Source organism: Spirosoma soli, assembly GCF_042684525.1.
Lineage (GTDB): Bacteria > Bacteroidota > Bacteroidia > Cytophagales > Spirosomataceae > Spirosoma > Spirosoma soli.
On the sequence record NZ_JBHULN010000003.1, the window covers coordinates 346,029 to 403,699 of the forward strand.

The 57,671-nt window shown below is 51.2% G+C and carries 45 protein-coding genes and 1 pseudogene (2 of these 46 cut by a window edge); 16 read left to right on the forward strand and 30 right to left on the reverse strand.

The features are described 5' to 3' along the window. Positions 1–2,517: the 5' portion of a SusC/RagA family TonB-linked outer membrane protein gene (locus ACFSUS_RS07540; RefSeq protein WP_381521180.1), read on the reverse strand. The gene continues 1,029 nt to the left of window position 1, outside the view; 2,517 of the gene's 3,546 nt are visible here — the first part of the coding sequence; its start codon is at positions 2,515–2,517; its stop codon lies off the left edge, out of view. Between the two features lie 368 nt (positions 2,518–2,885). On the opposite strand from ACFSUS_RS07540, the gene ACFSUS_RS07545 reads away from it, so the two are divergent. Together ACFSUS_RS07545 and ACFSUS_RS07550 are read left to right on the forward strand one after the other, a co-directional pair. Next, complete coding sequence (locus ACFSUS_RS07545) at positions 2,886–3,428, forward strand: TetR/AcrR family transcriptional regulator (RefSeq protein ID WP_381521182.1); 543 nt, start codon at positions 2,886–2,888, stop codon at positions 3,426–3,428. Between the two features lie 49 nt (positions 3,429–3,477). Beyond that, the gene (locus tag ACFSUS_RS07550) at positions 3,478–4,293 is read left to right on the forward strand and encodes an oxidoreductase (protein WP_381521184.1); all 816 of its coding nucleotides are present in this window, start codon (positions 3,478–3,480) and stop codon (positions 4,291–4,293) included. A gap of 94 nt (positions 4,294–4,387) precedes the next feature. Here the strand turns inward: ACFSUS_RS07550 and ACFSUS_RS07555 are convergent, their stop codons facing one another. Genes ACFSUS_RS07555 through rbsK form a run of 5 tightly spaced genes read right to left on the reverse strand, consistent with a single transcriptional unit; the run spans position 4,388 to position 9,753 of the window. Further along, a complete protein-coding gene (locus ACFSUS_RS07555) occupies positions 4,388–5,407 on the reverse strand; it encodes a FecR family protein (RefSeq protein ID WP_381521185.1) in 1,020 nt (339 codons plus the stop codon). Between the two features lie 57 nt (positions 5,408–5,464). Beyond that, positions 5,465–6,100, reverse strand: a complete 636-nt coding sequence (locus tag ACFSUS_RS07560; protein WP_381521187.1) for an RNA polymerase sigma factor — start codon at positions 6,098–6,100, stop codon at positions 5,465–5,467. A gap of 17 nt (positions 6,101–6,117) precedes the next feature. Beyond that, positions 6,118–7,158: a GRP family sugar transporter gene (locus ACFSUS_RS07565; RefSeq protein WP_381521188.1), complete on the reverse strand. Its 1,041-nt coding sequence runs from the start codon at positions 7,156–7,158 to the stop codon at positions 6,118–6,120. A 19-nt stretch (positions 7,159–7,177) separates the two neighbouring features. Then, positions 7,178–8,782: an ADP-ribosylglycohydrolase family protein gene (locus ACFSUS_RS07570; RefSeq protein ID WP_381521189.1), complete on the reverse strand. Its 1,605-nt coding sequence runs from the start codon at positions 8,780–8,782 to the stop codon at positions 7,178–7,180. A gap of 8 nt (positions 8,783–8,790) precedes the next feature. Continuing rightward, positions 8,791–9,753, reverse strand: a complete 963-nt coding sequence (rbsK, locus tag ACFSUS_RS07575; protein WP_381521191.1) for a ribokinase — start codon at positions 9,751–9,753, stop codon at positions 8,791–8,793. 350 nt (positions 9,754–10,103) lie between these two features. Between rbsK and ACFSUS_RS07580 the strand changes: the two genes are divergently transcribed. Further along, entirely contained in the window at positions 10,104–11,468 is a 1,365-nt protein-coding gene (locus ACFSUS_RS07580; protein ID WP_381521193.1) for a hypothetical protein, read from the forward strand. 31 nt (positions 11,469–11,499) lie between these two features. Here ACFSUS_RS07580 and ACFSUS_RS07585 read toward each other — a convergent pair whose 3' ends face one another. From ACFSUS_RS07585 to ACFSUS_RS07600, 4 genes are all read right to left on the reverse strand, one after another. Further along, positions 11,500–12,087, reverse strand: coding sequence for an RNA polymerase sigma factor (locus ACFSUS_RS07585; protein WP_381521195.1), 588 nt, complete (start codon positions 12,085–12,087; stop codon positions 11,500–11,502). A gap of 16 nt (positions 12,088–12,103) precedes the next feature. Then, positions 12,104–13,495 (reverse strand): sugar porter family MFS transporter, encoded by a 1,392-nt coding sequence (locus ACFSUS_RS07590; protein ID WP_381521197.1) that lies wholly within the window; start codon positions 13,493–13,495, stop codon positions 12,104–12,106. Between the two features lie 146 nt (positions 13,496–13,641). Beyond that, on the reverse strand, positions 13,642–14,481 hold the full coding sequence (locus ACFSUS_RS07595) for a phytanoyl-CoA dioxygenase family protein (RefSeq protein ID WP_381521199.1): 840 nt from the start codon (positions 14,479–14,481) through the stop codon (positions 13,642–13,644). 20 nt (positions 14,482–14,501) lie between these two features. Further along, entirely contained in the window at positions 14,502–16,661 is a 2,160-nt protein-coding gene (locus ACFSUS_RS07600; protein ID WP_381521200.1) for an alpha-galactosidase, read from the reverse strand. Between the two features lie 154 nt (positions 16,662–16,815). On the opposite strand from ACFSUS_RS07600, the gene ACFSUS_RS07605 reads away from it, so the two are divergent. Continuing rightward, on the forward strand, positions 16,816–17,730 hold the full coding sequence (locus ACFSUS_RS07605; RefSeq protein ID WP_381521202.1) for a helix-turn-helix domain-containing protein: 915 nt from the start codon (positions 16,816–16,818) through the stop codon (positions 17,728–17,730). A gap of 89 nt (positions 17,731–17,819) precedes the next feature. Here the strand turns inward: ACFSUS_RS07605 and ACFSUS_RS07610 are convergent, their stop codons facing one another. Genes ACFSUS_RS07610 through ACFSUS_RS07625 form a run of 4 tightly spaced genes read right to left on the reverse strand, consistent with a single transcriptional unit; the run spans position 17,820 to position 24,681 of the window. Next, positions 17,820–19,253: a RagB/SusD family nutrient uptake outer membrane protein gene (locus ACFSUS_RS07610; RefSeq protein ID WP_381521204.1), complete on the reverse strand. Its 1,434-nt coding sequence runs from the start codon at positions 19,251–19,253 to the stop codon at positions 17,820–17,822. 18 nt (positions 19,254–19,271) lie between these two features. Then, positions 19,272–22,892: a SusC/RagA family TonB-linked outer membrane protein gene (locus ACFSUS_RS07615; RefSeq protein ID WP_381521205.1), complete on the reverse strand. Its 3,621-nt coding sequence runs from the start codon at positions 22,890–22,892 to the stop codon at positions 19,272–19,274. Between the two features lie 27 nt (positions 22,893–22,919). Further along, complete coding sequence (locus tag ACFSUS_RS07620; protein WP_381521207.1) at positions 22,920–23,987, reverse strand: FecR family protein; 1,068 nt, start codon at positions 23,985–23,987, stop codon at positions 22,920–22,922. A gap of 43 nt (positions 23,988–24,030) precedes the next feature. Then, positions 24,031–24,681 carry an RNA polymerase sigma-70 factor gene (locus tag ACFSUS_RS07625; protein ID WP_381521209.1) on the reverse strand — a complete coding sequence of 217 codons (651 nt, stop codon included), beginning with the start codon at positions 24,679–24,681 and terminating at the stop codon, positions 24,031–24,033. Positions 24,682–25,118: 437 nt separating this feature from the next. Between ACFSUS_RS07625 and ACFSUS_RS07630 the strand changes: the two genes are divergently transcribed. Next, complete coding sequence (locus tag ACFSUS_RS07630) at positions 25,119–27,236, forward strand: outer membrane protein assembly factor BamB family protein (RefSeq protein WP_381521211.1); 2,118 nt, start codon at positions 25,119–25,121, stop codon at positions 27,234–27,236. 16 nt (positions 27,237–27,252) lie between these two features. On the opposite strand, the gene ACFSUS_RS07635 is transcribed toward ACFSUS_RS07630, so the two are convergent. From ACFSUS_RS07635 to ACFSUS_RS07685, 11 genes are all read right to left on the reverse strand, one after another. Next, entirely contained in the window at positions 27,253–28,059 is an 807-nt protein-coding gene (locus tag ACFSUS_RS07635) for a sugar phosphate isomerase/epimerase family protein (RefSeq protein WP_381521213.1), read from the reverse strand. Between the two features lie 25 nt (positions 28,060–28,084). Continuing rightward, positions 28,085–28,930: a sugar phosphate isomerase/epimerase family protein gene (locus ACFSUS_RS07640; protein WP_381521215.1), complete on the reverse strand. Its 846-nt coding sequence runs from the start codon at positions 28,928–28,930 to the stop codon at positions 28,085–28,087. Between the two features lie 98 nt (positions 28,931–29,028). Next, entirely contained in the window at positions 29,029–30,438 is a 1,410-nt protein-coding gene (locus ACFSUS_RS07645) for a choice-of-anchor Q domain-containing protein (RefSeq protein WP_381521216.1), read from the reverse strand. 51 nt (positions 30,439–30,489) lie between these two features. After that, positions 30,490–31,953 carry a glycoside hydrolase family protein gene (locus ACFSUS_RS07650; protein ID WP_381521218.1) on the reverse strand — a complete coding sequence of 488 codons (1,464 nt, stop codon included), beginning with the start codon at positions 31,951–31,953 and terminating at the stop codon, positions 30,490–30,492. Positions 31,954–31,973: 20 nt separating this feature from the next. After that, the gene (locus ACFSUS_RS07655) at positions 31,974–33,440 is read right to left on the reverse strand and encodes a glycoside hydrolase family protein (RefSeq protein ID WP_381521219.1); all 1,467 of its coding nucleotides are present in this window, start codon (positions 33,438–33,440) and stop codon (positions 31,974–31,976) included. Then, positions 33,437–34,915, reverse strand: a complete 1,479-nt coding sequence (locus ACFSUS_RS07660; protein ID WP_381521221.1) for a glycoside hydrolase family 28 protein — start codon at positions 34,913–34,915, stop codon at positions 33,437–33,439. Before ACFSUS_RS07660 ends, ACFSUS_RS07655 begins: the two co-directional genes overlap by 4 nt. A gap of 102 nt (positions 34,916–35,017) precedes the next feature. Next, positions 35,018–36,109: an endo-1,4-beta-xylanase gene (locus ACFSUS_RS07665; RefSeq protein ID WP_381521222.1), complete on the reverse strand. Its 1,092-nt coding sequence runs from the start codon at positions 36,107–36,109 to the stop codon at positions 35,018–35,020. Between the two features lie 205 nt (positions 36,110–36,314). Next, the gene (locus ACFSUS_RS07670) at positions 36,315–37,235 is read right to left on the reverse strand and encodes an SIS domain-containing protein (protein ID WP_381521224.1); all 921 of its coding nucleotides are present in this window, start codon (positions 37,233–37,235) and stop codon (positions 36,315–36,317) included. A gap of 261 nt (positions 37,236–37,496) precedes the next feature. Beyond that, positions 37,497–38,423: a DMT family transporter gene (locus tag ACFSUS_RS07675; protein WP_381521226.1), complete on the reverse strand. Its 927-nt coding sequence runs from the start codon at positions 38,421–38,423 to the stop codon at positions 37,497–37,499. Positions 38,424–38,491: 68 nt separating this feature from the next. Beyond that, a complete protein-coding gene (locus tag ACFSUS_RS07680) occupies positions 38,492–39,418 on the reverse strand; it encodes an ROK family protein (RefSeq protein WP_381521228.1) in 927 nt (308 codons plus the stop codon). A 7-nt stretch (positions 39,419–39,425) separates the two neighbouring features. After that, positions 39,426–42,005 carry a glycosyl hydrolase-related protein gene (locus ACFSUS_RS07685; protein ID WP_381521230.1) on the reverse strand — a complete coding sequence of 860 codons (2,580 nt, stop codon included), beginning with the start codon at positions 42,003–42,005 and terminating at the stop codon, positions 39,426–39,428. 607 nt (positions 42,006–42,612) lie between these two features. Between ACFSUS_RS07685 and ACFSUS_RS07690 the strand changes: the two genes are divergently transcribed. The 5 genes from ACFSUS_RS07690 (at position 42,613) to ACFSUS_RS07710 (ending at position 47,091) form a co-directional block, all read left to right on the forward strand. Further along, entirely contained in the window at positions 42,613–44,703 is a 2,091-nt protein-coding gene (locus ACFSUS_RS07690) for an alpha-L-fucosidase (protein ID WP_381521232.1), read from the forward strand. A 33-nt stretch (positions 44,704–44,736) separates the two neighbouring features. Beyond that, entirely contained in the window at positions 44,737–45,222 is a 486-nt protein-coding gene (locus tag ACFSUS_RS07695) for a hypothetical protein (protein WP_381521234.1), read from the forward strand. Positions 45,223–45,226: 4 nt separating this feature from the next. Beyond that, on the forward strand, positions 45,227–45,688 hold the full coding sequence (locus ACFSUS_RS07700) for a hypothetical protein (RefSeq protein WP_381521235.1): 462 nt from the start codon (positions 45,227–45,229) through the stop codon (positions 45,686–45,688). A gap of 26 nt (positions 45,689–45,714) precedes the next feature. Continuing rightward, the gene (locus ACFSUS_RS07705; RefSeq protein ID WP_381521237.1) at positions 45,715–46,140 is read left to right on the forward strand and encodes a LytR/AlgR family response regulator transcription factor; all 426 of its coding nucleotides are present in this window, start codon (positions 45,715–45,717) and stop codon (positions 46,138–46,140) included. A gap of 204 nt (positions 46,141–46,344) precedes the next feature. Further along, positions 46,345–47,091: a dioxygenase family protein gene (locus ACFSUS_RS07710; protein ID WP_381521238.1), complete on the forward strand. Its 747-nt coding sequence runs from the start codon at positions 46,345–46,347 to the stop codon at positions 47,089–47,091. Between the two features lie 219 nt (positions 47,092–47,310). Here the strand turns inward: ACFSUS_RS07710 and ACFSUS_RS07715 are convergent, their stop codons facing one another. After that, positions 47,311–48,540 (reverse strand): PQQ-dependent sugar dehydrogenase, encoded by a 1,230-nt coding sequence (locus ACFSUS_RS07715; RefSeq protein ID WP_381521240.1) that lies wholly within the window; start codon positions 48,538–48,540, stop codon positions 47,311–47,313. A 154-nt stretch (positions 48,541–48,694) separates the two neighbouring features. Continuing rightward, positions 48,695–49,606: a helix-turn-helix domain-containing protein gene (locus ACFSUS_RS07720; RefSeq protein ID WP_381521242.1), complete on the reverse strand. Its 912-nt coding sequence runs from the start codon at positions 49,604–49,606 to the stop codon at positions 48,695–48,697. Positions 49,607–49,739: 133 nt separating this feature from the next. On the opposite strand from ACFSUS_RS07720, the pseudogene ACFSUS_RS07725 reads away from it, so the two are divergent. Further along, positions 49,740–50,145: pseudogene (locus ACFSUS_RS07725) on the forward strand (molybdopterin cofactor-binding domain-containing protein); the annotation flags it as partial. Between the two features lie 50 nt (positions 50,146–50,195). On the opposite strand, the gene ACFSUS_RS07730 reads toward ACFSUS_RS07725, so the two are convergent. From ACFSUS_RS07730 to ACFSUS_RS07740, 3 genes are all read right to left on the reverse strand, one after another. Beyond that, a complete protein-coding gene (locus ACFSUS_RS07730) occupies positions 50,196–51,116 on the reverse strand; it encodes a helix-turn-helix domain-containing protein (protein ID WP_381521244.1) in 921 nt (306 codons plus the stop codon). Positions 51,117–51,207: 91 nt separating this feature from the next. After that, complete coding sequence (locus tag ACFSUS_RS07735; RefSeq protein ID WP_381521246.1) at positions 51,208–52,080, reverse strand: SDR family NAD(P)-dependent oxidoreductase; 873 nt, start codon at positions 52,078–52,080, stop codon at positions 51,208–51,210. Positions 52,081–52,221: 141 nt separating this feature from the next. After that, on the reverse strand, positions 52,222–54,255 hold the full coding sequence (locus ACFSUS_RS07740) for a M13 family metallopeptidase (RefSeq protein WP_381521248.1): 2,034 nt from the start codon (positions 54,253–54,255) through the stop codon (positions 52,222–52,224). A 219-nt stretch (positions 54,256–54,474) separates the two neighbouring features. Here ACFSUS_RS07740 and ACFSUS_RS07745 point away from each other — a divergent pair, with 219 nt between their 5' ends. From ACFSUS_RS07745 to ACFSUS_RS07765, 5 genes are all read left to right on the forward strand, one after another. After that, positions 54,475–55,458, forward strand: a complete 984-nt coding sequence (locus ACFSUS_RS07745; RefSeq protein ID WP_381521250.1) for an aldo/keto reductase — start codon at positions 54,475–54,477, stop codon at positions 55,456–55,458. A gap of 23 nt (positions 55,459–55,481) precedes the next feature. Beyond that, positions 55,482–55,931 (forward strand): cupin domain-containing protein, encoded by a 450-nt coding sequence (locus tag ACFSUS_RS07750; protein ID WP_381521252.1) that lies wholly within the window; start codon positions 55,482–55,484, stop codon positions 55,929–55,931. 45 nt (positions 55,932–55,976) lie between these two features. After that, the gene (locus tag ACFSUS_RS07755; protein WP_381521254.1) at positions 55,977–56,399 is read left to right on the forward strand and encodes a putative quinol monooxygenase; all 423 of its coding nucleotides are present in this window, start codon (positions 55,977–55,979) and stop codon (positions 56,397–56,399) included. 250 nt (positions 56,400–56,649) lie between these two features. After that, positions 56,650–57,120 carry a carboxymuconolactone decarboxylase family protein gene (locus ACFSUS_RS07760; RefSeq protein ID WP_381521256.1) on the forward strand — a complete coding sequence of 157 codons (471 nt, stop codon included), beginning with the start codon at positions 56,650–56,652 and terminating at the stop codon, positions 57,118–57,120. A 13-nt stretch (positions 57,121–57,133) separates the two neighbouring features. Further along, on the forward strand, positions 57,134–57,671 hold the 5' portion of the coding sequence (locus ACFSUS_RS07765) for a pirin family protein (RefSeq protein WP_381521257.1). The gene runs 197 nt beyond the window's last position; 538 of the gene's 735 nt are visible here — the first part of the coding sequence; it begins with the start codon at positions 57,134–57,136; its stop codon lies off the right edge, out of view.

A 57,671-nucleotide genomic window follows, 5' to 3' on the forward strand; every position in this document is an offset into this window, starting at 1 on the left:
GCCTAATCTGGCTTCCTGCGCATAATTGTAGCGGGTAGAGGTGCTACCAACTTCGCCGAAAAAGTAGCCCCCTGTGTTAGTATTCGTTATAAGTGTGTAGACCGAATCTCGGTACAAGAACCGATCACTGCCAACTTTGTCATTACCAACTTCGCCATACGATCCTCTTACTTTGAGGTAGGTAACTACGTCACTTTTTGGAAAGAACGGTTCGTCGGATGCTACCCATCCCAGCGAGTAGGCCGGGAAAAAGCCGAAGCGGTTACCAGGAGCGAAGTTTTCCGTGCCGTTATAACCAAAGGTAAACTCGGCCAGATAACGCCCTTTGTAGCCATAGGTTGTCCGACCAACTACCCCCTGGTAGCCGTTGGGTATCAGAAACGCCAGGGCTGGATCGAAGTATTTGGTTTGGTTGTAGTTGACCAGGCCCGTTACGGCGTGGTCGCCGAACGCCCGTTTATAATCAAAGCCGAATTGCGCATAAGTCCGCCGGTTCTTGCCAATGGTCTGGGTAAAGCCGAACGGTTGTTCAACATTATTCGGCACCAGATTTACTGCGCCATCCGGCAAACGGATAGCATTATACGTCACCAACGTACGCCGGTTTACCAGCGTCTCGGTGTTGTTGTTCTGGTAGTTTACGATACCTGTGGCCGTTAACCCTTCGGTAATGAAATCGAGGGTGTAATCCAGGCGGAGTGAGCCTTGCAGAAAATTCTTAAACTGCCGGTTGTAACCTTCAGCAAACAATGTTGACAGCGGATTTGTGACCGTACCCAATCCTGTAAGATCAACAATCTTATCGCCGATAAAGCCCGGCGATGTCAGCGGATTGGCCCGGGCAATCGATTCTATAATTCTGGCGCTATTGTTGGCGGTGCCGTTCAGGTTATTGCTACCCGTCAGGTTTTCAGTCTGCGAAGACAGATCGAGTGAGGCCTTCAACCGTTTTGTTACGTCGAAGTCGAAACTAGATCGAAAATTGTACCGCTTATATTTTCGGTTAGCGTCGAAATCTTTGACCAGTTGGGTATTGTTAAACTGACCGCCCTGACTAAAAAAACCAGTCGACACGAAATAACGGACTTTCTCGGTACCTCCGTTGATCGTGAGGTTATGTTGCGTTTGCAGTGCCTGTGGCTTTAACGTCAGGTCGTACCAATCTGTATTGGGATGAAAGATGGGGTCCTCCCCTGATTTATACAAAGCTAGATCGTTATCTGAAAATTTAGGGGCGTACACTGAGCCAGAAACGTAAGCGTCATACCGCTGGGCCTCGTTGTAGGACCGGGCGTAGTCGTAACTGTTCATGCCCTTGCGCAGCGCCGTAAAGCTGGTACTGGCCACATTACCCGTATAGCTAAGCTGAGGACGCCCGATCTTACCGCGCTTGGTAGTGATGAGCAAAACGCCGTTGGCTCCCCGAATCCCGTAAATTGCCGTTGCCGACGCGTCTTTCAATATGGTCAGGTTTTCGATTTCGTTGGGGTCAATGTTATTGTAATTGCTCACCTCCACACCGTTGACCAGAATGAGCGGATCGGCGGCTCCCGAAAAGGTACTCACCCCACGAATGCGTAGCGTCGACTGATTATTACCCGGCTCACCACTCCCCTGAACGGCAAAAAGGCCCGGCATCCGGCCAACGAGCGAGTTGCTGATGTTCGCGACCGGCGACTGCACCAAATCTTTAGTCGTTACCGAAGCAATGGCGCCCGTTACGGTGGCTTTCTTCTGCGTACCAAACCCCACCACCACCACCTCATTGAGCTCTTTCATGTCGGGCTTCAACGCAATGTTAATCTGGGTCTGCGGTTGCCCGCCGGAACCGTTGCCATTACCAACCGTAACCTCTTGTTTATCATAGCCGACAAAGCTAAATACCAGCACCGCGCCCTGCGTGGGCACGGCAATGGAGTATATACCGTTCGCGTCGGTGTTCGTTCCCCTGGTGCTGCCTTTTAGTACAACGCTGACTCCCGGAATCGGCTCGCCTTTTTCGGTATCCGTTACTTTACCTTTTACCAGAACATCAGCCGTTTTAGCAATTGACAGGGTTTGTAAATCAGCTTTTGAGGCCAGCGCATTCGTAGCTAAAGCTCGATCAGCTTCTTGCTCGACCGATTGGCTGTCGGATGTCTTTAGCAATCCGGTTTCCAACGACAAATCTTTAGCTGATCTCCGGGGCAGGATTGTGTATCCTCCACCTTTAAGCTTTTGAAATCGTAGATTAGCGGGTGTGAGTACGCGTTCCAGCACCCGTTCCAGTTTTTCGTTTTCATTTAGCTCCCCTGAAAACGTTTTGTTCTCCAGCAGCTCTTTCTGATAAATGAAACTGGTTTTGTGGGTCAGCTCTAATTTTTTAAGGAGCGTAATCAGGCTGGTTATCTTTTCCTGCGCTCGGATGCCTTCCTGCGACTTACGTACGGAGGCAAACGTCAGTTGGGCAACTCCCTGCTGAATCCCACAAAAACTAGATAACCATAGGGTTGTATAAAAAAGGATACGTCTTTTCATAGGGTAAACGGGATTGTGTGACTGGCCAGGCTGTCGTTGGTAGTCAAACAGACGACCCTACGGCTTTTCCCGTTTTTTCTATGACTATTTTTTGTTAATTTTTAAATCTTCCTATCAAACCCTAGCCAGCTTGTATGATAAGGTGCTTTGTCCTTTTTACTTTCATTTTAGTAAATTATGTACCTAACCATTTATTCAGACATGATGCTAGCTATCAAGGGAGGCTGTTCATTCCTATAAACCTTTTCAATTAGCTTGAGCAGTACGATACAAATCACTATAAAATTATTGTTGTTGTGAACCTTTCTCATGCTTCAGCCGTCTATAGAGTGATTAGTCAATCAAGAATGGATAAGCAAGAGCAACTTATGCAAGCAGCTTTACAGCTGTTTGTACAATATGGGTTTCATGGAACGCCAACCAGCCGAATCGCTCAAGAGGCTGGTGTTTCCAATGGTACGTTATTTCATTATTTCAAAACCAAAGAAGACTTAGTTATTGCGCTCTACAATAAAGTTAAGAATGATTTGAGCCAGTATTTATTAATCGATGTTGATCCAAATGCCAGCGTTAAGTCCTTGTTTCATAACTTATTTACCAGGTCTTTGTTATGGGCGCTGGATAACCAGCAAGCTTTCTTTTATATCCAGCAATTTCACTTTTCGCCCCACCTAGCGCAGTTGCCAACTGAGGTGCTGGACGAGCAAACGCGTGGTCATCGACAGTTAATTGAGCGTGGCTTGTTGGAGCATACACTTAAGCCACTGCCAGCCAACCTCATTTATGCCTTGATTAGCAGCCAGGTGTTCGGCCTCTATCAATATCTAATCTCAGAGCCGTTGACGGATGCCGAGCGCTTGCAAGTCATCAATCAATCGGCCAATTTGACCTGGGACATGCTGAAAGCTTAAAAAATTTATTGTTTTATTAGAGTGATTAGTCAATCAAATTCAGAAAACTATGGAAAAGAAAACAGTTTTAATCACAGGGGCTTCCAGTGGTATTGGCAAGGCAACCGCCATCCTACTCCACGAAAAGGGGTATCAGGTGTTTGCCACTGCCCGGCAGACCGCCAAAATGAACGACTTGGAGCAGATGGGCATTCGGGTTATTGCCATGGACGTAACCGATGAGGAGTCAATGACCAGTGCCATCCAACGAATACGTAACGAGGTTAGCACATTGGACGCGCTCGTGAATAACGCGGGGTATGGGTCCTACGGTGCAGTGGAAGATGTCTCTATGACAGAGGCTAGATATCAGTTTGAAGTAAACGTCTTTGGCTTAGCCCGTTTGATTCAACTGATGCTGCCAACCATGCGGGCGCAGCACTCAGGCCGTATCATCAATGTGTCGTCCATTGGCGGACGAATCGGCGAGCCCCACGGCGCCTGGTATCACGCCACTAAGTTTGCGGTAGAGGGCTTTAGCGATAGTTTACGCATGGAACTCAAGCAGTTTGGTATTGATGTGGTTGTTATCCAGCCAGGAGCTATAAAAACGGAATGGAACCAGATCGCCCGGGAGAACCTGCTGAAAGTTTCGGGAGGTACAGCTTATAAAGATTTAGTTGAAAAACACGCTCGTATGTTGAAAACAGCGGACGATCGGGGTTCGGAGCCAATAGTGATTGCACAAGCTATTGCAGAGGCAATTCAAGCCAGGAAACCGAAAACCCGGTATGCAGTAGGCTCGGGAGCCACGATTGTTCTGACGGCGCGTAAGTTATTGTCTGACCGGGCGTTTGATCGGCTTATGTTAAGCCAGATGAAATAAACAGGGGTTACTAACCAAGTTATCGCTTTTGGGTGCTGATGGTACATTGTATGTTACTATCAGCACTCTATAAATGATCTGATAACCAGTTTATCTACTCAAACGAATACGTGTCGCCGTTTTTTTTCACTTCAGCCCCTAAGATGATGGCCAGGTTTTCGATGCAATCCTCCGGCACTTCGGTCCGTAGCTTACCGGTTAGCTTTTTGTCCGCTAGTTGAGCATCTTCCAGCTTGATCGTTACGCCAAAAGTATCTTCCAGACTATGAATGATTTCCGGAAGTGTTTTACCGTCTAGCACCAGGTACGACTCTTTCCAGGCATCATATACGTCAGGTTGCACCTTCTTTAGCTCAATCTGGCGGCTTTGGGGCGTCACGATGGCCATGTCGCCCGGCTTCATCACCACGGAGGATTGATTGTCAGCCTGCAGCTGAACCTTGCCTTCGTGCAAAACAACGTTGGTCTGCTCCCGGCGCGTATTCACGTTGAACTCGGTTCCTAACACCTCAATCTTTGCTTCGGGCGTATGAACGATAAACTTGGCTCCTTTGCGCTTGGCAATGTCGAAATACGCTTCACCCGTCAGCCACACCTCCCGAACGGGACTGTTCGACAGATCATCCGCTACCTTCAACGACGAATTGGCGTTAAGTGTAACCACCGAGCCATCGGCTAGTTGAATTTCCTGAATTTTACCGTAAGCCGTCTGATACGTCAAATCGGCATTGGCTTTGTATGTCCACCAGCCAAGCCCTATCGACATCACCAACACTACCACCGCAGCCGCAGCCCAGCGTGGGTCCGACCAGTACGGTCGTTGATACCAGTGAATAACCCGACCCGGCTGACGCTCGGTTGGTTGCTGTACCGATTCTATGTCGTTGAAGATTCGTTGTCTGAGCCGGGCAAGATCCGATTCCGACGGGTCAATTTCGCGAAACTGAATCGTTTTGACGTAGTCGATAGCTAGTTGAATGTCGGCCACTTTATGAGGGTGTTCAACCATAAACGTCTGCCAATACCGATCCAACTCATCAGTGGGCGTTCGCACCCAACGGATGAAATCAGGGTCTTTACAGAAGTCTTCTACAGTGAAAGCGGGATTCGGCATTGGATAGGCTTCATGATTGTACTCGTTAAACAGCCTACAATTTATTTTTTCCCGGCTTTACTCAAATAAAATCTTGGACACATAAACCGAAATGCCTCCAATCAGGCTCCAGAGCGCCCCACCCCGCTTAAACGAAGCCTGCACCTGGGTCCGCAACGTGGTTAAGGCTACGTTGATTGTGTTGTACACACTCTTCATTGTGATATCCATGACCTCGGCCGCCTGCTGGTAACTCAGTCCTTTCATGTACACCAGATACAGGATTTCTTTTTGGCGCTTAGGCAACTTATTGAGTTGAGCGATAACCAATAACTTCTGCTGTTCAACCAACTGCTCCTCTACTAAGGTTTGCTCATACGGCTGAATCTGAAATACGGCATCGTCGAAGAGGTACTCGTCCGAATCCAGCTTGTTCAGCCGACCAACCGTATCCAGCAAACGACGGCGTAGCGCCCGATAGAGATAAAAGCGGATGTTGTCGGTAGCCCCCAGCCGAGCCCGGCTTTCGTGCAGGTGCAGAAATAACTCGTGCAGGCAGTCCTCCACTACCTGTCGGTTGCGAACCAGGTTATAACCATACCGGTACAGATCGGCCGCGAACAAATCGTAGATCTTAGCAAAGGACGACTGATCACCGTTTCGGAAGCAATTCCAAAGGTGAATGTGTTCGGATGGTGGAAGACGGTCATTCATTGTCTGATTCCTCTTTATCAGCGGGCAACGATCAGTAATCCCAATCCGACGATGTAGCAGAGTAACATGCCATTCAATAAGCCGTTAACGCCTTTGGGTGCCGACCGAAATTCGCGCCAGACATAAATACCCCACAGAGCTGCCACCACCGTAGCCCCCTGGCCAAGTCCGTAGCTGATGGCCGGACCGGCCTTGTCGGAGGCCAGAATACTAAATGACATGCCGAGGCACCAGATCATGCCCCCCAGTACACCCGTCAGGTGGTTACGTCCGCTTCCCTGAAAATAATCGGCGTAGCTAACGGGCGTGCCCACGAAAGGTCGGCGCATGAGTAAGGTATTGAAGAGAAAGTTACTGATTAATATGCCCAGCGCGAAAAATACAACCGCTGTGTAAGGACTAAGCTTACCAGGCTCAGGCTGGTCGAAGTCTGGAAACATGGCCTTGGCTACGTAGCCATAAAACAAGCCCATTAAGCAACCCGCTACTACAGACAATAACAAGCCCTTCGTAGAAAGGCCCTGCGTGGATTCGCCCTGCGTGGATTCGCCCTTTGCCGATAAATCTGCACTAGCCGTAGTAGTGCGCCGGTAAGCAACGGCGTTGAGCAGAATCGCCACCACAATCAATGCCATACCCCCAAAGAGCAATCCGGCACTACCAACGGGAGCATTGAGGTAATTGACCACCACGCCAATGACCAGCGCCAGCCCAATACCAACGGGAAACGCGACGGACATGCCCGCAATGGCGATGGCAGCCCCCAACAGAATATTGGCCGCATTGAAGAGCACCCCACCCCAGATTGCCGAACCGACATTCGTAGAATCCGCCTGCCGGACATCAGCCAGAAACGGACGTCCCCCTTCCCCTAAGCTACCCAGCGTGAGGGCTAACAATAAGGATAGCGCAACGATACCGAATACGTAGTCCCAATAAAATAACTCAAAACGCCAGTTGCCCGCCGACAATTTCTGGGTATTGGCCCAGGACCCCCAGCAAAGCATGGTGACCACGCAAAACAGCACGGCTGTACCGTAAGACTCGATGATAAACATGGGTTTAGGTAGGATTAGGTTAGTAGCGGGCCAGAATGGGTTTCTCGCCGAAAACAATCAGGGTCCGTAGTCGCAGCGTATGATCTTTATCGGGGTTGAGCAGCTTCAGCCGGAGGGTATGCTTGCCCGGCGCCAGTTGGTATTTCCAGGTCAGGTCGTACCGACGGCGCGTGAAACTGGCCGGTAAAGTAGCCGTTTCTACTTTTTTATCGTCTACATAAACCTCAACCTGACCGGCGTACTTACTTTCATATTCGTAGCTAGCCGTTTGGGCCTTTGGCCGACAGTCGCCACTGACGATGAAGCCAACGCCATCGAATGTGGCGGTGTATTCATCGACGAGATCTTTGTTGATTCCTCGCTTTTCGATCGGGAAGTGACCGCCGAAGCCTTGCTCCAATCGAACAGCTTTGGGTGTTTGTACGGCAATCGTTACGTTGTCGCCAGTCACTTTGCCACCATTTCGTTCAACAACCTGAAGCGCGTGTTTCATGCCAATACTGTATACATCGTTGAGTGACATGGCCGTGTACTTAAAATCAATGTCTTCGGCTTCTTTGAGACCCTGTTTCCAGTAAGCAGGTATCTTGTCGTAACCCAGCATCGTCCCCAGAATACCGCCCGCCGACGATGGATTACAATCGGAGTCTTGCCCGGCGCGGGTGCTGATCTGCATGGTTTTGGTATAATCGCCCTGACCATACAGCAGCCCCAGTACGATGTAAGCGGAGTTAATTTTAGCATCGATATTATACGGGGCAAAGATTCCATCCGGGCAGCCTACTTCGTCGGCCCATTTGCGCTGCACTTCCAGCCAGGTACGTTTCCAGTCGTTGGGATACTGGTCGTGCCACTTAATGACGTCGGCAATGCACTGATAGAACGTACTCTGCGCCGGAACCGTTTTTAGCCCTTCCCGAACAATGTAATTCACATCCTTGCTGACAAACGCCAACGAATACATAGCCCCCACGTAAACGCCCCCGTACCAGCCATCGCCGTAGTTCATGATATGGCCGATAGGATCACCAATCTGTACAGCCGTGTTGGGCATTCCGGGGGCCATCAATCCCGAAAAATCCGCTTCGATCTGAAAGTCAATATCGTCGGCGTGGGGATTGTTGAGCCAATGCCCCGACTGGGGCGCTTTCATGCCGTTGAGGATGTTGTAACGGCCAACCTGATTAGCATGCCAGAGCATGTAGTCGGCCTTAGCGAAAGCGTTGGCGTGTTCGCTGACGGGCGCGTCGAGCCCCTTTTTCTCGAACACATCCACAAAGGTCAGGTCCATGTACAAGTCATCGTACAGACCGGGGATCTCGAGCATCGTTTTCTTGATGTAGCCGTCGTACCACGGAATAGGCTGGTAGTCGTTCATCATAGTACCGTTAAACTTGAATTCCGTTGGCCCGCCGAAGGTGCAGCCGATCAACTGACCCGCCCAGCCGCCCTTGATTTTGTCCTGTAAAGTCGCTTTGGAAATCGTTACGTCGGCGACCGGCACTCCGGCGGCCGGTAGTCCTTTTTTGGGCGTTGACCTGGGCGGTCCGGCGGTCCGGCTGAAAGCCATCAAGGCTGATAACAGCAGTAGAAAACAGCCGACTTGTAAACGTGCGTTTTTCATTGGGTTGGTTACGAATAAAGGAATGGTCCGACGGTTACTAAGGGCAGCGCATCGACTTCGTGGCGGTGGGGCAGCGATGCCTGGGCACCCATGCGGGTTACGGAAATCGACGCAGCTTTGCAGGCAAATGCTACTGCTTCGGGCAAGTGGCGTCCTTCGGCGATGGCTACCGCCAGGGCACCGTTGAAACAGTCGCCTGCGGCCGTTGTGTCAAGGGCCGTTACGGGCGGGGCCGCAATCAGCGACGCACCAGATGGTGTCGACAGGTAGGCTCCCCGCGCACCGAGTGTAATGACCACGTTAGGCACCCCAGCTTCGTGCAGTCGCTGGGCCGCCTGTTGAGCCGTAGTTTCGTCGGTTACCCGAACACCGGTGAGTAGCTCAGCTTCGGTTTCGTTGGGTGTAATCACGTGCAGGCAGGCCAGCACCGATGAGTCGAGAAGTTGCGCCGGAGCCGGGTTCAGCACTACCCGCATCCCTCGCTCGTGACTTTGCCGAATGGCGTATTCAACGGTGGGAATGGGGGTTTCCAACTGCAGGAGGATGACCGTAGCGTTCGCATCCATCTCAACGGCTAACGCTTGCGCTACCTGCGCCTGACCCAGCCGGGCGTTGGCCCCCGACGCCACCATGATGCAGTTCTCGCCCTGGCTATCTACACCGATCAGGGCAACCCCCGATGGTTCGTCGGCATCCGTCGTGACAAAATCCGTTTGAATACCTTCGCGCTCGAACTGCTGAAGTGCCTGTCGGCCAAAAATGTCGTTGCCCACATTGGCAACAAAGGTTACGGTAGTAGCCGAAGCTCCGTTTGCCAGCCGAGCAGCGGCTACGGCCTGATTCGCCCCTTTCCCACCAGGATTCATCAGGAATGTTCCGCCGATCACGGTTTCGCCGGGGGCAGGCAGTTTGTTGCCCTTAATCACCATATCGGTGTTTGAACTGCCAATGACACAAACGACAGAGGACATAATTAAGAATACAAATTGTTGAACAAACCTATGGAATAATTGTATCGATCAAAGCCCACTTTTTGTAATATTAGCTATTCCTATAAGACCAGAAACGCTAATCTCATGATTGGTATAGTTATCAGTTTATCTTGGCAAAAAGCCTCAAAAAAGCATTGATACTAAGAATTATACCAACCATCATCCAATTATATCTTAACAGACCTATCTTTAAACTTGCATTTTTTAGCTATTCCTACGTGACAATTGACATTCTCCACCCCCTTGTTCATTCACTCACTAAATCCGAGAAACGGTATTGCCGATTATTCGCCGGCCGGCAAGCGGGCGATAAAGGCTTTTTACGCCTAATGAATTGTTTGCTCAGCTACGAGACTACAGGCGAAGACCTGACTGCCGAGCTCGCACGCTCGTTTCCTGGCGCAACTCTTGAACCAGCCCGCAAGTACCTGTACCGGGTGATCATGCAAAGCCTCAGGCAGTTTGAGCAAGACAAACGTATTGACGTTCGCATCAGTCAGCTATTGCACGACAGTCAGATTCTGTACGAACGCGGTCTGGTTCAATTTAGCCAGGAGCAGCTCGAAAAAGCGCGACACCTGGCTGAACAGCATGAGCGTGGACTGTACGTAGTGCTGGCTGCCCGACAACAGGCGGAGCAGTGGGTACGAGGACAATTTGATGATGTCGACGAGCCAACGCTGGCGCGACAACACGCCCTGATTCGTCAGCAGGTCGATCGCACCCAAACGGCGTTGCACCATGCCGCGCTTTACGAAACACTGTTGCTACGGTATCGTACGCACGGCACGGTGGGTGGTTCGGCAGATACCATGCGGCTGAACGACCTCCTCCTGGAGGAGCACCAATTGCTTAATCGCCAGAAGCACAAATCCTTTGCCATGCAGCAACAGCACTTACACTTCCAATCGGCTTACTTCCGTATGATTGGTGATGGCGCCGGGAGCTTGCGGGTGTATCGGGAACTGAACAACCTCTTCCAAAATAACCTCACCCTATGGGCTGAACAACCTCAGTATTACGTTCAACTGCTCGAAGGTATTCTATCCGATTTGCGAATGCTGGGAAAGTATGAGGAGATGGTGTACTTCATCGACCGACTTCAGACTATTGATACTCCGGCACAGGGACTACGCCACACCGTCCCCTATCTGACGCTCTATTACCAGCTGTTACTGACTGTTGATCAAGGTCTTTTTACTGATGCGGCCGCCCTGCTTGGTACGCATCCTGTATCGGCAGATGAAACCACATTCGAACGAGGACTGGCCCGCCTGGCCCTAGCCACCCGCACTGAATTCGCTTTATTGCTGGTACGTATTGACGTAGGTTTAGGGAAACTTTCGGCAGGATTACAGCGGCTAAACCAGGTACTAACTTTACCGGCTCGTTCGTTACCCAGCATGCTTCACACACAAAGCCGACTCATGAACCTACTATTGCACGCCCGACTGGGGAATGCCGATTACCTGAGTTACGCGCTACGCTCGGCCGAACGAAAACTAAAGTCAACCGGGCGGAAGTCAGCTGGGGAACAATTCACCCTTGATTTACTCCGACAGTGGCTTAATGGTCGTCTACAGGTAAGTATTCTGCAGGCAATTGATACGTTCAGTGGCAGTCCAGCCGACCATCAACTAGTGCGTAACCTGGATTTGCGGGCGTGGGCGGCAGTATGTTTGCAGCATAGATGATTCGTGAACAGACTTTGTTCGGTGTGGGGCCTTACACATATGCTCCGCGCTGCTCGAACGATACACGCACCAGAACCTGTAAAGCCTTCAAAGCAACGTTAACCGTATTGTAAACGCTTTTTATCGTAATGTCCATCACCTCGGCCGCCTGTTGGTAGCTCAGACCTTTCATATAAACTAAGTACAAAATTTCTTTCTGACGTTTAGGTAATCGATTCAATTCCAACATCATCAATTGCTTTTGCTGGCCGACAAGTTGCTCCTCAACCAACGCACATTCATACGGCTGAATCTGAAACTCGGCATCATCAAACAAGTATTCGTTCGAATTCAGTTTGTTCAATCGGCCCACCGTATCCAGTAAACGGCGTCTTATGGCGCGGTAGAGGTAAAAGCGAATGTTATCGGTAGCGCCCAGCCGAGCCCGGCTTTCGTGCAGGTGCAGGAATAACTCGTGCAGGCAGTCCTCCACTATCTGTCGGTTGCGAACCAGGTTGTAACCGTACCGATACAGATCAGCCGAAAACAGATCATATAGCCTGGCAAAAGCCGTTGGGCTTCCGTCGCGAAAGTCATTCCAGAGCAGCGTATGTTGGGCAGGAGTAAGCTGAGAAGTCATAGTGGGCGGTAAAGGCTTATGGGTGGGTCAGTTCTTTCTCTATCTCTTCCAATGATTTTCCTTTCGTTTCCGGCAGTCGTAGCCGAACGAACAGAAAGTAGACAAAACATAAAATAGCGTGGAAGCCAAACGTTAGTGGCAAGCCCCAATGCTGTTTCATGACCGGGAATGAAGCCGTGGTGAAGAAGTTCGTAATCCACAAAGCCAGCGTAGCGAGAGCCATAGCGTTGCCCCGAATTCGATTTGGAAAGATTTCCGAGAGCGCCACCCACGTAACAGGCCCTAACGTGGCCGAATAAATAGCAATGAACGCCAGCACGAAAACAAGCACCCACGCGCTGGGCAACTGCCAATAGAAAGACCCTGACAGCGCGAGTGCATCTAAACAGAGTAACGCCGATCCGTATTGGAATAATTTCTTACGCCCGACTTGATCAATGGTGCCAATGGCGATAAACGTAAAGATGAAGTTGATGACGCCGATGATAATCGACTGCAAAAAAGCCGAATTCTGCGCCATACCCGCTTGCCGGAACAGTTCCGGAGCGTATGAAAACAAGGAATTCTGCCCGACAGCCTGGGAGAAAACCGCCACGACGATGCCAATAAAGACAATCGGCCAGAGGTCTTTCCGGAACAAGTCGCTGACTATTTCGCGGGCGGCTGGCAATCCGGTTTGCTGCGAAGAGCTATCCTTGATCTGAGACGCTTCGGCGTCAGCGTAATCCCGGCCTCCGATTCGGTTTAGAATGGCTTTTGCCTCATCGTTTCGTTGTTTTCGGATGAGCCAGCGCGGGCTTTCGGCGACGAAGAACAAGCCGAAAAAGAACAACAGCGCCGGTGCCGACTGCGACGAAAACATCCACCGCCAATTGTTTACGCCGGTATTCAACAACAGGTAATTCGACAGGTACGCCAGCAGAATGCCAATGACAATCGACAACTGGTAGAACGACACCATGCGCCCGCGCATCGGAGCGGGTGAAATTTCGGCTACGTACATTGGGCAAACCAAAGCCGCTGCCCCCACCGCGACTCCGCTCAACATCCGAAACGTGACAAACAAGGGGAAACTTCCGGCCCATCCCGTCCCCGCACCCGTCAGCGCAAACAGTACGGCGCACGCCATCAGGAGTTTTTTGCGACCCAACGAATCGCTCAGCTTACCGCCAATCATCGCACCGATAGCCGCGCCCAGGTTGATACAACCCACGGCCCAGCCGACCTGAAATTCGTTGAGCAGGAAGTGCTCTGTAAAAAACGGTACGGTACCCGAAATGATTACCAGATCAAAGCCAAACAATACGCCACCTAACGCAGCAATAGCACTGATAAGATAGACATAGCTCCGGTTAACGGCCATGTCCACCGAACGACTATCCGGCTGTGCATGAATGATAATGGCCATAGGGTTGAGGGGTGAAGGGTGTGACATGTTGGGCCACAGAGCGGCACAGAGGATCACAGAGATACACAAAGATTTTTCACAACCTCCTCAGTGTATCTCCCGCCCCGGCGTACCGGTGCGTCTTGGTGCATCTCTGCGGCATAACCTCATTTCAAAGCAACATCAGCTTCTTTGGCCAGGAAGTCGGCCCCGTCTTCGGCCAGACCAGCGGTTTCCCAGGTGAGCAGGGCGTCGTTGGGTACCACATCGATTGGCGTGATGCTCGACATCGACGAGGCTGAATCGTTGTAGCCAATGTTTGACTGGCGGTTGTAGCAGGAAATCATCGACCAACGCGGCTTGTCCGACAGGTTGGCTTCGGACCGGTGGAGGATGTTACTGTGAAAAAACAACACATCGCCCGCTTTCAACTCGACGTAAATCCGCTCCATCGTTTTCAAGGCCAAGTCCACATACCGCTGCGACGCACCGACTTGTTCGCCTGAAAAGCCGTGTTCCACCCGCCCCATTTTGTGCGAGCCTTTGATTACCTGCAAACAGCCGTTTTCTTCATTGGCGTCGGTAATAGCCACCATGACTGACATCATCTGATCGGGTAGCAGAAATTCGTTTTTGTACCAGTACCCGTAGTCCTGATGCCATTCCCAGGCCCCGCCCACGCGGGGTTCTTTCTGCATCAGTTTGGAATGGAAATGGCAGACATTGGCACTAGGGTTATCCAGTAGTTGGTCCACTGAGTCAACGAGTTGCTGGCTGCGGGTAAGAAGTCCGTAGATATCGTCGCCGGGTTTGTACCAGAGCGACAGCTTACTCCGTTTGCCCGTGCTGTCGTTGACGTTAATGGCATTCTTACTGACGGCACTATCGTCAATAGCGACCTGATAGAGTTTGGCAACTTCTTCTGAACTTAAAAATCCTTTGACGATCAGGTAGCCATCCTGATTGTACTGCTGGATTTGCTCGGGCGTTAATGCTTGATTGGTCATGACAATTTCCGTTTAGCGTTTTATTTCGTATTTGCAGTCATTCGGGCATCCGTAACTTCAAAGAGTTCACCGTCATAGGGCTCGCCCAAGGTTACCGCAAATCCGGTAGTTTGCAGCGCTTCGCCGGTGAGTGTCGTCATCAGTTTCCCCTCTATAGTTTTTATCTGGTACGTTCGTTTCGGATCAAGGTGATTGACCGTTACCTGACGTGTTTTTTCAACCGCGCCATGCCGAAAAACGCCGATGAGACCGCCTTGCTTTGTGTCGGTATTGATCCGTTGAAAGCCGTCCCACTTACCTTCCATTGGCTCGCCAAAGTCAGGAAGGTCCTGGCGGTAACTCATGATCTGGTGTTTGTTCTCCATCGCTTGCAGCCAATCCGCGTAAGCCCGGTATTGCTTCAGGTCAGGAGCCGATAACTTCCGGGGGTCGCCCAGCATGATGGGCAAAGCTCCGGCCAGTGACTTGATGTGCATCTCCCAGCCAGCATCCTGCATCTCCGGATTGCCAATCACCAGCGCGGTGGCCGGTATAGCCGGAGAACGCCACCAGGCCATGTTTCGGACCCGCAGATCGACGTTAGCGCTCGGAGGGCCGTAAAAATTTGACAGCCAGTTGCCTTCGGCATGTTTCAGCATCGCGTAATCAATTAATTGCAAGCCACCCATTGTTTCAAAGGTGCAGTCGATGAACAGGTTAGGCTTGGCGGCATGAAGCTCGTCGAAGAGTTTCCAGACTTCTTCGTAGTTGGTGTACAGCGACTCGTGGTGATCTTTATGGCCTTTATGATTGGTGGCATAGCAGCCCGTTACCTTGTTGCCAAACCGGTACGTGCTGGTGACCACCGTAAAATCAAGCTTCAGGTATTCGAGCCCGTATTCGAGCGCCAACTTGAGCAACACGTCTTTGATGTATCCACGCCAGCCGGTGCCAAAGCAGGCAGTGCGCATCTTCAAATCATCTTCGTGCAGGTTGGCCGGCTGCTGCTGTTCGTCCAGCACGAACCATTCGGGATGGGCTTTGTACACTCTACTGTCAGGCGAGGCACTGCCCACGCTGACCCACAGCCCCGGCTTCATGCCCAGGGACTTGATGTAGTCGAATACGGGTTTTAGGCCATTGGGAAATTTCTTTTTGTCGATGATCCAATCTCCGTAATTATCCGCCCAGCCGTCATCAATCACAAATTCCTTCATACCGGCATCGGCGGCCGCTTTGGCCAGTTCCATGACCAGTTTTTCGTTGATATCCTTACGAAAAGGCACCCACGTATTGTAGACGAAAGTAGGCTTCTGGTCCAGCTCCGACAGTCGTGTACCCAGGTGCTTGCGGACGAAATTGGGGACAGCCGTGTTTAGTACCTCGTCCGGGTCTTTGTGATTATTATAAACGATGGTAAAGACTTGCGGTGTTGTAAATGACTCACCTTTACCGATGTATTTTCGAAATGGGTAGCGAGCCTCTTTATGCGTCAGACCGCTCAAAATAGCAGGTTCATCCCAAAAGACAGACGTGTGTTTGACCACCCCGGCGGCCTCGTTGCCAATCACAATACCCTGCTGCCAGTCGCTGTTGTGAACGGTCAGCAGCGCATCCTGGAGGTTGCCGTCATAGGGCCCAATCGACCGTCTTCGGCCGTAGTCATGGCAAATCCAGCTAAACGTAGTAGCGTAATAGGGCGTCGCCGTCAGCTTCTCGACATCGACCGATTCTAAACGGACCGGTTCGTTGGATAGGTTCTTAACCACTAAGTTTTTCCGAATAACGGGTAGGTCAGGATACAGTAGATAGCGGAGGGTTACTTCGGCCTGGCCGTCTTTGCTTTGTAAGGTCACGGCCGCTCCGTCGCCTTGTTTGTCGTCGGTGATTTTCTGAACCGTGATTAGTCGCCAGTCGCCCGAGCCGGTGTATGTTTTGCCGTTAAGCTCAAACTGAAAGTCGGAATTCGTTTTGGTGAAATATTTGTACTCACCGTCAACCGGCTTGTAGAGTATAGTCAGGAAGCTGCCTTCCGAAGCGGGTAGTTTGATCGTGCGCTGAACAAGACCGTTGTTCAGAACAAGCTCTGAACTGGTCCATTTGGCGAAGGGTGGTTCCAGGCGCGTCGATGCCTGATTGGCGGCCAGCATTGCTGACAAGCTGACACTATTCAGTAGGATTACGAGGACAAAATTTTTCATGATGCTGGCTACCGACGCTGCGTTCTGGCTATTAGGACCGTCTTCCCTTATTGTATTTTACATTCACAAAATTCAGTTATCCCAAGAATCTCCAAATGAAGTATCTTCGCATAAATATGGATTATTTTGCCTTACAAGAAATTGCCTGAAATTGATGGTAACGAAGCGACAGAATCGAAAAGGCAGGGGGTTTACCGGTGAGCGGATGATTGAGATACCGAAGGAGGTATTGGAGAAATGCCGGTCAATGCCCCTCATCAGTCAGTTGTTTATTACCCAGATGGGCTTTTTTCCGAAGGCGTTGCACCACTATTACCAGCGGCCAACGGGCATGTCGCAGGTGATTCTGATTTATTGCACCGACGGACTCGGCTGGATTCAGGTTCCCCAAGGCCGGGTAACCCTACAGGCAGGCGATATGTACGCCATTGCGCCGGGTGTGCCCCATTCCTACGCGGCTGACCCTAACAATCCGTGGACGATCTACTGGTTTCACATCAACGGTACGGCCTGCCATGAATCGGTTTGGGCCGCCATGGGCAATCGTGACAACCTGAGCCAGGTTGTCCGGGTGGTGTTCTCAAACGAACGGGTTGCACTCTTCGACCGGATATACGAGACGTTTCTGAATGGATACAGCCAATCGAATCTGCTCTTTGCCAACCTGACGCTCCCTTATTTTCTGGCGTCGTTCGTGTTGCCCGAAAACTTTCAGCGCGGCCTGATCACGCCCGGTCCCTCGCCCACCGATAAAGCCATTGGCTATATGAAGCAAAACCTGGCGAACACTATCCTGCTGGATAATATTGCTCAATCAGCCAATCTGTCCACCTCGTTTTTTTGCCGGAAGTTCAAACAGGATACCGGTTACGCTCCCATTGAGTATTTCAACCACCTCCGCATCCAGAAAGCTTGTCAACTTCTTCACTTCAGTGATTTACGCATCAATGAGGTGGCTACTCAACTGGGCATCGACGATCCGTTTTATTTTTCTAGACTGTTCAAAAAGCAAATGGGCGTTTCTCCCGCTAAATACCGGAAGAGAGAGGGGATGCAGCGCAGCGCTTAGTGTCAACAAATCTTTCTTAAACAAAAAGCCCCAGAGAATCCATTCTCCAGGGCTTTGCAAGTAACAAAAAGCTGTCTGACTACTAAAAATCAATAACCGGGATTTTGCTTGATTTTAGTTGGATTGATGTCAATCTGACTTTGCGGAATCGGGAATACAAGGTTGTTTTCGGTCAAGGCTGTTTTGATACCAATCGAAGCCGCTTTGGCTTGAAGAACCGGTAAGGCTCGGCCCGTACGGACCAGATCGAACCAGCGGTGTCCTTCAAACGCCAACTCCACACGTCGCTCCTGTTCAATAGCCAGCCGCAGATCAGATTGAGCAGTGACTGTTTTATCGGCTAACCCGACTCGTTTGCGAACCTGATTCAAATAAGGCAATGCGTCGGCTGGTTTACCGGTTTCGTTCAACGCTTCGGCGTACATCAGCAGCACATCAGCGTATCGGAGGACATACCAGTCATCTTCTGAATCGTTATTCACAACCGGTGGGTCTGCGTACTTTTTGATATAATAGTAATCGACCTTTACTCCGCTGCTGTTTACATAACTACTGGCCATTGACACGTTACGGCGCGGGTCACCCGGTTCGTAGCTGTTGTCCAGATCAGGCGTAGGGCGGTTGTTACCGGCCCCACCAAACTGAATCACGGCGTTGCCGGAGTTTTCGGGAGCGTATTGGTTGGCCCAGTTGCTACCTTCCCCAACGTTGCCTTTCTTATACTGTACCTCGAAGATAGACTCTTTACTGTTTTTATTCGCTGGTTTAAACAGGTCAGCGTAGTTCGGTAGCAGCGAGTAAGTTCCTCTGTCAATGACCTCTTTCAGTTTTGCACTGGCATCGGCATACCGTTTCTGGGTCAGGTACACTTTACCAAGCAAACTCTTGGCAGCACCACTGGTTGCACGGCCAACATCACTTCCGGTATACGTAACGGGGAGAGCACTTTCAGCATCACTTAAGTCCTTATTGATTTGGGCATACACATCAGCCACCGGCGCCCGGCCGTATTCGTACCCCTGTAGCGGGTCGGTAATTTCGGTTAATACCAGCGGCACATCTCCGAAAACCCGCACTAAATTGAAGTACATAAGCGCCCGCAGAAATTTGGCTTCTCCAACAACTCGTTTTTTAAGAGTTTCATCCATCGTAACGCCGACAATTCGTTCGATAACGGAATTGGTCCGGTAAATACCCCGATACCCGTCGCTCCAACGGGCCAACGTGAACGGATTGGTGGTTCGAACGTAGAATTTATCGAACTCGTCCTGGTCCGTAACAGACCCGGAAAGCACAGGGGTCGTATCGTCGGACGGAATTTCAGCCACGACGTAGAGTTGACCGTACTGTCCGTTAAACTGCAAGGCACCATATGCGCCATTGAGGGCCGTTAGCACATCTGACTGACTCTTAAAAAAGGAGGTTGTCCCCACCGCCGAAACAGGCGATAGATCCAGGAATTTCTCTTTGCAGGCGGTTAAGCTCAACGCCAGCAGCCCGGCAAGAATATATTTCGTTTTCATAATGCTTAGGGAGAAAGGTTAAAAGCCCAGGTTTAGCCCAATCGTGTAGGTACGCGCCAGCGGATACGACCCATAGTCGACACCGCCCGTCAGCGGTCCTTCGTAGCCGCTGACCTCCGGGTTGTACGACAGGTACTTCGAGAAGGTAACTGCATTCTGTACGCCTGCATAGACACGCAGCGTTTGCGCCTTGATTTTTTGGAGCACCGTACGCGGTACGTTATAGCCCAGGGTGATGTTGCGAATCCGGAAGTACGTAGCACTCTCTACCCAGCGGCTCGACACCTGGTTATTATTACCCGTTGAGCGGGTATTGGCCCGCGGGGTTTTTCCGTCGCCAGGGTCCTGTGCTGAACGCCAACGACCTAATACCGTTGTCAACTCATTCGCATTCCCTTCCAGGTTTTCATAGAACCGACGCGATAGGTTCAGAATCTGCCCGCCCTGAACGCCCTGCGCAACGATACCTAAGTCGAAACCTTTAAAGGAGAACGAGTTGGTAATGCCGTAGATAAAATCGGGCTGGTTATTACCAATCAGCGTCCGGTCGTCAGCGGTGAGTTTCCCATCGTTGTTTACATCCGCAAACTTTACATCGCCGGGTCGGCTGTCGGCGAAGTGCGGATAAGCGTCCAGTTCAGCCTGACTCTGGAAGATGCCTAACTGCTGATAGCCGTAAAAACTCCCTAAAGGTTGTCCAATGACGGTGATGTTGGTTTCGCCAACGCCGGTGCCGCTTCGGATCGGGTCGCCCGTGGGTCCGAGCGCCAGGACTTTGTTTCGGTTGAAGGACAGGTTCAGGTCCGTTGTCCAGGTAAACCCTGATCCCGTTCCATTGATGTTGCGGGTCGACAGGGCGAACTCCATGCCTTTGTTCTCCACCTGGCCAATGTTTCGCACCGCCGTCGAAAAGCCCGTTAGCGTCGGCACTTGCACCTGTAATAACAAATCGGTGGTGATCCGTTTGTAATAATCGACCGTGAATGCAATGCGGTTCTGGAAAAGGCCCAGGTCGAGACCAATGTCAGTCTGTCGACTTTTTTCCCAACTTAGCTGCGGATTGGCAATACTGCTGGTGGCCAGGCCGTTTGCCAGACCGTTACCCAACACATAATTGTCTTTAGTAAGCACCCCAATAGCGGGGTAATTGTTCGTTGTTCCGTCGTTGTTTCTAAAGGCATTATTACCCGACAGTCCATAGCTGGCTCTCACTTTGAGATCTGAGATGACCGGTATCGTCTTCATGAATGGCTCTTCAATGATTCGCCAGCCCACCGATGCCGACGGAAACGTCCCAAATCGTTTGTCCAGACCGAACCGCGACGACCCATCGCGACGGATCGACGCATTGAACAGATACCTATCTTTATAGCTGTAGGTAACCCGCGCAAAATATGACGCCAGCGACCACTGATCCCGGTATGAAGCACTGTTTAGAGTTGCTCCTCCAATGACTGCACTTTGTACTACTGTACCCGCATTTACTGTTCGGACGATGTCATTTGGAAAGTTATTTGCGCTAATTCGACTCTCCTCATAATCGTTGCGCTGCGACTCTAAACCGACCAGGGCATCTAAATGATGAGTTGTACCAAGGTCAAGCGTGTAGCTCAGCGTGTGGTTGGTTACCCAGTTGATATTCTGCGACGTATAAGCCGAGCCTACACTCACGTTTGGCGGCAATAGCTGGTTCAGCGGGATAGCTGAAGTTTGGTACTGATTCTGCCGCAGGTAGTTTAGGTCCCCCCCAATGGTCCCCCGGTAGCGGAGTGACTTCCAGATGGAAAGTTCGGCGTAAGCGTTACCCAGCAACCGAAGCTGGGTAACGCGGTTATCGGCCTCCGTAATATTCGCTACGGGGTTTGTAATCCCCGGCCAATCGTAGGGAGCCGCGTAAAAAGCCTGCGAGTTATACGTAACGCCGTCAGCCTGGTAGATTGGAATGAACGGCGGAAGTGACAAAGCGGCATTGATGACCCCGTTGCCCGCCCAGTGACCGTCGGAGTTCACCCGATCTTCGGCCTGGAACGACGGACTGAAACTTAACCCAACTTTGAGTTTTGATGAAAGCTGGGCGTCAACGTTTGAACGAACAGTATACCGGTCTATACCCGATTTTTTGATGATGCCCTGTTGATTAAGGTAGTTCCCTGAAATGAAGTACTGTACTTTTTCGGTACCGCCCGACGCCGACAACTGGTAGTTGCTAATGGGGGCTTTCCGGAAAATCATATCCTGGTAATCGTAGGAAGTTAAGCTGGCCGGATCATCAAAGTTTACGCCTGGAAATTCACCCCGCGGGTACCGGTACCGCTGACCCGATGCCCGGACACTGTTCGGATCGTTAGCCGAAGAACCTGGCACCCGTTCGAGATAAGCCGTATTGAAGGCTTCTTTTGAATACTCGGCAAACTGCTGGGCATTCAGCATATCCATCTTCTTACTAACCTCCTGAATGCCCGTGTAGTAATCGAAATTGATTCGCGTCTGCCCGGATTTACCCCGTTTGGTGGTAATCATGATCACCCCGTTCGAGCCGCGCGACCCGTAGATAGCCGTAGCCGACGCATCTTTGAGTACGTCGATTTTATCTATATCGTTGGGATTGAGCTGATTGAGTCCTCCAGCGTTGGTTGTGCTTCCGGAGTTCAGCGGTTGTCCATCAATCACCACCAGCGGACCGTTGCCGGCGCTGATTGACCCCAGGCCCCGCACCTTAATCGAAGGAGAATTGCCTGGCGCCCCTGTATTTTGCTGGACTAAAACGCCGGGCATTCGGCCCGTAAGCCCTTCCACTACGTTGGTAACAGGCTGGTCTTTAATGGTCTGCGTTTGCAGTGACGCGACCGAGCCGGTTAATTCTCGCCGATTCTGAGTACCGTATCCCACTACCACAACCTCGTTCAGGGTTTTATTGTCGCTGGCCAGGGTTACGTTCACAGTATTCCGATTGCCGACAAGAACCTCCTGCGTAGCGTACCCGATGAACGAGAAGACCAGCGTCAGGGTACTGCCCGTATTTTGGTCAGGAACGGCAAGTCGGTAATTACCATCACTGTCCGTTGTTGTACCTCGGCTGGTTCCTTTCAGGACCACACTCACCCCCGGTAAGCCACTGCTCGTTGCATCGTCGGTGACGCGCCCACTGATAGTCTGATCGGTAACGGCCAGGGTAGTTACCGCTTTGGTTTGTAGTTGACTAATAGAACCCGTCTCCGGCGAGCCGGTGTTGGCGGCCCCCGTTGGCAACAGAGCAGGGCTGGTTACTGCTGCCGCCCCTCTGGTAGCGTTATTATCAGTCAATACGACAAATACGCCTTTCTTTACTTTTGTAAAGCGCAATCCCTGTGGCTGGAGGACTCTGGCAAGATTCTTTTCTACCGAAGCCCCCGGCTCGATGCTCGACGGACTTACCAGATGATCGCTTACCAGGCGATCTTCAAATAAAATATCAACCTGGTAACGCACCTTAAACTGATTCAAAACCTCCCGGAGTTGAAGTGTCTGTGGACTTTCGACCTGATGCGATGTGCGGGGAAACGCTTTGGCCGTCGCCACAAATTGCGCCAGTCCAGGATGGCCTCCCGCCAGTACAGAACTGAACAGTAAGACATAAAATAGGCGTACAGAGTAGATCATTTACGTAATTCGTTTTGTGGTTAGGCGTTAATCGGTGAAGGAGACCCGGTCATTTTCCCGGATGTAATTGACTTGCAGAAGCTGAGAAATTAATTGCAACAACTCATTGGCATTTCGGGCGGTGAACGAACCCGAAATGGTTCGACTGGCCAACTGCGCATTGGCAATGGTGACAGTGAGGCCGTAGTTCTCGTGCAGCAGTTGCGCCACCTCGCGCAGCGACGTCCGCTCGAACTCGAACCGATGGTCGACCCAGGCAGCCATGGCTTCAGGATGTGCCGTTCGGGTCAGGGCCAGCTTACCCTGGCGGTTGAGGGTAACTAAATCGCCGGGGTTCATAATCAACGGCGATCGGGTAGGCTGCCGGGTTGTTAGCTCTACGCGACCCGAACGAAGTGCCACCCGGGTGGCCCGTTCACGGCTATAGACGGTAAACTGTGTGCCCAGTACCGTTACGTTGAGCCCCTTGGGCGTCAGTACAACAAACCGCTGCTGGTCTGGCAAATGGCGAACCGCAAAGTCAGCTTCGCCGGTTAGTTCTACCGTTCGTTGCTGTTGGATGGCCTGAGCAGCATCCGTACGCTGCTTACCAAAACTCGTGGGATTAGGTAACCATGAGCTGCCAAACCAGCGAGCAAACCGCAACGTCGAATTAGCATTAAGTATAACAACGGACCCATCGGGTAGGGTTAGTCGGCGGGTTTCACCAAAACTGGTCTGAACAGTCTTGTACAGCAGAACATCCCTAAACCACCAGCTAGCTGCCATCAGCACTAATACCACCGAGGCCGCCAGTAAACCATGACGACGCATCCACTCACCCGTCCGGCTAAGCGACCAGCTGGCTGGCCGCTGCTCTTCCGCCGGAGGGCTTTCGGGTGGCGTATGGTGTATTCGATGGGCCGTTTTTTCGAACATGGGTTGCCAGTTCGTGTTCGTTTGTAACCGTTCTAGCTCCCACTCATGCAGCCACTGGTAATATAACTCCCGGTTACTCAGCTCCGAAAGCCAGTGCTCAACTGATTTTTTCTGTAGCGGACTCACCCGACCCGAGAAATAGTCGAACAGAACCGCTTTGTTGACGATATCTTCCATGAACAAATAGTTGCCCGTTGTGCACAGGCAGAATGAATTACCCTTAGTGGAATGATAGAAAAAGTAGCAGCCCCATTGGCAGAAACACCCGGCGCAATTGGAGAAGAGCGCGGGCCATATGGGCTTCAACGGTTTTGAGCGCCAGGCCCAGTTCGTCGGCGATCTCCTGATTTTTTCGGTTTTCGAACCGGCTCATCAGAAATATCCGCTGACATTGCGGTGGTAGTTCATGTATCGCTCTCTCTACCCGCTGAAAGGTCTCATCGTATTCGATAAGCGTTTGGGGCGTCTCATCCATACCCGCGTCGCTTATGTAGTCGAGAGACGTAGGCGTACGATTGCCCGTGAGTTCATCGCGCAGATAGTTATAAGCCCGGTGACGAACGGCAGCATACAGATACGTTCGATAGCTATGCTGAACGGTCATATAACTACCCGTTTTCCAAAGCTGATAAAATACTTCTCCGACAATGTCCTCAGCAACTTCCAGCGTATAAACAAACCGCACGGCATGACTACAAAGCGGTCTGTAATAAAGCCTGAACAGCACCTCAAACCCTTTTTGGGGCGAGCTGGCAAAGGCGTTTCGGACAACGAGTTCGTTATCTACTACCGGTACGGTCCGATCCATTTCGTGCAACGGGCGCATCCAGTAGGTTGGGGTGGGCATAGGTTGACCTTCAGATTCAGTCATTTGTTTGGCAGTCAAGTGCTGGGATGACACAAATAAGAAGGCTTACCCTTAGTCAGCTACTATGTATTTTTAAAATTATTCTAGTTTTTTCACAAAACCGTTGGTAATGGCTGATAGCTGTACCATTAGCTAAGGCTATAATCCTAAGCAGGTTTGCGTTTTTTGGTCCTTTTACTACTACAGTCAATCCTTCACTATCTCTGAAACGGGTGTAATCACACATTTTCCCGGTACGGCTGTGGGTTGTCAACAAAATCGTTTACCGATGAGTGGTCAGCACTTGATTATCGATTAGCGCATCAGTACACGAGCGGTTTCTAAGCCAATCAAAATTTTAACTGGCTAAAACCGGGATAAATAAAGGGGTTTGTACTTTATGTATTGAGTCACTGAACTAGCCGCTCGACCATTCTATTACAGACACCTTTTAACTCCAGATGATCCACTTAACGCTTTTACAACGATTTCTAGTAGGGTCTTTAGCCATCCTGGGATCGGTTGGCCTGATAGTCAGCAAGCCTGAACCGGGTACGGATTGGGCCGAATACAATGGCGATGGAGCGCGAAGTCACTACTCACCCCTGAGTCAGATCACGCCCGACAATGTACAACGGTTACAGGTGGCCTGGACCTATGCCTCCGGCGGAGCCGATACGGTTGGCAACCGAACTCAGATGCAGTGCAATCCAGTCGTAATTGGTGGCATTCTGTATGGTGTTTCAGCTAATACACAGGCGTTTGCTGTTGATGCCAGTACCGGTAAAGAGCGCTGGAAGACCCGGCTACCCGATACGGACGGCACCACCAGCCGGGGCGTAACCTATTGGACAGATGGGTCTGAGGAACGGATCTTCTTCGGCGCGGGCAACTGGCTGTATGCCCTTGATGCCAAAACGGGTGAACCCATCCAGGAATTTGGGCAAACTGGGCGAATCAACCTATTAGAAGGAATCACTCGCCCCGGTGCTGATGAGTATGTCCGGTCCAATACACCCAATACAATTTATAAGAATCTGCTTATCGTAGGTGCACGCGTGTCAGAGGGCGAAACAGCCCTGTTGGGCGATATACGGGCTTTTGACGTACGGACAGGCCAGAAAGTATGGACGTTTCATACGATTCCTCAACCCAGCGAACCGGGCTACTCAACCTGGCAACCGGCCAATCCACGGCAACGACTGGGTGGAGCTAATGCCTGGGCGGGGATGGCCATCGACCGAGAGCGCGGTATTGTGTTTATACCGACGGGATCGGCTGCGTATGATTTTTACGGCGGCAACCGTAAGGGTGATAACCTCTATGCCAACTGCCTGCTGGCGCTGGATGCCGCTACGGGTAAACGATTGTGGCATTTTCAGTTTGTACACCACGACATCTGGGACCGCGACCCACCAGCTCCGCCTAACCTGCTGACTGTCGTGCAGGGAAACAAGCGCATTGATGCCGTAGCGCAGACAACCAAACAAGGCCACGTTTTTGTGTTCGATCGGGTTACAGGCAAGCCCTTGTTTCCGGTCGTTGAAAAGGCTTTCCCGACGGATGGCGTAGCTGGCGAACAACCCAGCCGGACACAACCTATTCCTCTGAAGCCAGCGCCCTTTACGGCTCAGGCATTTACCGAAAAAGACATCAATCCGTGGGCCAGTAACCGAGACGAAATTGCTGCTACGTTGCGAAAAGCCCGAACTGGTAGTCCCTTTATCCCGCTCACGTCGACCATGACAATTTTTTTTCCGGGTACGGATGGTGGAGCGCAATGGGGCGGATCAGCTACGGACCCGGAAGGCACAATTTATATACCAGCCAAGCAAAATCCGTGTTTTTCAACCTTGATTTCCACCGAGCAACCTACAGCGGGGAAGGCTTCCGTTACCGGGGCGAATCTGTACGCGCTGAACTGCAAAGCTTGCCACGGCGCTGACCGAAAAGGCAACCACGACGGTTCGTATCCGTCTCTGCTGGGGGTGAATGCCCGTTTATCAACGGATGCGATTCATCAGGTTCTCTTGAAAGGGCGAGGCATGATGCCGTCGTTTTCGCACCTGCCCGAAGCCGAACGTAAAGCCATTGTTGACTTCCTGCAAGACAAGACGACCTCAGCCCAACCCGTTAACGCCCCGAAAGCAGGCTTGCCTTACCAACACACAGGCTATAACCGCTGGTACGATAGCAACGGCTACCCGGTGAGTGCACCACCCTGGGGTACGCTTACGGCCATCGACCTGAACACCGGAGAACACCGATGGCAAGTCCCGTTAGGCGAATATCCCGAACTGACCGCGAAGGGCATTCCACCGACAGGGACTGATAATTACGGTGGCCCGCTCGTTACGGGTAGTGGTTTGCTGTTCATTGCCGCCAGTCGGGATGGTCAGCTACGGGCGCTGGACAAACGAACGGGCAAAATTCTCTGGCAGGCCCCTCTACCCGCGGCCGGATTTGCCACCCCGGCGACCTATTCAGTCAATGGTAAACAATACGTCGTCATTGCTTGCGGGGGTGGCAAACTCGGCCGTAAATCCGGTGATCGTTACGTTGCTTATGCACTTCCATAGGCATTTACAAAAGCACTCAGGCGTAGCGTTCCTTCAACAAGTTCATCATGAACACGTTGATCTCCCATTGATTACCAATGGGCAATTGGGTGTACGGCATGACGGGCATGTAGGTCGCCGGCCCAAACTCGGTCGTTACGGTCAACTGGGTGCCGTTTGCTTGATGTCTTTTAACGACCTGATCCCACCAGGCCAGATGCGTATTGAGCGTCAGTTCCCATTCGGGAGCGCGGGGATCGTTGACCTGCGGCCCTTCCGGGTGCCCCACCCGACTGTGAATGTGGTCGGCGCGGGAGATGGCCAGACTGACGGCTTCGGTCTGATCGTCGAGCAGCGATTCGTGGACGTTGCACCAGTGCGAAATATCAAGGCAAATCCGAACATCGGGCAATTGAGTCAGGTAGTGCTGTGCGATATGAGCCGCAAACAGCGCCTTACCCCGGTGCGTTTCGTGGATGATTTTGACGCCCGTTTCGGCCGAAATACGGGCGGCCAGATCGAACAACTGCCTGTTCTGATCGAACGTAAAGAAATCCTTCCCCGTCTGGCAGTTGATAAAAACAGGGTTGGCAGCAATCAGGTTTCGCAGATATTTTTCGTAGTTCTGGCTATGTTCGTCCAGGTCGCGCTCGAACGACTGCCAATATTGCCCTATCAGTTCGAGATCATAACTCTTGAGTGTATCAATGATGATTCGGCTATCATCTGCTTCCAGAGGCAGGGCCATTTCGACACCGTCGTAGCCAGCAGCCTTTACGTTCCGGCAAAACAGGTCAAACGGCAAGGTATTACCCCAGTGCGGGGCGTAAAATTTAGTGGGCATGGTGGGAATTCGCTTCTACCGATGGTCAATCCGTTAAGCCTTTGAGATAAGCAATGCTCTGGGGCACCTGCGTGGCAATGCTGGGGCTTTCGTCTTCGATGTAGTAATGTTCAACGCCCGCTTTCTGAGCCGCCTTCAACACGGCGGGCAGGTTGATTTGCCCCGTTCCCAAAGCTACGTCATTCTCCACGGGCGTACCACCCGACAGGTTGCCGACCACGCCTTTGCGAAGGTCTTTCAGGTGCATGAGTTTAAAGCGGTTGGGGTACTTGTTTAGCAACGCTGCCGGGTCCTGACCCGGAAAAACCGTCCACAAAATATCTAGCTCATAGCTAACGTACTTCGGGTCAGTATTCTGGATGATGTAGTCCATGAGCGTACCGTTCTCGTATTTCTCAAACTCGTAGCCGTGGTTGTGATAGCAGAACGTAAGGCCATACTCGTCCTTTAACTGCTTGCCGAATTTATTGAAATCCTCCACGGTTGTCTTGGCCAGATCAAGCGTAAAGGGTCCTTTATGCGGTACCCACGCTACCCGCACAAACTGAGCGCCGAGGGTCCTGGCGTTCTGACCAACTTCGGCCAGCTTGTTTTGCAGATCGGGATAACCCACGCCAAAGGAGGAGCATTTCATGCCGCGCTCATCGAGGAGTTTACGCAGCTCAGCGGCCGTTTTGCCGAAGAGGTTGGAAAACTCCATGTCGGTAATGCCCAGTGCCTTGATGGTGTCGAGCGTGGCTGCTACGTTCTTAGAAAAGCTGTTCCGGTAGGTATACGACACCATGCCTGGCGTCTGCGGGAACACCTTTTTTTGAGCCTCAGCCGAACCGATGGTCAGCAGGGTAAGTAAAGCGAATAGGGTATTTTTCATGTCTTTCGGTTGTAAGTTATGACACGGAGATGCACAGAGTAGTATGGTATTTACAGAAGTCCTCTGTGTATCTCTGTGTCACAATTGAAAAAATACGTCTACTGCTCAAAAGCGCCCCGATCGCGTCCTATACCCTTCGGACGGGACTTTCCGGCAATATCGGTAGACAAAGACACTGTAGTATCACCCGAGTTAAGTGCTCCACTGCCTTTTACCAGCCGAAAATTGCCTTTTGTCGGATCGGCCTGAACATCGACGAATTTAGGGTCGGCCACAATGTCGTTGGGGCCCGTAAAGACGTTCTGCGCTGTCGGGTACACATTGTAATCCCAGCGAATGTTCGTGTTCTTGTTGTTTGATGTCACGGCTCCGCCCGGCCGGGGGACGATAATGTTGTTCATGATCACCACATCGTCCGAGCGGTTGGGAAACAACTCCTGATAACCCACAATCTGCCCGTTCCAGTACGTGGTATTATTGATGATGTCCACATGCTTCGTGCGGAAGGTGTGTATGCCCGAGCCACCGTTAAACGCACTGACGTTATTCGCAATCAGCGCCCGTCCTTTCCATTCAGGACGCCTGGGTTTTTCGGGTGCCGTTGCCCCAACGGAGGTTGCCCCAACGGAGGTTGTTTCAGCTGACGCTGCCGTAGCTGCAGTCTGACTGGCAGGCTTCACTACCGCATCAGCATTTGGGTTCGTGGCTCCGTTGGCCGGATTCTGGTCGGTGACGTCCAGCAGGATACCATTGCCGTCGCTCAGCTTTCCGGTCCGCTCCCAGGGGACCAGCGTTTTGTTGTTCCAGACGAAATTGCGTTGAATCACAATGTGGTATCCCGGTGCATCGTCGAACGCCCAATTATTCAAGGTTGAAATACCCGAGCCACCGTAGCGCATGAACCAGGCATTTTCAAACACTTTGCAATCTTCCACCGTCAGATAATCCATTTCAATACCGATGATGCCCCCGCCGGCACATTTACCCACTACGCAGTTGCGGACAATCAGATGGTGCGGTTTCTCATCGGGCTTTTTATTCCTCCCATTAAAAAAAATGCCGTTTGTGTTGAAGTACGGGTCAGTGGTTGACTTTTTGGCGTCTTCCTGTGCTTTCAGAAGGACAATTGAATCGTTGTTGCCGATTACGGAAAGGCCATCGAGAATGTGGTACGACCCCGAAATCTGGATACCACACCAGCCAACAGGGCGAATTTCGGGTTTGTGCCCCGGTCGGGCTTTCCAGGTTATCCACGCGTCGGCTTTGCCGGAGCGGGTGATGTTGAGTACGGCGCTGCCGTTTCCTTTGTCATCATTCGTATAGGTCCCATTGCCGATCAGCACCACGTCGCCGGGTTCAACCAAATCGGCCGCTTTTTGTAGGCTACGGAACGCCGTTTGGGGTGTTTTGCCATCATTTGCATCGTTGCCGGTCCCGGATACATGCCAGGTGGTGGCCGAAACAAAGTGAGAAATTAAAGAGAGTAAGAGTAATAAAGTCTGTTTCATGGTTAGTAATAACTAATGCACTGATTATCTGTCAAGAATTGGTTTTCACTTTCACTTAGTTCTCAACCCCGTCAGGTCAGACTCAACGCGGATGGTGCCCTGTCCTTCCTCTACTTTAGCGGAAAAATTCTGGCCGGTTTCGAGGCTACCGACCGTTTTGACGTACACCTCTTTGCCTTTGCTCCTGTTTCGGATTAAGGTATACTCCCCGGTCGAGTTAAACTGGCAATTCGTGAAGCTGACGTACGTTTTGGGATACAGATCGTAATCGGCGGCATGTTGAAACTCAATCCAGTTGTTTTGCAGCACCGAATTGCGGATAGTGAGGCTGTTGCAGGGCGTCGAAATAGAAACCAATGCCTTTTTGTTGTCACTGATCATGGTGATGTTCTCAAATGACAAAGGGCCCTGAATGGGTAGCCTGGCACCTTTGTAATACGAATGAGCCCATTTATTGCTGTAGCTCATTAGTTGAAAAGGCACCCGTACGCTTTTCAGAAATATGTCTCTGAACACCACATTTTTTACGACAGCGGTATGGATGGTATCGGTTTGAAACATCAGCCAGTTAATACTGTCCAGAACCGCCGTTCCTTTTTCGAACGTGGGTTGAGTGCGGGATTTATACACGCGGTTGTCGAGTTGAGCCACTACACGGTAGATACGGCCATTTGACACAACTGCATCGCCGTGTTTTACCTCAATACCAGGTTTCCAGTCGACCCAGGCCGAAGCCACAATCTTGGAGAAAGCTCCTTCCAGGTAATCGTCGGGGATGTCGGAGCAGTTTTCGATGACACCATCTTCGAGATTGCCAAACTCGGGATTGGCGCTCACCCAGTCGCCCGGCACTAACGCAATCGCGTCATCGCCGGTTTGGAAAACGCCATTGCTGATTCTGAACCGTTTGCCAGGACCTAAGTGAATGCCATCTTTTTTGCCTTTGATGATTACGTCGTTGATGAGCAAATCCTCAAACGTGCAGATGTGCAACGCAAACTGCCCGTTGACCAGGCCCGAGCAGCGGAACCGCTCGATTTTCAAATCTTTTACGTAGAAAAACGCCACGTGTCCGCGCAAGCCGTAAATCAAGCTCATCGGTAAGTCGACGTTGTTGACCCGGACGTCAAGCCCCGTTAGGGTAATGTTGTGGTTGTAAGTTCGAGTTAAAGCGCCTTTGTTCAGGATGATATGGGTAAAGCGTCCCTGCTCATCGGATTTCTCGATTACGACACCATTGCCGCAAATGAGCGACGTATTATCGCCAATGAAAGCAGTACCGGCAACCTTGTACGTGCCAGGTCTGCTCACGACAATCGTGCCGCCTTTGTCAAAAGCCGCCTGTAAGGCCTTCGTATTGTTAACCCCTGTTCCTGTCGGCAAAAAACCGAAATCAGCGGCATTAGTAAAGGCACCGTAGGCCGTTTTTGCGGTTGACTTATCCGGCTGACCAGTCACGAAACCAGGGGTTACTGTAAGCAGCAGATTGACAGCAATAAGCAGTAAATACTTCATGTACTGAATAGCGAAAAAGGTTATCGGGTTGACAGGTACTTGACGGCTTCCAACTTACTCCCCGCTCGCAGTGGAATATCAGTCTCCGTCACCACCCGTTTGCCATTGAGAATCACGTTATCAAACGTTATATGGCTGGTATTGCTTTTCACAAGCGAAGGCACCGGCTCACCCGTCATGGTGATATCTTTCAGGACCAGATTCTGAAATTGAGCCTCGGGGTTTTGCAAGCCAAAGAGGGCCACGGGTTCTTCAAACCGGATTTTCTCAAATAAATAATTACGGTGGCTGGCTTTGCCTTTACTGTTCGGACTGACCATGCAGAACAGAGCCCAGGGCGCGTACCACTCCCCTTTACTCATGTGGATGACATCCGTATTTTTCATCGTGATGTTGCTGGTTGTCAGCGCCTGCCCGTTGAAACCAATCCGGAATACATTCGCCAGGGTGCTCCACAATACGCAGTTATCGATATAGATATCTTTTACTTCACCCGTCGTATTGCGGGTAGTGGCCCACATGTCTTTGCTGCTGTCCTGGGTGAAAAAAGCGAAGCAGTCGTCCATCGAGCGGATGAAACTGTTAAGGACTTTAGCGCGTCCACCGCCGTACCAGTCGATGCCGTCGCCGTTGATGTTCTGCGGGTTAACGGCGAGGATTTTGATGTTATCGAAAACGGCGTCGAACGTCGTGTGCGTTTGCAGCGACCACGTACGACTTCGACCGACGAACGTAACGCCCCTGACGGTTAAGCCCTGCACGTTATGGGTCGTTAGCGGGTGCCAGCTTTTCTGGTTCTTCCAGCCATCGTCGTGGTCTTCTGATTGCGGACCGTAATACAACACCGTACCCCGCCCCAAAATACTGACGTTTTTAGCGTTCCAGACATTAATACCGCCGAACAGCACTGCACCCGCATCCAGGTAAAGTGTTTGTCCGCTGGTCAAATCAATATTCCGGTAATGGATGCCCGGCTTTAGGTGAATGACATTTTTTGCCGTCAGATTGGGTACGTTAGCATCGGGGCGGTTAGCGAACAAGAATAGAACATCATCCTTGAAATTACTGGTACCAGCCCGTTCCACCGAATATTGTCCCGCTTCGGCCAGCGAGAACTTGACAACTGCACCCGTTAGCTGCGGCTTGACGTTTTTGGACAATGGCCGTACGTTAACTTCACCACGCCAGTACCCTTTTTCGTCAAGCTTGACGGCCTCTTTGTTGGACGTCTGTCCGGCGTATTTGTCGCTATCGACTTTAGGTGATACCGTTACGTCGGCTTTACCAATAAAATCGAAACTGGCGAAATACACGTTCAGGCCCGCGTGGAAAACCGGTACCGACTGACCGTTAACCGTCACTACGTAGTAATCGGAAGCAAATTCTTCCGGAACGGGGTGTGGGGTTACAGATTGTGAATAACCCGCCGTGAGTAAGGTAACGAAAGCGAAAACGAGGTAGAGCCGGTAGGTCATAGCACGTATCATTTTATCTCGGCGGTGTACACCGCTTTTTTGGGTTCATCTTTCACTTGAAAATAGTCGTTATTCTTCCCGTTGATAAAGATGTCTTTCACGTCTTCCAGCGCATAAGCCGGACGCTTGTCGGGGTTGCGAAGTTGAAAATCGACGTTAGTAAACGTGATGTTCCGGGCGTGGCGCACATAGAAGCCGTGTGCGGGCAGCGAATAACCAAACATTCGCTGCTCAGGGTATGACGTAGGCTTTTCGGGTACATCCCGGTTAGCCTCTTCGGCTGTCCCCTTCCCCATTCCGTTAATTTGGATGTTGCTGAGCTGGATATTCTCAACGGGATAGCCCGGCTGACCTGAGATCGAATTGGTGATTTTACTGTGGCTGATCGCCGTTACGTTGCTGATCGCCACCTGCCTAAGCTGCCCCGGCGGGCGAACCGGATCGGTTGGCTTTTCGCGCCGGGCCCGGTTGCCGACGTGGATAAAAATCGCCGTCTGAACATCCCGCATCGAAATGTTATTGATGGTGATATTTTCCATAACCCCGCCGTCGACCACTTCGAGCGCCAGCCCGGCCAGCACCGAAACCGGCAGTTCAATATCCGGCATCTGCTTGTGCCAATCCCAGTTCCAATGATTCGTTGCGGTGACTTTGCTGATGACACAATTAGCAATCGACACGTTTTTGAAGCCACCCAGCGACGACGTTCCGAACTTGATGCCGTTGCAGTTGGTCTTGACGACGCAGTTGGTGATGGATATGTTTTCGATGGGTTCGTAATCGCTGTTCTTCAGACAGATTCCATCGTCGTCGCTCTCGATGATGCAGTCGGACACGCTTACGTTGCTGCTCTCGATATCCAGCCCATCGTTGTTGATCAACCCAAGGCTATTGATCTTAATCCGGTTAATATTCACCCGATTGCATTTCAGATAATAGTGAGCCCAGTTGACGGAGTTTTTGAGCGTAAAGTCTTTGATCAGCACATCTTCGCAGTAGATGAACAGGATGGAATTAGGCCGTCCGGGGCCGTCGTTCACGCGGCTTCCCGTCCATTCGGTGCCGCTTCCGTCAATGGTGCCCGTGCCTTCAATGCCAACGTGGTGCACATTCTGGGCCACGACAAACCCCACCTGACACCGCTTCTGCGTATCGGGATTGCGAATCTTAGTGGGTGCACTGGTCGGTAGATCATCGAAGATATTGGGATAGTCCTGGGGCGAAGGGCTGCCTTTCAAGACGGCCATCGGCGACAAGTGTAATGTCACGTTACTCCGCAAAAAGATCGTTCCGCTCAAAAACGTGCCCTTTGGAAAATACACCTGTCCACCCGTCTCAGCGCATTTGTCAATGGCTTTCTGGATAGCCTTTGTGCAGTTAGTTTTTCCATTGGCAACGGCCCCGTACTCCAGCACGTTATACGTCTGAGCCGTTGAGTAGCAGACGCTTGTCAGGACAAGTAGTGTGAGTAGGAAGCCTTTTTTCATCGGGATTTAGGATAGGTGTCAGGTAATGACTTTATAAGCACTTATTTCGGCCTTGCCAATCAAGGAGCTAACATTTATATATTAGAAGGTGATAAGTCTACTTTATTCTTTCAACCCTTCCAGAAAACCCTGGTACGACCGTTTCTTAACGTAGTTTGCGTCAAACAGGAGCACATTATCAGCGCATTTGCAGAAGCCGGGAATCCAGGACGTGCCGTCATCAACGCCCCACATCGTAATGCCGAACTGCTGACTGGCTGGCACTACTTTTTTATAAGTACTCACTACGAACTTGTACTTCTCGTATTGTTTCTCCAGCAGCTCGGGAGTGGGAACGAAGTCTTTCTTTTTATCGGGATTCATCGCAATGTCAAGTTCGGAGATGTGCACCAGCAGGCCCGTTTCGGCGTATCGCCGAATCGCATTTTCAATACCCGCGTCAGGCGTATCGATACTGATATGCATCTGTAGGCCCAGACCGTGAATGGGAACACCACGCCGTTTGAAATCTGCGACCATGGCTAAGATTGCCTCTAATTTGGCCGGTCGGGTTTCCTGTGCGTAGTCGTTGTAAAACAGCCGGGCGTCGGGGTCGGCGTTGTGGGCGTATTGGAACATCCGGGCGACGTAGTCCTTACCCAGGATTTTACCAACGTTGAACGTCGGGCGGCCTGGCCCTTCGAGGGAATCCGTTCGGATAGCTCCCTGCTTATCAAAAGCTTCATTGACCACGTCCCAGGAAGCCACCTTACCCTTAAAATGCGTCGCAACGGTCTGGATGTACGATTGCAGCGTCGATTCCAGTTCCGTCGAATCACGGATTTGCTTGAGCCAGGTAGGGCTGGTGTCGATGTACCACACCAGCGTGTGGCCGTGTATTCGCTTTTTCTGCGATTGAGCAAACGCAATAAGTTGATCGGCTTCTTCGAACTTATACACGCCTTTCTGCGGACTTATCCGACTGGGCTTCATGGCCACATCGGCCGTAATGCTGTTGGCTTCCTGAATCACGGTTTGCCGGTACAGAGCGATATTCTGGATTCTAGCCGGACTGATGGCAAACCCGATGTGAAACGGCGATGCTTCAGCGAGCGTCTGGGAGGCAGAAGGCCGGGCAACGGGTATCGGCTCGTTTACGTCATCCGTGAAGGGTAAAAAACTCGTCAGTGCCGCCAGAAGAAACAGGAATTTCATTGAGTCTCAAGGGTCAAGAATTGCTGGGTATGCCCAGCAATTGTTAAACAGAGCACTCTCTAATTTTTCCCGGCTTTTTGGCGATTCTCTTTTGCAGTGGTGTTAAACACAGAGTAACAGAGAAGCCATAGAGAACACGGAGTTGCTTTCTTCATACTATCTGCAATCTCTGTGCAGCCTCCGCTCCTCTGTTTTTAAAGCTTCATCAAATTGCTTCCGTTACTTTACCGCCTACCACGAACGTCTCACCGATGTTAAGCTTCTGGGCCAGATAATACGCCATGAAATTGAACGGGATGATGTTGGCCAGGATGGAATAAGGCTCTTCGACATCCGGTTCTTCCACCATCAATACATCGGCACCCGCTCGGGCAATCATATCCGACAGGCGCATGGTTCGGTCGTAGGTTTCGCCCTTTGCCAGAATCTGGATAACGATGCTATCCTTGGCGGTTTCTTTGGGGCCGTGATCGTACTGCGCCATCGGCAACCCGTGAAAGTTTAGCTTCGTGCTTTCGCTTAGAATCAAAGCGGCTTCGTAAGCCGTAGCGATATTGGGGCCGCTGCCGGTCACGTACATGCCGTGTATTGCATGCTGGCTCCGCAGGGCAAACACCTCGTTGGCCAGTTGCTCGCCCTGTTGACGGTACTGATCAAACTTGTCAGTAATCAATGCCACCGTCGCTTCTGGCGAAAAGCCAAATCCTCTGAACAACGCCACCAACGTATTGACGTACGTCTTCGACGAGGAATAGTGCTCCTCCCCGGCCAGGATCGGCAGCACGCGGGCTACGTTCGGCGCGGTGCATAGTTCGCTATCCGTATAATTCGATACGGCCACGTACCGCTCGAACAGCTCCCGGCACCACAGGGCCTCGCTACTCCGGCCCGACTGCGACAGGATGACGGCCAGCGGGGCCTGTTTTCCCTTTGCCAGATAATAATAATATTCCGAGGCCAATTCCGGATAGATAGGCAGCCCTATGTACTTGAACGCCAACGGCGCAAAGTAGGAAGAGCCCATACCGAGGTAGGGTACGTGCAGGGGCAGCGGATCAATGGCGCTGGTAAGAACGTCCTGCGCTCGGGCGGGAATTTCAAGAATTTCGTTCAGAATTGGGTCCATGGATGAAGGAGTTCGCACAGGTCTATAAACTTTTAAAAATGAAGCTGTTTAGGATTTTGTTTCTGGTCTTTTAATCCCTACTGATCTGCGCGTTTCTGTCATCCCGACCGGTCCGCCGGTGCGGCAGGAGGGATCTTCGGTAGTATAATAGAATATCACTTTACCGAAGATCCCTCCTGCCGCACCGGCGGACCGGTCGGGATGACAGAAACGCGCAGATTTTATAAATCCTAAACAGCTTCTATGTATATATCAAATCTATTAGCTGTTTACGAGCGTTTTAACATCCGACTTTTCCTGCTCATACGACAACGCCAACGCACCAGCAATCGCCAGTGCAATGCCCATCGATTCGATAATTGACAGGCTTTCGTTCAGCAGGAGGATAGCCAGCACAATGGTAAAAACGGGTTGCAAAGCCCCGGCAATAGTGGTCACTTTCGAGGCTTTTCCTTCCGCACCGTAGGCGACAAAACTTGCCAGCACGCCCAATCCGTTCAGCATTCCTGCCAGCGAACCAAGGCCTAACGTTTTACCTGACAAGTTGAGATCGGCCAGACCCAGTACCATAAACACGAGTGCGATCAGGACCGACGACACGATAAAACTGACGTACGACCATTCGGCCGAAACGTAGTTGGTGGTTTCCTTCTGAGCGGCACTAAACACCCCCCAGAAAAACAAGGCAATTAATGAATATAAAAGCCACGGTCGGGCGGTCCCGGGATTGAGTCCGATGCTGCTGAAAAAAGCGGCTGGGTTGTCAAACAACAGCGATTCGCCCGACAGCATGACCACCGCCGGAATGGCCAGCAGAATGCCGATGGCATTAATCCAATTGAGCTTTTCTTTGAAAACCAGCAGGGCGATGGCAATGGTCACCAGTGGGTAGAGGTTCGTCACGGGAATAACGATAGCCGCCAACCCACCTGATGTAAATGCCTGATAAACGGCTACATTTCCAGTCACTGCCAGCGCTCCGGCCACTAATCCCCAGATAATTCCCCTGCGATTCGGCCGTTGCGCTTTGAGCTTCTTTGCGATCAACGGTAACGTCAGCAACATACCGATGCTAAACAGCACGTGGTTGGTAAATGGACTGACCGTGTCCGAGATCAGTTTGGCGACTACGCCCCACGTACCCCAGAAAAAGGCAGCCGCTATTGAGTACAGAATCCAGGGTTTCATAGAATGAGTGATTCAGTGAATGAATTGTTGACTGACTATAAGTGCTCGTGTGCCGACTGTTCAATCATTCAATTATTAGGTTCAAAAAGAGCAGCACTGCCCAGAATCCCCGCCTGTTCTTCGAGGTCGGAGATAACAACTTTAGTTTTATACGCTTTATACGGATTGAGCAAACTCGGCGTATGCAGCCGATGGGTTTCGTTCCGGAGTCCCTTCGCAATCCCTCCGCCCAACACAATGACGTCGGGCGCATAGAGATTGACGTAATTGTCGATGCCGGTTTTCAAGTAGTTAATATACTCGTCCACAATCACTTCGGCATCAGCATTACCGGCTTGTTGCTGACTAAAAATAGTTTCAGCGGTTTGTGGTAAGGTCGGATACGTCTGCGTCCACGCCAGGCGATCGGCAATTCGTTGGATTCCCGCACCGGAAACCAGTGATTCTAAGCAACCGGTTTTGCCACAGTAGCAAACGAAAGCATCGGTGGTGACGGTAATGTGCCCGCCCATGTGCGCAAACGGCAATGGCCCGTCGAGTTTACCGTCGATGGTAAAGCCCAGCCCGAGTCCTGTGCCGAGCGTCAGCACCAGCACCCGGCTATAACCTTTCCCTTGCCCGTACATGGCTTCGCCCAGAGCGACTACGCGGGCATCGTTATCTAAGCGACAAGGCAAATCGTGTTGCCGCTGAATGTGTTCGGCCAGCGGATAATCTTCCATAAAATCGAGGAAGCCGTAGGTCGAATCTACCCTACCGTCAGCCAGTACGAAGCCCGGCACCCCAATACCCACTCCGGTCAGAGCGGACCCGTCAGCAACGGCTTTGGCTTCCAGTTGGCTGATCGCTTCGCCAATCAGGCACAGAAACCGGTCGCTTTCTTTAGTTTCGGTGGGCGTCACCAGCATAGCCTCCACCTGCCCGGTGTCGAGGCATACCAGCCCGATTTTAGTCCGGGTTCCACCGATGTCGATACCAATAGCGAGCGTTTTCAAAGGCAAATCACTTAACCAGTTTAAGTCGGTATGAATTTAACTGATTCGGCGAGAACTTAATCTGTAACGCCTTGTTGGTTACGGGTAAAGACCGCTCGTTAGTTTCAATGTGCGTCGTTTGCCAGGCTTGCCGAATGGAGGTTGTTGTTGTCAGGGTAGGCGTAGTCGGTTTGTTGGCCACATTCCAGAAGCGGGCAATCAGGCCGTTGTTAATGCCGTCTTCGCTGGGTTTTACACTCCACAGCAATACCGTTGGGTCGCTGACCGTCAGCAACGAAAACGATTGGCCGGGGTAACTATCCTGCGAACCCGTAACCGTGCCGGTCACGAGTGGATTCTGGTGCTCCAGCGAAAATTTCATGGCCATTAGCGGGTCAAAAGCGGTCGGATGGGTGGTTAACGCGAACTGGTACAGGAAATCCGATTGGCCGTTCTGCCCGGAAATACCCAGCACTCCTGTGTCCTCCCGTTTGGTATCGACCTGTCCGCCCGCCAGCGCGTTCAGTTGCGCCGACTGTTCCCACAGAGAGTCAACGGTGCTTTTGCCGAGCTTGAAAAAGCTGCAATCCGTGTTTGACAGCGTGATACCATAGTTGGCCTCGCTCATGTCGGCAAAGTGGTTGAATGTTTGCCAGTCAAGCCGAGCGTTCTGGGCGGCATAGTGCCCACCACGGGTCTCTTTTTTGGCGGTGAGAATCGCCCCCAGTTCTTCGTGACGGGTGGTTGAGGTATTCAGGTTGAACGAAAACGCCCAGGTCTTCATATCCTTGAAATTCGCCTGAATACTATCTTCGATCTCGATGCGGGACTGGCTGTTGGCGAACAAGGTCACGCGAACCGTATGCGGCACTGGGACCGGCGAAACAGCTTTCAAGGTAACCGACACCGGCCCTGCGTTTTCAACCACCACCGGCCTGCCTTCATTGACGTTCAACACGCCCAGATCATTGACGTATTTTCCATCAGTAGGTTTCACTAATTGCCGACCATTGGCCCGCGTATCAACAATCTCCGTAATGGCACCCGACGGGCTGAGCCGCAATCGGTAACGGGCATTGCTGATGTATTCGCCGGACACCGTAGCGGCAGCGGGCTGTTTTGTTGGTTGGCCGGTCCTGATTTCGAATACTTTATACCCAACGGACGGAATGTTTTCGGCGTAGATGCGAAGAAACTGGCGACCACCTTTTGTGATCAACTGGCTGGCCACTTCCTTGCGGGTCGATACATCAACGACCCGAACCGGATACGGACCAGTATACGCCAAATCAGCCACGTCATCACGGCTCCAGTTCAAGGGATTAAAGACGTAGAAACGCGGGTTGGTCACCTGCTTGATTTGCTCACCAAGTGTGCGGGCCGAAAGCGAGAACAGCGAATCAATGTACTGGCTAATCTGCCGCTGAATTTTGCGTTGCCAGGTGGCCCGCACCGGATGTTTAATCGGCCCATCGGCGGTCCAGTTGTGCTCCCAGTACATCCCAAACGACTCCCAGGCCAGGTCACGAGCACCTTTTAACTGATCCGCGAAAGCCGGTGTCTTCAGCGCCACAAGCGAAGCCAGAGCTTCGGCAGCGCGCAACTTCTCAGTAGCCCGGCGGACCTGCGCGGTGGTTTCGTTCATCGATGCACAGTACAAATCCCACTCATTGCCGTAGCTCACCGACTCGGCAGGCAGGCGCGGGTAACTTCTGGCAACATCCTCAAAAAAGTCTTCCTCGTTGGAGACGCGCACCTTCCGGGTTGGTGTAGTCCCGTTTCGGGCTGCTTCGATAAACGGAAGGGATTCGTAGGTTTCGAGATCGTCGTGGCCGTAACCAAATGCTCCCGCTACGTTGTAAGGGTAAGTTGAGTTTGGTGAAACGGTATCGCACATCACATCAAGTTTGTCGACAATCTTCCGCATTTCAGCCAGTTTGTCTTTCTGCTTAATAACCAGCCGACACTCCGCATACCCTCCAAACGGTGCGGTTCGCTTCACTTTCTCGTCGTAATTGTACCACTTCATCAGCACGCCCGACGAGTCGAGGCCCGTGTAACGGTATAGCTGGTGACGGCGATTGGCCCGGTACTCGTAAGTCATCTGACTACCGTAGCCGCCAATGCCTTTCCAACTATACTTAGCTCCTGAACCAGCCCAGAGCGAGGCCAACCCCAGCGGCAGCGTGTTGTTTTCCATCGCTTCGGCCAGCCGAAAACGCAGGTTGTATGTACGTTCCAACTGCCCGGCATAGTACATTCCGCGCAAGACGGCTTCGGTCGGTTGGGCACCGTAACAACTCACCAGTGTGTTGAGCGGACTGCCGATGTGGCCTGATCGGATCGCTTCAATCAGTCGGTTAAACTGAGCGGGGGATCGGTATTTCTGATACGCCCGAAGCCAATAGCTACCGTCGCAATTGAATCGGGCCTGGAAATCAGGTGGGTTGTTTTTCGTAGAGTCAACTTGCCTGAGGTAGTAATCAAGCATGTGTACGAAGGCCGAGTCGTACTTGGCTTCGTTGGCCGACCACATGTAATCAGTATGATCGTCGTTAGCAATGTACAGGCGTTTGACAGGTCGGGCCGCGGTCGGTTGGGACTGCACGACCAAACTGTATAGGCATGCCAACAGGAGGAGATATTGGTGTTTCACAGTGTAAGCTGGCCGCCTATTATAAACTGACTACCAAAGGTTTGCTTTGAGCTTTTTTACTAAGGCAGGGTCAATTGAGGCTACTCCTGTTGCTAAACAGACCGCTATATCGTTTTTCCCGGTTTCTATCCAACTAATGTAAAGTTAGGGTAAGATAGTTGGTCTCGATGTTCGATGAGACAAAATTGCCGCCGTGTCCTCACCCAAGATGACAACAAAAAATTAATAAATCAGCCAGCAACTGGTTCGCCTATTTATAGCGCCAAACAACTGTCGGGTTATTTCCATATCGGTAAACTGCACCCTGAGCTGACCTGAGATAGTAGAACAGTATTTGTCAAACACAAAACTTTTTCGTTTTCCCCGAAAGGAATGCTATTTTTAAAAAAATTTATAATTCAGACGCTTCTGTTGAGCATAGTCTCCAGACTACGCTGAACGAAGACCCGATAGTGCCCACGTAAAGTTTCAAACTTCGCTAAACATCAGACCACGCCGAACCAGTAAACTAATTCACACAGCCTACAGGAGTATTGACATACTTTCTTTCACGTTCACTATGCGTTTCTCCCTACTGTGCCTGGCCTTCGTTAGCCTCTCCTTATCAGTTCAAGCCCAGAAACCTGCCCCATTCGGAGCCGTTCCATCGACTCGTCAGTTGCAGTGGCATAAGCTCAAATACTACGCGTTTGTCCACTTCAACATGAACACCTTCACTAACGAAGAGTGGGGACATGGCACCGAAACGCCGGATATGTTCAATCCCTCGCAGCTTGACTGCCGGCAGTGGGCACGCGTATGCAAAGCAGCGGGTATGGAGGGCATTGTGATCACGGCGAAACACCACGACGGCTTTTGCCTATGGCCCAGTAACTACACGGAACACTCGGTCAAAAACAGCAAGTGGCACAATGGCAAAGGCGACGTATTGAAAGACCTGTCGGCAGCCTGTAAGGAATACGGACTAAAGTTTGGTGTATACCTGTCGCCCTGGGATCGCAACCACCCCGCCTACGGCACACCCGAATACAACGAAATCTTCAAAAAAACACTCCAGGAGGTTTTGACCCAATACGGAGACGTGTACGAAGTCTGGTTCGATGGAGCTAATGGCGAAGGGCCCAACGGCAAGAAACAGGTTTACGACTGGCCGGGCTTTATCGCTACGGTCCGGAAATACCAGCCCAACGCCGTCATTTTCAGCGATGCCGGCCCCGACATTCGCTGGGTAGGCAACGAAGATGGCTATGCGGGCGAAACCAACTGGTGTACCCTCAACCGCGACAAAGTCTACCCCGGTTATCCTAATTATTGGGAACTGACACCCGGCCATGAAGACGGCACGGATTGGGTGCCCACCGAAGTAAACTGCTCGATTCGGCCGGGTTGGTACTACCACGCCAGCGAAGACAACAAAGTAAAATCGCTGGAGCACCTGGTTGACATTTATTACAGTTCGATTGGGCGAAATGGCAACTGGCTGCTGAACCTGCCCGTCGATCGTCGGGGTCTGGTCCATGAAAACGACGAGAAGCGGCTTATGGAGCTGAAAGCTTACACCGACAAAGCATCGCATAACCTGGTGAGTGGCAAGAAAATTACGGCGAGCAGCACCTTCGCTCAAACGCCCACTTTTGCGGCCAGCAATGTATTGGACAACAGTCGGGACACGTACTGGGCTGCGGCCGACGGCAGCAAACAAGCCTCTCTGGAAATCGACCTGGGCCGCCCGACTACCCTCAACCGGTTGTTGATTGAAGAATACATTGCGTTGGGGCAACGGGTTAAGAAGTTTTCGGTATCGGCCTGGCAGAACGGCCAGTATCAACCCATCGCCAGTGGCACCACGATTGGTAACCGGCGCATCCTCCGGTTTCCGACCGTGACGACGAACAAACTGCGGGTGAACATCGACGAAGCAAAAGCGACTCCGCTGATTCGGCATATGGAGGTGTACAACGCGCCCGAACTCATTGTGTCGCCCGTGATCAGCCGCAACAAAGCAGGCATGGTCACGATTGCCTGCCCCCGCACCACCGATCCCGTCATTACGTACACAACAGATGGTTCGGAGCCAACGGCCCAAAGTCCGCGCTTTAGCCAGCCGTTTGCTATGCCCAACGGTGGCACGGTGAAGGCCCGCGCTTTTGTCAATAATATGCAGAAAGCCAGTAGCCCCGTTGCTGCTGAGTTCGACATTAGCTCCGCCAAATGGGCCGTTGTATCGACTGGAGTTGCTGGTGAGCCGGATACAGACAAGTCAACGGCCGGCAAACAAAACGACCGCCTGATCGACGGCAACCCGGATACCTTCTGGCAACAGCGAAAGAACGGCGAAACCCCGACATCGGTGGTGCTTGACTTAGGCGAGTCGCTGCCCTTGCGTGGTTTTACGTACCTGCCCCGGCAGGATGGCAAAAAGGAAGGGATTGTGTACAAGTATACCGTTTCGGTCAGTCAGGACGGGCAAACCTGGTCGGCTCCCCTTAGCCAGGGCGCGTTTAGCAACATCAACAACAACCCCGTTAGCCAAAGCGTCCGGTTCAGCCAGCCTCAAACGGCTCGTTATCTGAAATTTGACGCTTTAGAAACAACCTCGGCTAATGACCCGACTATTTCCATTGCCGAACTAGGTGTGTTGACCCGATAACCGAATGCCATTATGGTTCGTTGTATACCCTACATGAGCCAAATCTATCTCACATTACTGGCGCTTACGTCCGCATTGATGGTGCGGGCGCAGGCCCCGGCCAGGACATGGCAGTACGAAAAAACAGTCGACCGGGCGGGTGGTACCGTTTACAAGGCGACCCTACCGTCGACCAACGTGCTTCAGTTTGAGTATCCCTACACCGGAGGGTCGATTGTGACGCTTACCCTCCGGCGCAAAGGCGGTGATACCTATGCGTACCTGGAAGTATCAAAGGGAATGTTTACCCGTAGTTTTCAGGGAGGCAACGCCAACATTCAATTTGACGGAAAACGCGCCGTTGCGTATTCGCTATCGGCAGCTGCCAACGGCCGGGCCAATATTGTTTTCTTCGATGCTGAACAACGGCTGATTGGTCAGATCAGGACGGCCAAAGCCATGGTGGTCCAGCTTCAGTTTGCTGGCCAACGCCCCCGCGAAATTCGCTTCAACACAGCCGGTTTACGTTGGGACCATTAGGCTGGTGAATAAGCGTCGATCAACATTGTTTACCGGCAGTTCAGCAACCTTCACCGCGATTATCGTCCCGATTAAGGCGAATAAGCTAACTTTCTGGCTTACTCCACGCTATGCCCCGAAACGTCCTACTCGTTCTTATTCACCTCCTGAGTGCCTGACCTTTCTGGCATTGCCTTACTTCTTTGTGGAAGATGGGTTCGCCAAACTGGCCGAGTTACCTTACAACTCGCACGAACGGCGGAATCTGGCGTCGTATGGGCTAACGATTGCCTTTTTCTATCTGAACTTTTACGTCTTGATTTCCCGACCCTATTTTAAGCGTAGTTATGTCTTATATGGGCTATCGGTACTGGGCTACTTTCTGCTCGTGCAGGCAATCTTAGCCAATATTAACCATCAACCTAATTTTTTCCCGCCGGGCCGATGCTTCACCCGCTTCGTCGCTGCCTCCACCCCCATTTCTTAGGGAGCGTCCGTCACCCAGACCACCCGATGGGCAAACCAGCAACGGTTTTCGGCCACCCGGATTACATCTATGTTCGGGCCGACTATACTGTTTATAAAATTACCCTGGCCGACATTCTATTCATTGAGGGCCTCGACGACTATCTAAAAATGCATCTTGAATCTACGCGTCACCCCATTGTGGCCCACATGACCATGAAAGCCATGCTTTACAGGTTACGGGGAGCGGATGCGCTCGATAGTCCGTTTATCCGTGTGCATCGGTCCTACATTGTGACCTTCAACCGAATTGAAGGTGTTCGAAATAAAGTCATTCCACTGGCCGGGCGCGACATTCCCATTGGAGCCAGTTATGAATCGAACGTACGGAGATGCTTTCTGGGGCAAACTAAATCAGCAGATTTCGCAGCCTATACATTCAGTGCCACGATCCGGGCTAAAAGTACGTATTAACAGATAGGACGCTGCCGAGTAACTTTACTCATTCACCCACACTTTTAGCCGTTTTACCACTAAGTGGTTTTCCGGGACAACGAAGTACTGGATTGCCTGCGTTATTAGACAAAACAGATTCATACCTACAAACAGGCTCAATTCGCTTACCAAGATTATTACGAAACTATGCCTTGTTAAACACTTATCTAACGAGTTACTTGTATGCAACGTAAAGAATTTTTAAAGCGCGGATTTGGCAGCTTATTGGGCGTAGCAACCATTGTTCCGCTGATGGGCGCTTGTAGAGAGACATCGGTTGAACCAACTACGACAACAGGCTCGGGCACCTCTACGGGCTCGACCAATGGCAATTCGGCGAGTAATTGCAGCGTTACGCCCAGCGAAACCCAAGGACCATTCCCCACGAAAGTACCCGCCAATTTTGTACGCAAAGACATTACTGATGGACGGACTGGTGTGGGCATGACAATGAACATCACCATTAAGAATGCCAATGCCAGTTGTGCCGCGTTAGCCGGAGCCATTGTCGATGTATGGCACTGTGACAAAGATGGCAACTACTCCGAGTACGGCGGAAGCGGTATGCAGAATATCAACTATACTAGCGTCGATTTCTTACGGGGTCGTCAGACCACCGACGCCAATGGTCTGGTTTCCTTTACGTCTATTTTTCCGGGCTGGTACGGGGGCCGCGCTCCGCACATTCATGTGCACATCTACAACGCGTCGGGCAAGTCGCTGCTGGTGACCCAAATTGCGTTCCCCTACGACGTGTCGAATACCGTGTACACAACGGCGCAATCATACGGCTACACCAAAGGCAAGCAGGATACCCTCAACGAGCGGGATAACGTATTTAGTGACGGGTACACCAATGAGCTCGCGACCCTGTCGGGCAGCATTTCAGCGGGCTACAGCCTGACGCACACAATTGTCGTAAACGCCTGATAGTTGGTGATCATTTTGCTGTTTTAAAACAACGGGCAAGGATAACAAGGCCTTCGACAAACGAACCATTCTTTTTTTATACCCGAATGAAATCAGATGTAAAAACAGAATGGTTCGTTTGGTGGGCAGGTATCTGGCCGAAAAAGCCATACAAGCCTATGTTCGGCTCACCCTGCATGAGCGTTCTAACTTACCTCTCGCCAAAACAATCGGCCAACCTTATTCTCGATCAATGCGGTACAATCGTCCCTGGTCGGTAATGGCATATAAGCCTCCATCCGTTCCTTGGGTGATATCCCGAAAACGCTGACCCTCACTCGCGAGCAATCGTTCTTCGCCAACCACTCGATTATTCTCGATGACGAGTCGTACAATGTGCATTCCACTCAGGGCACCAATAAACAAATTGTTTTGCCACTCCGGGATGCGATTACTACTGTAGAACGTCATGCCGCTAGGCGACACGACAGGGTCCCAGTAATAAACCGGTTGCTCAAGCCCTTCCCGCTGCTGAATGCCTTCTCCCACCCGTTGTCCACTATATTCGATACCATAGGTAATCGTCGGCCAGCCATAGTTGGCACCGGGCTGCACCCGATTTAGCTCATCGCCACCCCGCGGACCGTGTTCGCTTTCCCATACATCGCCCGTTACCGGATGAATGGCTAACCCCTGCGGGTTACGATGCCCGTAGGAATAAATCTCAGGGCGGGTGCCCGTTTGACTTGCCAACGGATTTCCGGACGCTGGCACCCCTTCTTTAGTTATACGAATGACTTTACCAAGCCCCGATGTCAGCGACTGGGCTTGAGGCCGGGTGGCCAGATCGGAACGTTCACCGGTACTAATCAGCAGATTACCGGCCTGATCAAACACAATTCGACCGCCATAGTGGGCCGTGCCGTTATAAGCTGGGGTGGCGCGGTAGATAACCGTTGCGCCCTCAATCCTGGTTTCATCGGCGGCTAATCGTCCCTTAGCGACCGCCGTTACGTTACCTTCGGCCAGCGGCTCAGAAAACACCCAGTACACCATTCGGTTATTGGCAAAGTCGGGATCTACCCGAAGGCCTAACAAGCCACCCTGCCCTGCTGCATTAACCCGCGGCAGGCCCTGGATTGGGCCACTTAGCTCACCAGCTGCGGTGACAATCCGCATCGTCCCCGCTTTTTCGGTGACGAGTAGTCGGCCATCCGGCAGAGCGGTAATACCCCAGGGGCTCGTCAGGGCTCGGTTAAGTACCCTTGCTTCGTAGCGGGAGGTTGTTTGGACACCAGCGATTCGGGTCTGGCCCGCAAAAGCGGGTTGATAGGTCGAGTTGGGCGGATTTGTTTCGACCGGTAACCCGTTCTTCGACCCTGTAGCCGGATCAGTATTATCCGCGACATCTGGGTTGCAGGCCGATAAGGCCAGCGTAGTGGCGATGACAATTAGCAGGGAGTTTTTCATAGTACGTTGACAGTTAGTATGAATAATTACCCTTCATAGGCGGTAAAGTTTGGCCGGCTCCCTATTTTTTACCGAAATAGACGAAATGAGAACCCATATCCGTGCGCTTTAAACGTTCGCAGAACAGCCCTCGCTCGGGCTGGACTGGTACTTGTTATGCAGCGTCCGCATCGGCAGTTCGGCGGTATTCGTTGGGCGATTGCCCTACCCGTTGTTTAAACAAACGGATAAAGTGCTGCGGATATTTAAATCCTAAGTCATAGGCGATTTGACTAACAGATTTGCTATGATCGAAGATTCGTTCTTTCGCCACATCCATCACCTTCGCCTGGATATATTCCTGCGCTGTCTTTCCCGTTTCTTTTTTCACCAGGTCGCCAAAATAATTGGCCGACAAATTCAATTCGCCCGCACAATACGCTACCGAAGGCAAACCCATCGTCTGTGGTTTATCGGTCTGATAATAGGCGTTCAACAAATCCTCAAATCGTTCCAAAGCGCCTTTGTGCACATTATCACGGGTGATAAATTGGCGCTCGTAAAAACGGACGCAATAGTTCAAAAACAATTCAATATTATTGACAATCAACCCTTTGCTGTGCTTATCGATGGCGTGTTCTAATTCGTAATCAATTTTAGAAAAGCAATCCAATACAATTTGCCTTTCCCGACTGGACAAATGCAGGGCTTCATTCGATTGATAGCCGAAGAACGTATACTCCTGAATATGCCGGCCAAGGCCTGTTCCATGGATTAGATCAGAATGAAAGATCAGTGCATACCCTTTGGGCTGGTACGTTTCTCCATTGCTGTTCATGCCCGCCACCTGTCCCGGTGCCAGAAAAACCAGGGTTCCTTCCTGGTAATCATACGTGTGGCGGCCATACACCAGATCACCGCATTTGACATCTTTCAGGAATACGGTGTAGAAGCCGAAATACATCCGGGAACCCTGTCGGGGGTTTGCCTTCGACAAGTCAACTACACTCACCAGCGGGTGGCGTGTTTCATTATTATTGAAGGCGTTGTAATCGTTTATGGTCTCAAACCGGCGCAAGTCATCCATATTGCTGTCGTTTTATCCAGTTCAAAATTAACGCTCTATCAGGCTCTTACCTGATGACGCAGCGCTAATCAGGAATATTGGTAGCTAAATCCGTAATCTGTATACTATCCATACCAAGAGTAGATGAGACCTTTGTAAGAACGCGGCTCACGTGGTCGACATGGTTACGAAAAACGGGCAACTGTATGTGGAGCGGGTATTCAGTGCGATGGACTGCGGGATTGTAGTCAACCGCGATGCGGCTACGAACATGGTGCAGGGAGCGGTGTCGATGGGATTGGCAATGCGTTTTACGGCGCCCTGACGCACAAAACGGCACTCCTGAGCAAACCAACTTCGATACGTATCGGATCATTCGCCATAACGAGGCCCCATACCAGATTGAGGTTCACTTTGTCGAAAACGACCTTGACCCGACCGGATTAGGCGAACCACCCTTCCCGCCCGTCTTTGGCGCAGTGGCCAATGCTTTGTACAAAAACACCGGCAAACGGCAATATAATCAGCCGTTTAAGCTCGAACCGGGAAAGCGGATTTAAGAACAGAACGGCAATGCCATGCAGAAAAAGCATTTTGTACGATAGTCTGTTTAATTGAACGACCGTCTAAATGCCAGGGGCGACAGGTTAGTTTTCGTTTTAAAGAGTTTACTAAACGATTGCGAATGCTCGAATCCCAATGCATAAGCCACTTCGCTGACCGATAAATTGGTGGTAGACAGTTTTTCTTTGGCGGCTGCGATCAGTTTGTCATGAATGTACTGCTGGGCATTTTGTCCAATTAGTGACCGCAACATATCACTTAAATAACTGGGCGATAGGTTTAACTGCTCAGCGAGGTAGCCGACGGTTGGTAATCCCTGGCTTAACGATGTTTCGTTGGCAAAATAATGATCCAATACGTCATCCAGCTTTTGTAGCAAATCGTGGTTTACGGCTTTGCGGGTTATAAACTGGCGTTTATAAAAACGATTTGCATAGTTCATCAATAACTCGATCTGGGAAATAATTACGCCCTGACTGAAGTCATCGATCCGGCTGTTCAATTCTTTTTCAATCATTTTGAAAATCTCAATGATCGTCAATTTTTCATCTTCCGAAAGGTGCAACGCTTCATTGGTTGCATACGAAAAGAAGCCATACTGCTTTATGGTCTTGGCCAGGGGATACCCTAAAAAGAAATCCGGATGAATGAGCAACGTATACTGCGAACAGATCCTGCCATCGTCGTGATTACTGCCAATTACCTGGCCTGGCGAAGCGAATAATAACCCACCTTCATCAAAATCATAATAACTCTGGCCGTACTTTAACCGGCCGCTGAGTTTTGGCTTGTACGACAGTTTATAAAAACCCAGCACATGAGCGCCAGGGAGTGCATTCATGGCTACGGGATTGTGAGCGCCATTGATCAGACTGACCAGCGGATGCTTAGGGGTTGGTAAACCAAAGGCCCGGTGTGCATCGGCCAGCGATTCAATTTTGTATGGGCCGTTTTCCTCTTTTCTCATAACTCAGTTCATAAACCATGCTAACCGATACCCATTCGACCATCGGTTAGCATGGATGCTTTATCAAGCCATTTCCCGGCTTCCGGGTTCCTTAGCTGGCCTGGCCCTGAGCCGCGTTGGAAATGTCTGCCCATTCTTCCCAGGTCGCCATCCGCTCCGTATAGGCAGTACGTACCCAGGGCAAATTGTGGCTACCCAGAAAGAACCGCAGCGGAGGATTTTCGGCATCAACTACGGCAAAAAGTGCTTCAGGCGTTGCCGCGGGATCACCTCTTTCCATTGATCTTAAACCTCCGAAAAAATTGGCTTTGAAATCAGCGTAAATGTCGAGACCCTGTGCGAACTTCAGGGATTCCTGACTGCCGAACTCGGTGGCATAAGCCCCCGGTTCAATAATGGTTACGTTGATCCCAAATGGTTTAACCTCCGTAGCCAGGCTTTCATGAATGGCTTCGAATGCCCATTTTGACGAACAGTAATAGCCGATCACGGGTAACGTTACATGACCCAGGTTACTCGATGTACCGAGAATGTGACCGCCCCCCTGCTTTCTCAATAACGGCAAAGCCGCCTGAATAACCGAAACCGGCCCAATGACATTCGTTTCGTACAGGGCGCGAATATCATCCGCGCTGGCCTCCTCAATGGTACCTACCAGCGAATACCCGGCATTATTAAATACAATATCAAGCCGGCCGAAGTGAGCGTAGGCCTGCTCAACGGCCGTTTTTACCTGCTCGGGCTGTGTCACGTCAAGCGCCAGTGTCAGCACATTATCGCCATATTTTTCGTTCAGGTCGGCAATGCTTTCCAGGTTGCGGGCGGTAGCCGCCACCTTGTCGCCACGGGTAAGGGCAGCCTCGGCCCAAACGCGTCCAAACCCGCGGGAAGTACCCGTAATAAACCAGACTTTAGTGGACGTTGACGCAGACTGACCGTCTGCTTTTTCATTCTGATGTACCATGATCTAAAACGTAAATTAATGATACGTCAAAGGTCAGGCGCTACAATTCCCTGCCTGTAGTCTAATTGCGGGGATTTGTAGTCAAAATGAGTAAGGGAATAAATCGACAGGGTACAGATTACGGCAATAACAGAAATACACTTACCAAACCGTTATCCTATCTTGTTCGGGTTTATACATTTTGTCGCCCGGCTGCACATTGAAGGCGTTGTAAAACGGCGTGAAGTTCATCAGCGGTCCGTTTACCCGCCACTTGGCCGGTGAATGCGGGTTCGTGTTAACATACATACCCATGTACGCATCCCTGGTTTTTACCCGCCAGATTCGGGCTATCGAGATGAAGAACCGCTGATCGGGGGTAAAGCCGTCCAGTTTCGTCGTGCTTTTGCCCTGCTCAGTCAGCTTAAAGGCATCGTAGGCAATGGCGACCCCGGCAATGTCGGCGGTGTTCTCCCCCACCGTTAAGGCTCCTTTTACGTGCACCGAATCCAGTACAGTAAACTTGTTATATTGATCAATTACCTGCTGGGTTCTTGCTTTGAATTTTGCATAGTCCGCTTTGGTCCACCAGTTGGTCACGTTGCCGTTTTTATCATATTGGGCGCCCTGATCGTCAAACGAGTGTGTTATTTCGTGCCCGATCACCATGCCGATGCCGCCGTAGTTCAGCGCATCATCGGCATTCACATCAAAATAAGGAGGTTGTAGAATACCCGCCGGGAACACAATTTCATTGAGCGGAGGATTGTTATACGCCGTTACCGTGGGTGGCGTCGTGTGCCACTCTGTTCGGTCGACCGGCTTTCCTACTTTAGCCAGGCTTTGGAGATAATCATTTTTATTCGCTGACAACCGGTTCTCAAAATAAGCGTCTCGTTTTACGTCCACCTTCGAGTAATCCCGCCATTTATCCGGATAACCGATTTTCTCGGTGAAGGCGTACAGTTTCTCTTTCGCTCTGGCTTTGGTCGAATCACTCATCCATTCCAGTTTGCTGATACGGGCTTCAAAGGCTTTTTTGAGGTTACCGACCAGCACCGCCATCCGTTTCCTGGCCTCTTCGGGGAAGTATTTTTTCACGTACAACTGGGCCAGTGCCTCGCCGAGCGAACCATCGACCGCCTGCGTCATGTCTTCGGCCCGTGTTTTCTTAACCGCTTGTCCGGTTAGAATTTTAGTGTAAGCAAAAGACGCATCCAAAAACGGCTGGCTCAGGTAATTGGCATAGTTGGTCAGGGCATGGGCTTTCAGATAAACTTTCCAGTCATCGATGGGAACGGAGGTCAACATCGTGTTCAGCTTGTCGTAATACCCCGGTTGTCCAACATTGACAGAATCAGCCTGTACGCCCAGGTCAGCCAACAGCTTTGTCCAGTTGAGAGTAGGCTGTTTCTGGGCAAGATCAGCGACCGCCAGTTTATTGTAGTTTGCCTTGACATCCCGACGTTCAACATTCGTTCGATGGGCGGTGGCCAGCTGTTTTTCGATGTCATAGGCAACCGCTGCGTTTTTAACGGCTGTAGCTGCTTCTGTGCCGGTCAGTTCAAACAGGCGGGTCAGATAGTCCCGGTACGCTTTTTGAATCGAGCCGGTTGACGAATCGGTTTTAAAATAATACTCCCGTTCGGGCAAGCCAATGCCAGTTTGATTAAACTGAGCAATGTTGATCGTACTCCGCCTGTTATCGGGGCCTACGTAGAGCCCAATGATGGACCGATCCCCTACTTTTTGTTCCTGAGCCACCAACGTTAACAAAGAAGGAACATCCGTTACGGCATCGATACGGGCGAGCAGGGGCTTGATGGGTTCATAACCGCGCTTATTAATAGCGGTTGTGTCCATGCCGGACGCATAAAAATCACCCACCTTCTGTTCGATACTCCCCGCTGGATTTTTGGTGGTCGAAACGCTGTCCAGAATCGCCTGCAACCGGATGCGTTGCGGATAATTCATGAAGGAGTAAGCCCCTACACCTGCCTGGCTTTCCGGTATCCGGGCGGTATCGTTCCAGATGCCATTGGCGTAGGTAAAAAAATCATCTCCAGGTTTTTTGGAAGCGTCTACACCCGTTATGACGACGCGTTTTGCAGTAGGACTAGTTGCATTTGGAATGGCACCTCGCTGACAGGCTCCTGCCAGCAACAGCATTAGAAAGAAATAGACCAGTCTTTTCATGTTTGTCGTGTTATGTCTCAAATCGTCGCAGTGTATCGGTAGTTAGTTTATCTACGCCAAAATTAACCCTTTACTACCACCTTGCCTATACATAAACCTTACTCAGGAATATTGGTAGTAATTCCCGTAATCTGTATACCAGTCAGGCGAAGAAATGAGGAGACCTTTGTAGAGCACTGGAACTACACCAGACCAATTACTTTCAAAGACTGATAGAACATGCAAACACGCACATTAGGAAACAGTGGCCTTGACGTATCAGCCCTCGGGCTGGGCTGTATGGGCCTGAGTTTTGGCTACGGTCCCGCCACCGACAAGCAAGAGGCTATTAAACTGATTCGGGCGGCATTTGAACGGGGCGTCACCTTTTTTGACACTGCCGAAGCGTACGGGCCGTTCGCCAACGAAGAACTGCTGGGCGAAGCCCTGGCCCCGTTCCGTGACCAGGTAGTCATTGCCACCAAGTTTGGTTTCAAAGAAGGCAGAACCACCCTGGGGCTGGATAGCCGCCCTGAGAACATCAGAGCCGTTGCCGAAGCGTCGCTCAAACGGTTGAGAACCGACGTTATCGACCTGTTTTATCAGCATCGGGTCGATCCTGACGTACCCATTGAAGAAGTGGCCGGAACCGTTCGGGAGTTAATCAACGAGGGCAAGGTCAAACACTTTGGCCTGTCGGAAGCGGGTGTAGCGACTATTCGTCAGGCTCATACGGTTCAACCCGTAGCGGCTCTGCAAAGTGAGTATTCGCTTTGGTGGCGGGAGCCGGAGAGCGAACTACTGCCAACGCTGGAAGAATTAGGTATTGGCTTTGTGCCGTTTAGTCCACTGGGCAAGGGGTTCCTGACCGGCAAAATTGACGAGAACACCACGTTTGATAAGACAGATTTTCGCAACGTCGTCCCTCGTTTTTCGGAAGAGAACCGGAAAGTGAACCAGGGATTGGTTGATCTGCTGAGCCAGATTGCTCACCAACGAAATGTCACCCCGGCACAGATCGCCCTGGCCTGGCTATTAGCCAAAAAGCCGTGGATTGTGCCGATTCCGGGCACTACCAAATTGCACCGACTGGAAGAAAACCTTGGAGCAGCGGACATTACGTTGAGCACCGATGATCTTAAAGCAATTTATGAGGCCGTTTCAGCAATTGATGTACAGGGTGCTCGGTATCCCGAACAGTTGCAAAAAATGGTTGGTCGTTAGGCTAATAAAAATTCATTACTGATATGAAACGAGTATTGTATGTAATTCTATTCGCTGCCGCGCTATCTACACAGGCTATGGGGCAGGAAGCGCTCATCTTTCCCAAAGGTGAAAAAGCGGTCACCGATCACCAGGTAGGAACGGTCTGGCTCAACGAGTTGAGTCCGGCCGACAGTACCTTCAACTACAACATTGCGATGGCCACCTTTGCGCCGGGTGCCCGTTTACATTGGCACACCCATCCGGGCGGACAAATTCTACTCTATACCGACGGTGTTGGCTATTATCAGGAACGGGGCAAACCCCGACAGACCGTTCGTAAAGGAGAAATTATCAAATGTCAGCCGGGCGTGGAGCACTGGCACGGAGCCACCCCCACGAGTGGCGTTACGTACATTGCCACCACGCCGACGCAAAAAGGCCGAACCATCTGGTTTAAACGGGTGACGGATGAAGAATATGGAGGAAAGTAAATAAACAATCAAAAATCAGTCCCTAACAAGTATGCTGTACGTAAAATGAACAAGCAAAACACACTCCTCTCTTTTTTAGTCTCGATCCTGATGGTTGGTAGTTACCAAACCACTTCGGCTCAGCAACAAAACATGATGGTACGTCTTTCAGAAATTGAAATCGATCCGGTTCATCTGGACGAATACAAAGCCATTCTAAAAGAAGAATCAGCTGCCTCTGTAAAACTGGAGCCGGGTGTCATTGCCATCTTTCCGATGTATCAAAAAGAGAATCCTACATCGGTCAGAATTCTGGAAATGTATGCCGACAGAGCCGCTTACGAGCAGCACTTGAAAACAGCCCATTTTCAGAAGTACAAAACCACTACGCTGAATATGGTAAAGGCACTAAAATTAGTGGATATGGAATCGATAGATGCCTCTACAATGCCCCTGCTGTTCAGAAAAGTAAAAGAAGATAGACGGTGAGCATTTGCCGTAAACATTTCTTGGCAACCAATTCAAAACGATAGGTTACCTTGGTGCATCAGCTCGAAACAGGCAATTAGCAATGTTCTAGTTGAACAATCCTGGCATCATTAATCATCTTTTCGCATTGCTGAATAAGCCTTTGACGTGATTTTGAACGAAAGACATTCGTATGATTTCTATAAATATTTTCTTGGTGCTGGGCCTTTCTACGTTCTGTTTAACCAACCACCTACATGCCCATCAACCGATGCAGACAAACAATCAGTACCGTATGCAAACAGGTCAGCAATTGAGTGTAAAACAGCAAAGCATCGTCACCATCTCCGCTTTTACGGCTCAAGGCAATATAGCGCAATTGCAACAAGCGTTGAACCAGGGACTAGACGCCGGTCTATCTATCAACGAGATAAAAGAAATTCGTGCAGCTCTATGCCTATACCGGATTCCCCGCAGCCTGAATGCGCTTCAACGCTTTGTGGATGTGCTGAAGGAACGAAAGCAACAGGGCATTAATGAGCCGGTGGGCAAAGAGCCATCGCCGTTGCCAACTGATAAAAGCATCGGACGGGATAACCTAGACTGGAAAACTCGCGAGATTGTTACGATTTCGGCGCTTGCCGCTCTTGGTGGTGTTGAAAGTCAACTATGTGCCCACTTCGGCATCGGCATGCATAACGGGCTAACCAAGAGAGCTTGTGGACATTTCAGCTCTTTATAAACACATCCTCATCATGGATAGCCAAACTCAGGCTCATATCTATTTGGCGGAGCAGCGCGGCCGCCTGGAGACGGATTCTTTCAGAAGCTACCACTTTTTTAACTTCGGGGCCTACGTTGCTGAAAGCCGAGAACCGTTCGGCCCGCTATGTCTCCTGAACGATGATTCCTTACGCGCCGGAACTACCTTGAGCATGCAGGTCGAGCAGCCAATGGAGGTAGTGTTGCTGCCCGTAGTGGGCGGACTCGGTTACACTATTGCCGAAGCAACGGCCTTTCTCGAACCTGGACAAGCAGCCGTTTTATCGCTGGCAGCGGGCATGACCTATCAAATCAGTAACCCCTACGAGACCGAACTCATTAACTGTCTACAGATTTGGTTGCAGAAGCCTTCGAACGGTTTTGCACCGTCAGTCAGTCAAACCAACTTTGATCTGGCAACCGTCAATATGCTCCTCCCACTTTTCGGCGAGCATGATGCAGAAGCTGGCCAGCCTTCCGGCTATCGGGGATTTATTGGTCGGTACGATGGCAGACAGGAAGGAACATACG

Coding starts and splice junctions, on each gene's coding strand:
- ACFSUS_RS07620 (WP_381521207.1), bottom strand. CDS start 23,987: ATGGAAGATATCGTCAACAAAGCGGTTCTGTTCGACTATTTCTCGGGT.
- ACFSUS_RS07665 (WP_381521222.1), bottom strand. CDS start 36,109: ATGAAATTCCTGTTTCTTCTGGCGGCACTGACGAGTTTTTTACCCTTC.
- ACFSUS_RS07760 (WP_381521256.1), top strand. CDS start 56,650: ATGCAGACAAACAATCAGTACCGTATGCAAACAGGTCAGCAATTGAGT.
- ACFSUS_RS07655 (WP_381521219.1), bottom strand. CDS start 33,440: ATGATACGTGCTATGACCTACCGGCTCTACCTCGTTTTCGCTTTCGTT.
- ACFSUS_RS07720 (WP_381521242.1), bottom strand. CDS start 49,606: ATGGATGACTTGCGCCGGTTTGAGACCATAAACGATTACAACGCCTTC.
- ACFSUS_RS07560 (WP_381521187.1), bottom strand. CDS start 6,100: ATGAATGACCGTCTTCCACCATCCGAACACATTCACCTTTGGAATTGC.
- ACFSUS_RS07580 (WP_381521193.1), top strand. CDS start 10,104: ATGAATTGTTTGCTCAGCTACGAGACTACAGGCGAAGACCTGACTGCC.
- ACFSUS_RS07715 (WP_381521240.1), bottom strand. CDS start 48,540: ATGAAAAACTCCCTGCTAATTGTCATCGCCACTACGCTGGCCTTATCG.
- ACFSUS_RS07670 (WP_381521224.1), bottom strand. CDS start 37,235: ATGGACCCAATTCTGAACGAAATTCTTGAAATTCCCGCCCGAGCGCAG.
- ACFSUS_RS07645 (WP_381521216.1), bottom strand. CDS start 30,438: ATGAAACAGACTTTATTACTCTTACTCTCTTTAATTTCTCACTTTGTT.
- ACFSUS_RS07555 (WP_381521185.1), bottom strand. CDS start 5,407: ATGCCGAATCCCGCTTTCACTGTAGAAGACTTCTGTAAAGACCCTGAT.
- ACFSUS_RS07650 (WP_381521218.1), bottom strand. CDS start 31,953: ATGAAGTATTTACTGCTTATTGCTGTCAATCTGCTGCTTACAGTAACC.
- ACFSUS_RS07755 (WP_381521254.1), top strand. CDS start 55,977: ATGAACAAGCAAAACACACTCCTCTCTTTTTTAGTCTCGATCCTGATG.
- ACFSUS_RS07610 (WP_381521204.1), bottom strand. CDS start 19,253: ATGAAAACGAAATATATTCTTGCCGGGCTGCTGGCGTTGAGCTTAACC.
- ACFSUS_RS07605 (WP_381521202.1), top strand. CDS start 16,816: ATGGTAACGAAGCGACAGAATCGAAAAGGCAGGGGGTTTACCGGTGAG.
- ACFSUS_RS07705 (WP_381521237.1), top strand. CDS start 45,715: ATGGGCAAACCAGCAACGGTTTTCGGCCACCCGGATTACATCTATGTT.
- ACFSUS_RS07595 (WP_381521199.1), bottom strand. CDS start 14,481: ATGACCAATCAAGCATTAACGCCCGAGCAAATCCAGCAGTACAATCAG.
- ACFSUS_RS07740 (WP_381521248.1), bottom strand. CDS start 54,255: ATGAAAAGACTGGTCTATTTCTTTCTAATGCTGTTGCTGGCAGGAGCC.
- ACFSUS_RS07615 (WP_381521205.1), bottom strand. CDS start 22,892: ATGATCTACTCTGTACGCCTATTTTATGTCTTACTGTTCAGTTCTGTA.
- ACFSUS_RS07735 (WP_381521246.1), bottom strand. CDS start 52,080: ATGGTACATCAGAATGAAAAAGCAGACGGTCAGTCTGCGTCAACGTCC.
- ACFSUS_RS07730 (WP_381521244.1), bottom strand. CDS start 51,116: ATGAGAAAAGAGGAAAACGGCCCATACAAAATTGAATCGCTGGCCGAT.
- ACFSUS_RS07600 (WP_381521200.1), bottom strand. CDS start 16,661: ATGAAAAATTTTGTCCTCGTAATCCTACTGAATAGTGTCAGCTTGTCA.
- ACFSUS_RS07745 (WP_381521250.1), top strand. CDS start 54,475: ATGCAAACACGCACATTAGGAAACAGTGGCCTTGACGTATCAGCCCTC.
- ACFSUS_RS07630 (WP_381521211.1), top strand. CDS start 25,119: ATGATCCACTTAACGCTTTTACAACGATTTCTAGTAGGGTCTTTAGCC.
- ACFSUS_RS07550 (WP_381521184.1), top strand. CDS start 3,478: ATGGAAAAGAAAACAGTTTTAATCACAGGGGCTTCCAGTGGTATTGGC.
- ACFSUS_RS07675 (WP_381521226.1), bottom strand. CDS start 38,423: ATGAAACCCTGGATTCTGTACTCAATAGCGGCTGCCTTTTTCTGGGGT.
- ACFSUS_RS07660 (WP_381521221.1), bottom strand. CDS start 34,915: ATGAAAAAAGGCTTCCTACTCACACTACTTGTCCTGACAAGCGTCTGC.
- ACFSUS_RS07710 (WP_381521238.1), top strand. CDS start 46,345: ATGCAACGTAAAGAATTTTTAAAGCGCGGATTTGGCAGCTTATTGGGC.
- ACFSUS_RS07585 (WP_381521195.1), bottom strand. CDS start 12,087: ATGACTTCTCAGCTTACTCCTGCCCAACATACGCTGCTCTGGAATGAC.
- ACFSUS_RS07625 (WP_381521209.1), bottom strand. CDS start 24,681: ATGACTGAATCTGAAGGTCAACCTATGCCCACCCCAACCTACTGGATG.
- ACFSUS_RS07690 (WP_381521232.1), top strand. CDS start 42,613: ATGCGTTTCTCCCTACTGTGCCTGGCCTTCGTTAGCCTCTCCTTATCA.
- ACFSUS_RS07695 (WP_381521234.1), top strand. CDS start 44,737: ATGAGCCAAATCTATCTCACATTACTGGCGCTTACGTCCGCATTGATG.
- ACFSUS_RS07590 (WP_381521197.1), bottom strand. CDS start 13,495: ATGGCCATTATCATTCATGCACAGCCGGATAGTCGTTCGGTGGACATG.
- ACFSUS_RS07635 (WP_381521213.1), bottom strand. CDS start 28,059: ATGCCCACTAAATTTTACGCCCCGCACTGGGGTAATACCTTGCCGTTT.
- ACFSUS_RS07640 (WP_381521215.1), bottom strand. CDS start 28,930: ATGAAAAATACCCTATTCGCTTTACTTACCCTGCTGACCATCGGTTCG.
- ACFSUS_RS07545 (WP_381521182.1), top strand. CDS start 2,886: ATGCAAGCAGCTTTACAGCTGTTTGTACAATATGGGTTTCATGGAACG.
- ACFSUS_RS07565 (WP_381521188.1), bottom strand. CDS start 7,158: ATGTTTATCATCGAGTCTTACGGTACAGCCGTGCTGTTTTGCGTGGTC.
- rbsK (WP_381521191.1), bottom strand. CDS start 9,753: ATGTCCTCTGTCGTTTGTGTCATTGGCAGTTCAAACACCGATATGGTG.
- ACFSUS_RS07750 (WP_381521252.1), top strand. CDS start 55,482: ATGAAACGAGTATTGTATGTAATTCTATTCGCTGCCGCGCTATCTACA.
- ACFSUS_RS07570 (WP_381521189.1), bottom strand. CDS start 8,782: ATGAAAAACGCACGTTTACAAGTCGGCTGTTTTCTACTGCTGTTATCA.